The 45,645-nt window shown below is 62.7% G+C and carries 45 protein-coding genes and 1 riboswitch; of the genes, 14 read left to right on the forward strand and 31 right to left on the reverse strand.

Features of this window, described 5'->3' with window-relative positions; translation table 11 throughout:
• Positions 1–93: 93 nt before the first annotated feature.
• The 8 genes from ilvA to E7T06_RS16425 form a co-directional block, all read right to left on the reverse strand.
• A complete protein-coding gene (gene ilvA / locus E7T06_RS16390) occupies positions 94–1,644 on the reverse strand; it encodes a threonine ammonia-lyase, biosynthetic (protein ID WP_136366848.1) in 1,551 nt (516 codons plus the stop codon).
• Between the two features lie 225 nt (positions 1,645–1,869).
• Positions 1,870–2,217, reverse strand: a complete 348-nt coding sequence (locus E7T06_RS16395; protein WP_168733596.1) for a hypothetical protein — start codon at positions 2,215–2,217, stop codon at positions 1,870–1,872.
• Positions 2,218–2,241: 24 nt separating this feature from the next.
• Complete coding sequence (locus E7T06_RS16400; protein WP_136366849.1) at positions 2,242–2,511, reverse strand: BrnT family toxin; 270 nt, start codon at positions 2,509–2,511, stop codon at positions 2,242–2,244.
• A gap of 31 nt (positions 2,512–2,542) precedes the next feature.
• Positions 2,543–3,580, reverse strand: a complete 1,038-nt coding sequence (locus tag E7T06_RS16405; protein WP_136366850.1) for an FAD-dependent oxidoreductase — start codon at positions 3,578–3,580, stop codon at positions 2,543–2,545.
• Positions 3,577–4,005, reverse strand: a complete 429-nt coding sequence (locus tag E7T06_RS16410) for a CoA-binding protein (protein WP_136366851.1) — start codon at positions 4,003–4,005, stop codon at positions 3,577–3,579. The genes E7T06_RS16405 and E7T06_RS16410 overlap by 4 nt, the downstream gene beginning before the upstream one ends.
• On the reverse strand, positions 4,002–5,399 hold the full coding sequence (gene hemL, locus E7T06_RS16415) for a glutamate-1-semialdehyde 2,1-aminomutase (RefSeq protein WP_136366852.1): 1,398 nt from the start codon (positions 5,397–5,399) through the stop codon (positions 4,002–4,004). The genes E7T06_RS16410 and hemL overlap by 4 nt, the downstream gene beginning before the upstream one ends.
• Positions 5,400–5,504: 105 nt before the next feature.
• Complete coding sequence (locus tag E7T06_RS16420) at positions 5,505–6,011, reverse strand: hypothetical protein (protein WP_136366853.1); 507 nt, start codon at positions 6,009–6,011, stop codon at positions 5,505–5,507.
• 181 nt (positions 6,012–6,192) lie between these two features.
• Entirely contained in the window at positions 6,193–6,858 is a 666-nt protein-coding gene (locus tag E7T06_RS16425; RefSeq protein ID WP_240741118.1) for a hypothetical protein, read from the reverse strand.
• A gap of 140 nt (positions 6,859–6,998) precedes the next feature.
• Here E7T06_RS16425 and E7T06_RS16430 point away from each other — a divergent pair, with 140 nt between their 5' ends.
• On the forward strand, positions 6,999–8,426 hold the full coding sequence (locus E7T06_RS16430) for an alpha/beta hydrolase (protein ID WP_136366855.1): 1,428 nt from the start codon (positions 6,999–7,001) through the stop codon (positions 8,424–8,426).
• A gap of 348 nt (positions 8,427–8,774) precedes the next feature.
• On the opposite strand, the gene E7T06_RS16435 is transcribed toward E7T06_RS16430, so the two are convergent.
• From E7T06_RS16435 to E7T06_RS16460, 6 genes are all read right to left on the reverse strand, one after another.
• Positions 8,775–9,413 carry a thiamine diphosphokinase gene (locus E7T06_RS16435; RefSeq protein ID WP_136366856.1) on the reverse strand — a complete coding sequence of 213 codons (639 nt, stop codon included), beginning with the start codon at positions 9,411–9,413 and terminating at the stop codon, positions 8,775–8,777.
• The gene (locus E7T06_RS16440) at positions 9,410–10,360 is read right to left on the reverse strand and encodes an ABC transporter ATP-binding protein (RefSeq protein WP_240741121.1); all 951 of its coding nucleotides are present in this window, start codon (positions 10,358–10,360) and stop codon (positions 9,410–9,412) included. The genes E7T06_RS16435 and E7T06_RS16440 overlap by 4 nt, the downstream gene beginning before the upstream one ends.
• Positions 10,361–10,416: 56 nt before the next feature.
• The gene (locus tag E7T06_RS16445; protein ID WP_240741119.1) at positions 10,417–11,535 is read right to left on the reverse strand and encodes a serine hydrolase; all 1,119 of its coding nucleotides are present in this window, start codon (positions 11,533–11,535) and stop codon (positions 10,417–10,419) included.
• A gap of 184 nt (positions 11,536–11,719) precedes the next feature.
• Positions 11,720–13,225, reverse strand: coding sequence for an iron ABC transporter permease (locus tag E7T06_RS16450; protein WP_136366883.1), 1,506 nt, complete (start codon positions 13,223–13,225; stop codon positions 11,720–11,722).
• A gap of 48 nt (positions 13,226–13,273) precedes the next feature.
• Positions 13,274–14,317 (reverse strand): thiamine ABC transporter substrate-binding protein, encoded by a 1,044-nt coding sequence (locus E7T06_RS16455; protein WP_136366857.1) that lies wholly within the window; start codon positions 14,315–14,317, stop codon positions 13,274–13,276.
• Positions 14,318–14,409: 92 nt separating this feature from the next.
• Positions 14,410–14,506, reverse strand: a riboswitch (TPP riboswitch).
• A 146-nt stretch (positions 14,507–14,652) separates the two neighbouring features.
• Entirely contained in the window at positions 14,653–15,309 is a 657-nt protein-coding gene (locus tag E7T06_RS16460) for a hypothetical protein (RefSeq protein ID WP_136366858.1), read from the reverse strand.
• 62 nt (positions 15,310–15,371) lie between these two features.
• Between E7T06_RS16460 and E7T06_RS16465 the strand changes: the two genes are divergently transcribed.
• The 4 genes from E7T06_RS16465 to E7T06_RS16480 all read left to right on the forward strand — a co-directional run bounded on the left by E7T06_RS16465 (position 15,372) and on the right by E7T06_RS16480 (position 18,346).
• The gene (locus E7T06_RS16465) at positions 15,372–15,830 is read left to right on the forward strand and encodes an NUDIX domain-containing protein (RefSeq protein ID WP_136366859.1); all 459 of its coding nucleotides are present in this window, start codon (positions 15,372–15,374) and stop codon (positions 15,828–15,830) included.
• Positions 15,831–15,883: 53 nt separating this feature from the next.
• On the forward strand, positions 15,884–17,149 hold the full coding sequence (locus tag E7T06_RS16470; RefSeq protein WP_136366860.1) for an NAD(P)/FAD-dependent oxidoreductase: 1,266 nt from the start codon (positions 15,884–15,886) through the stop codon (positions 17,147–17,149).
• Between the two features lie 31 nt (positions 17,150–17,180).
• On the forward strand, positions 17,181–17,798 hold the full coding sequence (locus E7T06_RS16475) for a VOC family protein (RefSeq protein WP_136366861.1): 618 nt from the start codon (positions 17,181–17,183) through the stop codon (positions 17,796–17,798).
• Between the two features lie 71 nt (positions 17,799–17,869).
• Positions 17,870–18,346: an NUDIX domain-containing protein gene (locus tag E7T06_RS16480; protein WP_136366862.1), complete on the forward strand. Its 477-nt coding sequence runs from the start codon at positions 17,870–17,872 to the stop codon at positions 18,344–18,346.
• A 61-nt stretch (positions 18,347–18,407) separates the two neighbouring features.
• Here the strand turns inward: E7T06_RS16480 and E7T06_RS16485 are convergent, their stop codons facing one another.
• Positions 18,408–19,406: a ribose-phosphate pyrophosphokinase gene (locus tag E7T06_RS16485; RefSeq protein WP_136366863.1), complete on the reverse strand. Its 999-nt coding sequence runs from the start codon at positions 19,404–19,406 to the stop codon at positions 18,408–18,410.
• Between the two features lie 304 nt (positions 19,407–19,710).
• Positions 19,711–20,847: a molecular chaperone DnaJ gene (dnaJ, locus tag E7T06_RS16490; RefSeq protein WP_136366864.1), complete on the reverse strand. Its 1,137-nt coding sequence runs from the start codon at positions 20,845–20,847 to the stop codon at positions 19,711–19,713.
• A gap of 185 nt (positions 20,848–21,032) precedes the next feature.
• Here dnaJ and E7T06_RS16495 point away from each other — a divergent pair, with 185 nt between their 5' ends.
• Entirely contained in the window at positions 21,033–21,401 is a 369-nt protein-coding gene (locus E7T06_RS16495) for a type II toxin-antitoxin system RelE/ParE family toxin (protein WP_136366865.1), read from the forward strand.
• Positions 21,398–21,691 (forward strand): helix-turn-helix domain-containing protein, encoded by a 294-nt coding sequence (locus tag E7T06_RS16500; RefSeq protein WP_136366866.1) that lies wholly within the window; start codon positions 21,398–21,400, stop codon positions 21,689–21,691. The genes E7T06_RS16495 and E7T06_RS16500 overlap by 4 nt, the downstream gene beginning before the upstream one ends.
• A gap of 21 nt (positions 21,692–21,712) precedes the next feature.
• Here E7T06_RS16500 and tdh read toward each other — a convergent pair whose 3' ends face one another.
• Positions 21,713–22,738 (reverse strand): L-threonine 3-dehydrogenase, encoded by a 1,026-nt coding sequence (tdh, locus tag E7T06_RS16505; protein WP_136366884.1) that lies wholly within the window; start codon positions 22,736–22,738, stop codon positions 21,713–21,715.
• A 207-nt stretch (positions 22,739–22,945) separates the two neighbouring features.
• Between tdh and E7T06_RS21310 the strand changes: the two genes are divergently transcribed.
• Together E7T06_RS21310 and E7T06_RS16510 are read left to right on the forward strand one after the other, a co-directional pair.
• Positions 22,946–23,107, forward strand: a complete 162-nt coding sequence (locus E7T06_RS21310; RefSeq protein WP_168733597.1) for a hypothetical protein — start codon at positions 22,946–22,948, stop codon at positions 23,105–23,107.
• A gap of 83 nt (positions 23,108–23,190) precedes the next feature.
• A complete protein-coding gene (locus E7T06_RS16510; protein WP_136366867.1) occupies positions 23,191–23,619 on the forward strand; it encodes a uracil-DNA glycosylase in 429 nt (142 codons plus the stop codon).
• 86 nt (positions 23,620–23,705) lie between these two features.
• Here the strand turns inward: E7T06_RS16510 and E7T06_RS16515 are convergent, their stop codons facing one another.
• The 5 genes from E7T06_RS16515 to E7T06_RS16535 form a co-directional block, all read right to left on the reverse strand.
• The gene (locus tag E7T06_RS16515) at positions 23,706–24,911 is read right to left on the reverse strand and encodes an acyltransferase (RefSeq protein WP_136366868.1); all 1,206 of its coding nucleotides are present in this window, start codon (positions 24,909–24,911) and stop codon (positions 23,706–23,708) included.
• 126 nt (positions 24,912–25,037) lie between these two features.
• Complete coding sequence (gene mqnB, locus E7T06_RS16520) at positions 25,038–25,718, reverse strand: futalosine hydrolase (RefSeq protein WP_136366869.1); 681 nt, start codon at positions 25,716–25,718, stop codon at positions 25,038–25,040.
• An 18-nt stretch (positions 25,719–25,736) separates the two neighbouring features.
• The gene (locus tag E7T06_RS16525; RefSeq protein WP_136366870.1) at positions 25,737–26,552 is read right to left on the reverse strand and encodes a hypothetical protein; all 816 of its coding nucleotides are present in this window, start codon (positions 26,550–26,552) and stop codon (positions 25,737–25,739) included.
• 50 nt (positions 26,553–26,602) lie between these two features.
• Entirely contained in the window at positions 26,603–29,485 is a 2,883-nt protein-coding gene (locus E7T06_RS16530) for a transglutaminaseTgpA domain-containing protein (protein ID WP_346763217.1), read from the reverse strand.
• Positions 29,486–29,500: 15 nt separating this feature from the next.
• Complete coding sequence (locus tag E7T06_RS16535) at positions 29,501–30,472, reverse strand: AAA family ATPase (RefSeq protein WP_136366871.1); 972 nt, start codon at positions 30,470–30,472, stop codon at positions 29,501–29,503.
• A 239-nt stretch (positions 30,473–30,711) separates the two neighbouring features.
• On the opposite strand from E7T06_RS16535, the gene E7T06_RS16540 reads away from it, so the two are divergent.
• The gene (locus E7T06_RS16540; protein WP_136366872.1) at positions 30,712–31,257 is read left to right on the forward strand and encodes a 3'-5' exonuclease; all 546 of its coding nucleotides are present in this window, start codon (positions 30,712–30,714) and stop codon (positions 31,255–31,257) included.
• A gap of 132 nt (positions 31,258–31,389) precedes the next feature.
• Here E7T06_RS16540 and E7T06_RS16545 read toward each other — a convergent pair whose 3' ends face one another.
• On the reverse strand, positions 31,390–33,381 hold the full coding sequence (locus E7T06_RS16545) for a phosphodiester glycosidase family protein (protein ID WP_240741120.1): 1,992 nt from the start codon (positions 33,379–33,381) through the stop codon (positions 31,390–31,392).
• 181 nt (positions 33,382–33,562) lie between these two features.
• On the opposite strand from E7T06_RS16545, the gene E7T06_RS16550 reads away from it, so the two are divergent.
• Positions 33,563–34,048, forward strand: coding sequence for a roadblock/LC7 domain-containing protein (locus E7T06_RS16550; RefSeq protein ID WP_136366873.1), 486 nt, complete (start codon positions 33,563–33,565; stop codon positions 34,046–34,048).
• A gap of 115 nt (positions 34,049–34,163) precedes the next feature.
• Positions 34,164–34,754, forward strand: coding sequence for an ADP-ribosylation factor-like protein (locus E7T06_RS16555; protein ID WP_019008293.1), 591 nt, complete (start codon positions 34,164–34,166; stop codon positions 34,752–34,754).
• 385 nt (positions 34,755–35,139) lie between these two features.
• Here E7T06_RS16555 and E7T06_RS16560 read toward each other — a convergent pair whose 3' ends face one another.
• The 5 genes from E7T06_RS16560 to E7T06_RS16580 form a co-directional block, all read right to left on the reverse strand.
• Positions 35,140–35,913 carry an ABC transporter permease gene (locus tag E7T06_RS16560; RefSeq protein ID WP_136366874.1) on the reverse strand — a complete coding sequence of 258 codons (774 nt, stop codon included), beginning with the start codon at positions 35,911–35,913 and terminating at the stop codon, positions 35,140–35,142.
• Complete coding sequence (locus E7T06_RS16565) at positions 35,913–36,851, reverse strand: ABC transporter ATP-binding protein (protein WP_064014152.1); 939 nt, start codon at positions 36,849–36,851, stop codon at positions 35,913–35,915. Before E7T06_RS16565 ends, E7T06_RS16560 begins: the two co-directional genes overlap by 1 nt.
• 341 nt (positions 36,852–37,192) lie before the next feature.
• On the reverse strand, positions 37,193–38,623 hold the full coding sequence (locus tag E7T06_RS16570; RefSeq protein ID WP_136366875.1) for a superoxide dismutase family protein: 1,431 nt from the start codon (positions 38,621–38,623) through the stop codon (positions 37,193–37,195).
• A 1-nt stretch (position 38,624) separates the two neighbouring features.
• A complete protein-coding gene (locus tag E7T06_RS16575; RefSeq protein ID WP_168733598.1) occupies positions 38,625–39,899 on the reverse strand; it encodes a sorbosone dehydrogenase family protein in 1,275 nt (424 codons plus the stop codon).
• A gap of 168 nt (positions 39,900–40,067) precedes the next feature.
• Positions 40,068–40,949 (reverse strand): 1,4-dihydroxy-6-naphthoate synthase, encoded by an 882-nt coding sequence (locus E7T06_RS16580; RefSeq protein ID WP_136366876.1) that lies wholly within the window; start codon positions 40,947–40,949, stop codon positions 40,068–40,070.
• A gap of 126 nt (positions 40,950–41,075) precedes the next feature.
• Here E7T06_RS16580 and E7T06_RS16585 point away from each other — a divergent pair, with 126 nt between their 5' ends.
• Positions 41,076–41,621, forward strand: a complete 546-nt coding sequence (locus E7T06_RS16585) for a DUF6174 domain-containing protein (protein WP_136366877.1) — start codon at positions 41,076–41,078, stop codon at positions 41,619–41,621.
• 369 nt (positions 41,622–41,990) lie between these two features.
• Here E7T06_RS16585 and E7T06_RS16590 read toward each other — a convergent pair whose 3' ends face one another.
• Both E7T06_RS16590 and E7T06_RS16595 read right to left on the reverse strand, forming a co-directional pair.
• Positions 41,991–42,695 (reverse strand): aminotransferase class IV, encoded by a 705-nt coding sequence (locus E7T06_RS16590; RefSeq protein WP_136366878.1) that lies wholly within the window; start codon positions 42,693–42,695, stop codon positions 41,991–41,993.
• Positions 42,692–44,569, reverse strand: coding sequence for a chorismate-binding protein (locus E7T06_RS16595; protein WP_136366888.1), 1,878 nt, complete (start codon positions 44,567–44,569; stop codon positions 42,692–42,694). Before E7T06_RS16595 ends, E7T06_RS16590 begins: the two co-directional genes overlap by 4 nt.
• Before the next feature lie 223 nt (positions 44,570–44,792).
• On the opposite strand from E7T06_RS16595, the gene E7T06_RS16600 reads away from it, so the two are divergent.
• Positions 44,793–45,263: an RrF2 family transcriptional regulator gene (locus E7T06_RS16600; protein ID WP_136366879.1), complete on the forward strand. Its 471-nt coding sequence runs from the start codon at positions 44,793–44,795 to the stop codon at positions 45,261–45,263.
• A gap of 27 nt (positions 45,264–45,290) precedes the next feature.
• Here the strand turns inward: E7T06_RS16600 and E7T06_RS16605 are convergent, their stop codons facing one another.
• A complete protein-coding gene (locus E7T06_RS16605; RefSeq protein ID WP_205750960.1) occupies positions 45,291–45,593 on the reverse strand; it encodes a hypothetical protein in 303 nt (100 codons plus the stop codon).
• Between the last annotated feature and the right edge of the window lie 52 nt (positions 45,594–45,645).

The raw sequence follows: 45,645 nt of genomic DNA on the forward strand, positions 1-45,645 counted from the left end.
CACCCTTGAGGGGGGAGGTTGGGAGGGGGTGAGTGAGCGCCAGCGATTGCCCTTCCTCAAACCCTTAGACCAATCCCCACCAGCCTCAGCCCCTCAAGTCAAAAACAACCGGTACGCCGCGTTCTGAGTCGCGTCCTCTGCCGGATAGCCTAACCCCTCCAAGAACGTAGCGAAGGCGTCCATTTCTGCGTTTGGCACCTGTATTCCGGCCAAGACCCGGCCATGTGCGCTGCCGTGATTGCGGTAATGAAACAGGCTGATATTCCAGCCCGCGTGCAGGTGGGTCAGGAATTCCAGCAGTGCGCCGGGGCGTTCGGGGAAAGTGAAGGAATAGACGCGCTCGTCGGTGGCTTCGGGGGCGCGGCCTCCCACCATGTGGCGCACATGCACTTTGGCGAGTTCGTCTTCGGTCAGATCGGTCACGGGGTAGCCCAGATCGGTCAGCTGGCGCACCAGCGCGGGCCGCTGCCCAGCCTGTGCCAGTTGCACGCCCACAAAAATTTGGGCGTCGGTGCGGGGGGCATAGCGGTAATTGAATTCGGTGATGGCCCGCCCGCCGATCACTTCGATGAACTGCCGGAATGCGCCGGGGCGTTCGGGGATGGTCACGGCCAAGATCGCTTCGCGCTGCTCGCCAATTTCGGCGCGTTCGGCCACATGGCGCAGGCGGTCAAAGTTCACGTTTGCGCCGCAGGTCAGGGCCACCAGCGTCTCTTTTTGCAGCCCGTGTTCGGCGGCGTACTTTTTCAGGCCCGCTACGGCCAAGGCTCCGGCAGGTTCCATCACGGCGCGGGTGTCGTCGAACACGTCTTTTATGGCGGCGCAGACTTCGTCGGTGTTTACGCGCACCCAGTCGTCCACGTAGCGCCGCGTCAGGTCGAAGGTGTACGCGCCCACCTGCTTGACCGCCACGCCGTCCACAAAAATGCCCACCGTGTCCAGCCGCACGCGCTCGCCTGCCTGAAGACTCTGATACATGGCGTCGCTGTCGTCGGGTTCCACGCCCACGATGCGGATGTCGGGCCGCAGCGCCTTCAGCACGCCGGAAACTCCAGCGATCAGGCCGCCGCCGCCCACCGGAACGAACACCGTGAAGCCGTGCGGCGCGTCCAGTTGCCGCAGCAGTTCCAGCGCCACCGTGCCCTGTCCGGCCAAGACCAAAGGATCGTCGTAAGGATGCACGAAGGTCAGCCCCGAACCCTGCTGAAGGCCGTAGGCATGGGCTTCCGCGTCGCTGAAACTGTCGCCGTGCAGCACTACTTCGGCCCCGCGTTGCCTGCACGCCTGCACCTTGATGTCGGGCGTGGTGGCGGGCATCACGATGACGGCGCGGATGCCGAGTTCCTGCGCCGCAAAGGCCACACCCTGCGCGTGGTTGCCCGCCGAGGCGCAGATCACGCCGCGTGCCGCTTCCGCCGCCGTCAGTTGGCTCATCTTGTTGTACGCGCCGCGAATCTTGAAGGAAAAGATGGGCTGCTGGTCTTCCCGCTTCAGCAAGACGCGGTTGCCCGTGCGCCTGCTCAGGCCCGGAGCCTCACTGAGCGCCGTTTCGATGGCCGCGCCGTACACCTTGCTGGTCAGCGCGAGTCGCAGCACATCCATCGCGTCGAGGGTTCCGGGTTTGAATTCGTTGGCCTGCATCATGTCTGTTCTCCTAAGGTGCATAACTCAATCGTCTGAACATAAAAAAATCCCCACCAGATCGGCGGGGAAGGGCATCACGGCAGTTCAGAGCCGGAAGCGTCGCTCCCCGAATCTCTGAATAATTCGCCCATAAAGGCTGGCCGTAGTCATGCGCTCAGCATAGGCGTCGGGCGAAGGGTGGCGCGGGGGGAGGGTAGACAAGGGGGGAGGTACGGAGCGCCGCCCTCAAATCACGTTCAGCCGTTTTTCCTCTTCATATACGCGCTCCAGCACGAATTCTTTAAGCAGCGTTTGATAGCTCGTGCCTTTCAGTTGGGCCAGATGGCGCAGGCGGCGCTCTAGCTCTGTGCCGAGGCGCAAGCTGGTTGGGTTGGATTTGGCCGAACTGCTGCGGGGGCGCTTGGGGAGTGCGTCCATCAGTGCCGCCGTGTCAGCGCTTCGTGCCGCCGCATCAAAGAGGCCGTCGCCCGCTTCGTGGGTGGCCCAAAACAGCGCCTCCTCCGCTTCCGTGGAAAAGGTTGGAATCTCGTCTCCACTGTTGATGGTCTTCAGGTCATTGGGTTGCTCAGACATATTCACCTCACTGTGGGCAGGCACTTACCGCTGACGGTAGCGTCTTTTTTCTGTCTGGGTGGCGTCGCGGGCAGTAATGACACGGATGGAACCGGCCCGAACAATGAACACGACGAACAAATAGCGGCCATCTTCAGTTTGTCCGACGACTGCGCCGCGAGGGTCGCCGCTTGGCCCCCGGTGCGCGTGTGCGGGCGTGGCGTCTGGGTCGCTGAGTGCTTCTTCAGCTTCCGCTGCATCAACATCATGCTGGCCAATGTGCTCTTCGTTGGCCTCATCCCAGTCGAACTCCACAGCTTAGACTGTAGCACAATCGTAGCTACAACTACTCTTTCACCCTCGCCGCCAAGCGCCATCCACTCAGCAGCGCCGCTTCTACCCTCGGGCCGTGTGGATCGGGCGTCAGCCAATCGCCGCACCAGCCGATATTTAATGCCTCATCCCAGTGGCAGGGTTCGGGTACTCGGGCGGTGGGGGTGGCGTAGCGCCAGCGGTGGGCAAAGGCGTGGAAGTGAGGTAACGATTGGCCCAGTATTTTTTGATCTAGCACTTCAGCGGCAGCGTCCAACAAGTCCGGCAACACCTCATCGGGGCGGCGTTCCAAGTTGGTGCGTGACCACTCGGCCCCGGCGTGCAGCATCAGCGCGGGCGGGTGGCCGGAGGCGCGTTTGGTGTGTTCGCGGGCAATCCAGTCCAGCGCCGGGTGCCCGGTCAGTTTCAGTGCAGGCCAAGTGTGGTCTATCAAATCGCGTTCAAGCACCACGCCCACCGCCCAGCACGGATCGAAGCGCACGCGGCCCACTGCTTCGGCAGCGTCGCCAATCTCGTGGTCTTCCAACAAGGCGGCCACTTGCGGGGCAGGCAAATTGAGGATCAGGCGGGGCGTTTCCCAGCTTGCGCCGTCGCGGGTATGCACGCGCCAACCCTTCCCCCGGCGTTCCAGACTGGTCACTTCGGTATTGGTTTGTACGTCCAGCCCGCGTGCGAGGGCGCGGCCCATGGCGCTAAAGCCCTCGGCGGGCGCGTAACGGGGATGGCCGTCTGCGGGCGTGTGAATCTCGCCGCCCTGCCACTCGCTGACCGTGCGCGTCCATTCGCTCAGCCAGCCTTCGCGGATGCCTGCTTCTGCGAAGGCTTTGGTGCGGTCATGACGGGCCGTAAAAAAGCGTGCGCCGTGATCTAGGCGTGCTTCACGGCCATCATCTAATTGAATGCGGCGGGTGGCGGCGCGGCCTGAAACACCCTTGGATTTGTCCAGCACTTTCACGCGCAGGCCCGCACCTAGGGCGTCCCGCGCACACACCAGCCCCGCGAGGCCCGCGCCGATGATCAGCAAGTCAGGGGCCGGATTGTGTGCGGTCAAAGCAGCGCCCGGTGATCGGCCAACATGCAGCGGTCTTGAATCACGTCTATGCCGTGTGCGGCGAGTTCCTGCGCGGTGGCGTCGTCGCGGATGCCCAGTTGTAGCCACACCACTTTAGGCAGCGGGTTCATCGCCAGAATATCGGCCAGATGGTCATGCACCTTGTCGCTGCGCCGGAAAACTTCCACCACATCTACAGGCGTGGCAATTTCGGCCAGCGTGAATACGGCCTTTTGCCCAAAAAAGCTCTCGCCCCGCGCCGCCAGCGACGGATTTACTGGAATGACGCTGTAGCCCTGACGGTGCATGTATTCGGGCACGTAATGAGCGGGCTTCATGGTGTCGCGGTGAAACCCGATGACGGCAATGGTCTTGTGTTCGGTCAGCACGCGAATCACGTCAGCGGGGGTGGTCAGTAGGGTCATTGTTCTCCTCGTACCGTCAGGGCGGCGTAGGCCTGTGCAGCGGCGTCCAGCGTGGCGTTCAGGTGCGCGTCGGTGTGGGCGGCACTCACAAAAATGCTCTCGAATTGCGACGGTGCCCAGTAAATCCCGCGTGCCAGCATGCCCTGAAACCAGCCTGCGAAGGCGGCGGTGTCGCTGCGGGCGGCGTCGGTGTACGTGCGGATACTGCCGTGCGGGGCGCTGCTGTGAAAGGCCGTGAGCATGGAGCCGATCTGGTTCACGCTGATGGGCACGCCTGCCGCTGTCGCCCCAGCTTTCAGGCCTTCCGCCAACTGCGCCGTGTAGGTATTTAGGCGCTCGTACACGCCGGGATCGGCTTCCAGTGCGCCCAGCATCGCCAACCCTGCTGCCATCGCCAGTGGGTTGCCGCTCAGGGTTCCGGCCTGATACACCAGGCCTTGCGGAGACACGAAGTTCATCACCTCCGCCCGCCCGCCGTATGCGCCCACTGGCAGCCCGCCGCCGATGATTTTGCCCCAGCAGGTCAGGTCGGGCCGCAGCCTCAGCAGCCCGGTGGCCCCGCGCAGGCTTAGGCGGAATCCGGTCATGACCTCATCGGCAATGAGCAGCACACCCGCCGTCTGAACGCGGTGCAGGGCGTCCAAAAATTCGGGGGTGGGAATCAGCACGCCAGCGTTGCCTACCACCGGCTCGAAAATCACTGCGGCGATCTCGTGCCCGCGTGCCGTCATCAGGGCGTCCAGCGCGGCGGGGTCGTTGTATTCGCTGACCAACGTGAGAGCCGCGTACTCTTCCGGCACCCCCGCGCTGCTGGGGGCGGCTTGGCCTAAGCCTTGGCGGTTCAGTTGGCCGCCGTCTGCAACCGCGTCTGTCATCAGGCCGCTGCCTGCTTCTACTAGCAGTCCATCGGCGTGCCCGTGATAGTTGCCGCGAAACTTCAGAATGTACTTGCGCCCCGTAAAACCCCGTGCCAGACGCAGGGCGCTCATGGTGGCTTCTGTGCCGCTGTTCACAAAACGCACGCGATCAACACCTGTAATGCGCGTCACCGCCTCGCCCAGCAACACTTCCCGCTCACCCGGAGCGCCGAAGCTGGTGCCGCCCGCCAACGCCTCTATCACGGCTTCGCGCACGGCGGGCAGGTTGTGGCCCAAGATCATCGGCCCCCACGAACCGATATGGTCGATGTAGTCGTTGCCGTCTGCATCGGTGAGAATGGCTCCGTTGGCCCGCGCGATAAAACGTGGTGTGCCGCCCACGCTGCGGAAGGCCCGCACCGGACTGTTCACGCCGCCCGGAGTGACCGCCTGCGCCCGCGCAAATAGGGCTTCGGACTGCGTTGTCTTGGCCGCTTGAGAAGAAGGAGTGGAGAGAATCTCAGGATTCGCCGTCATACGGCACACCTTACCGAACCCTGATGAGACGTGCGGCGAGCAGACAGACAGTCTGAATGGGGGGTGAACTGGGGTGAGATCGGGGGCGGTTTGGTGCGCGGGCCTCTAGTTTTTCTTCTTCATGCTCAGCGAATCGCAGATGGCAATCGCTTCGTACACCAGTTGCAGCGTGTTGGTGCTGGCCTCGCAGAAAATAAAGCGCCCCGGCATCCCCTTGGCGGCCACCGTCATGCCCACGTGGTAGCGGTCAGAAAAGCTGGAATTGCCCACTGTATCCAGAATCGCCACTTGCCGCGCCGGGGTTTTCACACTCTGCAGAACTTTGCGCGGCGCAGATACGTCATAGGTCACCAGTGTGGTTGCCGCCCGAAACTTCATGCTGATCTTGCGTCCGCTGTCTTCCAGATTCCCAAAAAAATTGTCGGCCTTGTACGTGGCCGGAGCCTTGCCCGAAATGGTGTATTCCTCGCTGCCCGAGGCGTTTTCTATGTCCAGTGAAAAGGGTTTGAGGGCAGCGGCGGCAAAGGCTGTGCCGATCAGGAGGGTAGTCAGGGGTAGGGCGGCGCGGCGAATGGGCAACACGAAGCTAGGCAACACAGGGGCAGGCAACATAGAGACTCCTTGAGCGGGCAAAGGGCTGGAATATGCTGGGGCGCTGAAATTGTGAGGGAGAAGAACGGCTTCAGCATAAGCCTCAGCGGTCTGGAATGGGTCAGCCACACGAAAGAACTGGACGGCTGAAATCTTCTCCAGTCCGTCCAGCCCGTGATTGAACCGAGTTTTGTTTGTAGACTTACAACCCCAGCAATCCCACCGCCGCTGTCGTCAGGAGTTCGGTCTTGAAGGGATTGACCAACGCCTGTGCCTGCGGGTCTGCGGTCTGCACGGTGGTGTTCAGATCGGGCAAGCGGCCCTGTTGCAGCGCGGCGGCGGCCTGTGCAAAATCCACGCTCGGTACGCCGAGGGCGCGGTTCACGTCGTTCCGCACGGCGGCGTAGCGTTCGGCGCTCATGCCTTCGCGGGCCAATGCTGCGTTCTGTGCGGTGCGGGCCGCGCCTACGCTGCCGCCCACTTCACGCAAGATATTCACGACTTGCAAAATGTTGGGTGTCGCGCCGTTCTGCACGTCTGTCCACACGGTTTGCAGGCCCGTAAAGCTGCTGCCCAGTGCGCCCCGCACGTCGCGCCGGATTCGCACGAACTTTTGCACGTCGGCTTTGGTCAGCGGGGTGGCTGTGTTCACCGTCGTCGCGGTGCCGGATGAGGGCGGCGGCGTAATCGTCGTCCCAGAAGTGCCCGTTCCAGTTTGCGTTTGCGCGGGTGCGCCTTGCCAACTCGCCAAAAAGCTGCGTGCGGGCTGAATGACCAAAAACCACGCCGCCGCTCCTAGCAGGGCTAGCACCAACAGCGTGCCGCCGCCACAGCCCAAGCAGCCACATCCTATGCCTTTTCGTCTCATGCCCTCTAAGTACGGGCCGAACATGAGGAAGGTTCCCGACTGGACTGCATTGCTGGACTGGGTTGCTGCCGTGCGCTACACTCTGCGAACCATCACAACCTAGATGTGCGGGTTTTACTGCACTCTTGCGGAGGTTCCTTATGATCCGTTCTGTCTTCTTGACTGCCCGCTCCCTATCTATGACTTCCGGGTCTAGGCGCTCCGGCACTGCCCTGCTGCTCTCGGCCCTCACGCTGTCGGCCTGTACTCAAACTCCAGTTGTCGCGCCTGCCCCCGAAACCCGCACCCAAAACACCCGCACCTTTACCGCTGTGGTGCCCACCCTGACCGCGACTCCCGGTGCGGCGCTGTATCAGGGCAAATACGCCGGAATTCGGGGCGAGGCCAGCTACGCCATCGAAGTTCCGGCCAACTGGAACGGCCAACTCGTGATGTACGCGCACGGCTACGCGGGTACGGGCGCAGAGTTGCGGGTGCAGGCTCCGTCACTGCGGCCCTTTTTGCTGTCTCAGGGCTACGCGTGGGCGGCCAGCAGCTACAGCGCCAACTATTACGACGTGCAGGCGGGCGTCGAAGACACCAATGCCCTTGCCAACGCCTTTGTCAGCCTGACTGCTGGCAAGCACGCCGCGCCCAGCAAAACGCTGATCATGGGCGTCAGCATGGGCGGGCATGTGGCCGGAGCCGCCGTAGAAAAGGAAACGCAGGCCAGCGCCAAAAACAAGACCACCTACGCCGCGTCGCTGCCCCTCTGCGGCGTCATGGACGAAGAATACGAGTTTCAGTGGCTTGGCGATTACACGCTGGCGGCAGCGCAACTCGCGGGCTTTGGCCCCCGCACCTTTCCCCAAACCGACTACCAGACCTTGCTGCCCGACATCAAAGCGGCCCTGTTTAGCAGCATCGAAGGCGCACAGTGGCAAGAAAACAGCGTGCAAGGTGCAAAACTGCGCGAAATCGCCCGCAACCTGACCGGCGGAGACCGCCCCGTGTTTGAACTCGGATTCCACAGCGCCACTTGGCAAAGCGCCGTGTTGGGCACTGGCGGCGCAGACGGCACCGTGACCGGAATCTTGCCCCGCAACCTGTACGACAACACAAATGTGTCTTACCGCTGGACGGCGGGCGCGACTCCCACAGCCGCCGAAACCGCCTTCAATGCCAGCATTCTGCGTGTGAAGGGCGACACCGATCCCAACCCGGCCCGCGCCGACGCGGTGCGCTGGTTGCCCCGCATCAACGGAGAATTCAGCGTGCCTGTGCTGACGGTGCATACGCTCGGGGATTTTTACGTGCCCTTTGCCCACCAGCAAAAATACCGGGCTGCGGCGCTGGCTGCCGGAAACGGAGACCGACTGGTGCAGCGGGCCGTTCGCGCTGCCGGACACTGCGAATTCAATGCCGCCGAACTCGTGGAGGCCTTCACCGATCTGGTGACGTGGGAGAAAACGGGCGTGAAACCTGCGGGCGACGACGTGACCACGCCAAATGTCGTGGCTGATCCCAATTACGGTTGTAAGTACACACGGGCCACCCGTGCAGGCGTGGCGGCGTGTGCGGTGAATTGAGGGCAGAGTAGACGTGAATTTGATGCCTGCATGGTTCAGCAACGTCTACCGGTTGCCAAGCAGGCTGGCAAGAATTTAGCGTTGACGATGGCGTGTGAACCCCCCAGTCTGCTTCGCAGCTAGCCCCCCTCAAGGGGAGCGAAAAAGCGCCCTTGTCCTCCCCTCTAAGGGGGGCGTTGCAAGTCTAAGGGGGGGCGTTGCGCCAGCAACGGGGGGGTTCGCCTTCCAAGCTGAGTAAAAATCAGTAATTCAGCTTTTGATCTTGCGCCGTCTCAAACATCAGAATGGCCCCGCCGAATTGAAGGGCGGGGTCATCTTTTTTGCAGTTCATGGCCCATAGCCCTCACCTCAATCCCCCACCATTTCTGCCCCGCCTACCAACACCGTCACCAGCGCCCAGCCGTCTTCCAGCGTGGCGGTCACAGTCTCTCCAGTGGTTTCGTTGCTGACCGTCCACCCGCTGCCCAGCGGCACATCGGCGCGGCTGAGGGGCCAGCGCACCCCGCTCAGGCTCAGGCCGCGTAAATCGGAGAAGGCCAGCACGCTGAGGGTCAACTCTGCTTCCAACTCCAGCGCAACCGGAGAGGCGGGCAGTAGCGGCCAGCCCCATTCGTCGCCGCTGGTAAGAGTCACGGGCCAGCCTTCACGCGCCCGCCGAATGCCGCCCAGCATCAGGGCCGCCGTATGGTCAAAGCGCCCGCCGAATGCGCCGACAAACACCAGCGCCGTCGCGCCGCGTTTTAGGGCCATCCGCACCGCCAACTCTGCATCGGTTTCGTCTTTGGCCGCCGGGTGAACCTCGCGTGGGGCGCTCACCTGTACGCCCTCGGAACTGTCGAAATCGCCCACCCACACGTCTACCGTTACGCCCAGCGCCGCCGCGTGCCGTGCGCCTCCATCGGCGGCCACCACCAGCGCGGGCCGGGGCAACGCTGCCAGCATGGGCGTCGGCGTCAGGCGGCCTCCCACCAGAATCCAAGCGATCATGGCCGCACTTCTAGCACAGCTTCCCGGTCATCTGGCACGGTCTGAATCTGCCCCTCATCCACCCGCACCCGCACCCGTCCGTCCACAATCTGTAAGCTTTCGCGGGCGCTGAGGCTCAGCGTGAGGGGGCCGCGTGGGTGCGCTAGCGTCACGGTTTCGCCGGAATCGTTCGGCTGGCGGGCCATGACTAAATAAGGCTCACCTTCGCCCACAGTTACGGCCTGTTCGGGCACCAGCAGACACACGCCGCCCGGTTGCGGCCAGAGGTTCGTATGGCCCAAAAAGGCCGCTACCCATGCCGTCGCCGGATGCTCGAATACGTGCTGCGCCGCGCCCTGCTGCACAATCTGGCCCGCCCGCATCACCGCCACGCGCCCTGCCAATGCCAACGCCTCGCGCTGATCGTGCGTGACCAGCAGCACGCCCGCGCCCACCCGCGCAAACAACGCCCGCAAGTCGCTGCGCAACTCGGCCCGCAGGCGTTCATCGAGGTTGCTGAGGGGTTCGTCCAGCAGCAATAGGGGAGAGGCAGTGGCGAGGGCGCGGGCCAGTGCCACCCGCTGCGCCTGCCCGCCGCTGAGTTCGGTCACGCGGCGGCCCCCCAATTCGGCCAGATTCACGAGCGCCAACGCTTCCCGCGCCTGTGCCCAAGCTTGGGGCCGGGGCAGGCCGCGCACGCGGGGGCCGTAAGCCACATTGTCCAGCACGCTCAAATGGGGAAACAAGGCGTAGTCCTGAAACACCAACCCGATGTGCCGCGCTTCGGGGGGCAGGGCCGTCACGTCCCGCCCGCCGACTTGTACCATGCCGGAATCAGGCACTTCCAGCCCCGCGATCATCCGCAGCACCGTGCTTTTGCCGCAGCCACTCGGCCCCAGCAGCGCCACCGTTTCGCCCGCCCCCACGCTCAGCGATACGTTTTGGGCGGCCTGCACACCGCCCTGTATCCCTTGTGGGCCGCCATACCGTTTGCTGAGGTTTTGGGCGTTCAGAGCGGAATTCTTCACCGCGTCAGCCTCAGCAGTTGCGCGTCTATCCAGACGGCCAGCGGGCGCAGCCACCGTTCGGTTTCTTCGGCCACTTGCGGGTCGGCTCCGTCTATCAGCAGCGCGTACCCAACGGTTCGGCCATCTTTCAGGGTCGCCGCGCCGCTCATGGTCAGCATTCGCCAGCCGCTGCCCGATTTCACGCCCCAGAATGCAGGTTTAAAAGTCGGAGTTTTGGCCTTGCAACAACTCTCTTTGTCCGACAGCCAGCCGCGAAACAGGGCGCGGGAGGCGGGGTTCAGGGTGGCTCCCGGCAACACCTGAGCTTGCAAGCGGGCAAAAGCGCGGGCGGTCGAGGTGTTCTGAACGCCCAATTCCATGTCGGGGGTGTAACTTGGCCCCTTAAAATACACGTCCAGCGCGGCTTCTACCTGTGGCCCGGTCAAGCGTTGCGCTCCCATGACCGCCAGCCGCGCCAAGTCCAGCCGGGTACTGAAGGGTAGGGCGGCATACGTGGGCGCGTCCTGCACCGCGTTCGGCAACACGTCTGGCAACAGGCCCGATTGCAACGCCCACATCGCCTTGGTGGTGTGCAGCACGCTGGTACATGGGCTGCGGTCATGCACCTCCCGCGCCACCCGGCTCACGCCAGCGGTCAGATGAAGCAGGTCGCTGGCGGTGTTGTCGCTGGGAACGAGGGCGCGTTTGGCGAGCGTGGCAATGCTGTTTTCGCCCGCCGGATAGGACTCGATAGACCGCCGCCCCGGTGTGGTTTCCAGCAAGGTGTTCAGCTTCAATTTTCCGGCGTCTATGTCGCGCAGCACGGCTTCCACCACCAACGGTTTGAAGGTACTCGCCAGCGGGTGCAGGGCGTCCACGTCGCCTAAGGCCATCTCCCGCAGGGGTTGCCCGTCTGGGCCGAACACAATGGCCGAAAACGCCACCCGCCCCGACACTCCCACCGGAAGCGCCGAAGTAGGCGCAAGCTGCACGGGCGCGCCGTTTGCCGCCGGTTCTACACAGGTCAGCGGCGTCAGCTCGGGGGGATCGGGCCAAACGATGGCCGCCGCAGCCGAGGAAGCAGCCGGAGAAGAAGCTAGAGCGCAGGCCAGTAGGAATGGGACGGTGGGGCGCACGTTGCCTATTGTGCCTGTCTGGGTGGGGGAAAAGTCTAAGGGTCTAAGCAGGGCAATCGCTGCGCTCACTTTCCCTCTCCCACAAGGGGCGAGGGCAACGACTTGAAGTTGAGCTTTTGGTCTTTTCTTAGACCCTCAGACCCTAGACCCTTAGACCCCTTTCCACGTCCCACGCCACCTTCCCTCACGTCACTTCCCCTTCCCCGCCGTCCAGCAGCGTAAAAGCCAGCACCGCCAGCAGGAGCAGCAGCGTTGCCAGCGCACAGGCTTCAGTCAGGTTGCGCTCTCCGGGGCGGCCCAAGCGGTCATACAGACCCGTGCTGAGGGTGGCCCACTCCGGGCGGGTCAACACCAACGTGGCCCCGAACTCACCCAATACAGTAGCGAGGGCCAAGGCCGCGCCGCCGCGTAGGGCCGGAAGCGTGAGCGGAAATGTGACTGTGCGCCACACTGTCCAGCCGCCTGCACCGAGTGTCCGGGCAGCTTCAAGCGTGCGCGGCGGCAAGGCACGGAGCGCCGGAAGCAAACTACGCGTCACCAGCGGCATCCCCAGCAACGTATAGGCCCCTATCAGCATGGGCAAGGTGGCCGACAGCGCCGGATACGCCAGCAGGTAGCCCACCGCCAGACTGACCGGAGACACCATCAGCGGCAGCAGCGAGAGGCCGTCCAGCACACGGGAAACTGGCCCCCGCGCTCGCCAAGCAGCAAAGGCGTGTAGGCCGCCGAGTGTGACCGCGCCGATCAGGGCCAACACGCCGAAGCGAAGGGTATTCCCTACCAGAGTCCAAGTCTCAGGATTGCTGAGAACGGCCTGCCACGCGCTGAAACTGAGGCCACTAGAGGTCAGCACGCTGCGGGCTACCACAGCCAGCAGAGGCCCAAAGCAGACCAGTGATACGCCGCCCATCAGCACCCAAATCAGCGCCCGTGAGCCGCCGCGTGCAGAGGGCAGCCCCCGCCCAGCCGCCACGCCCGCGCCCCCGCGTGTCAGGGCCACATACGCCCACGTCGCCGCGCCCGTCAGCAGCAGTTGGCCCACGATCAGGGCCGAGGCTTCCGGCAGGCGCAGTTGGTAAGCGGTCAGGGTGTAGATCTCGACTTCCAGCGTGCTGTACTGCTCGCCGCCCAGCGTAAGTGGCAGGCCGAAGCTGAGGGCCGAATACAAGAACACCAAGATGAATCCGGCGGCCAGTCCGGGTAGGGCCAAGGGCAGCGCCACCGTCCAAGCCGCCTTCCACCCCGACGCCCCCAGCGAACGCGCCGCGCCGATAAAATGAGGCGGCACCCGTGAAAATCCCGCGTGCGCCAGCCGAATCATCACGGGCAGATTGAAAAAGAGGTTGCCCAGCAGTAGCAGGCCGGGGCCGTCGCTCAGGTCAATCCCGGTGAGTCGGGTCAGCCAACCCTGCGGCCCCAAGAGTGCGGTGAGGCCCAGTACGGCCACCAGCGTGGGCGTCACGAACGGCAGCAGCAGGAAACGCAGAAAGGCCGCCCGCCCCGGCACGTCCCAGCGGGACAGCAGGTAGGCCAGCGGCCCGCCCACCGCCAGCGCCACCGCCGCCGTGCCCAGCGCCTGCCCCAGCGTCCAGCCGAGGCGTCCCAAAAAATACGGATCGCGCCACACGCCCAAATTCACCCCGCCCTCGGCCAGCGTGCGCCCCAGCGGAAGCGCCAGCAGCAGAGCCATGAAGGTGAGGGGCAGGAGGGCCAGCAGGAAGGTCTTGAACCGCGCCACTCAGCGCCGCAAAACGTTCGTCACCCAGCCGTCGACCAGCCGTTGCGAATTGGCGAGCAACGCGGGTTTGATGGGCGCGGGCTTAGGCTGCTCGGCGAACTTGAACACCGGATTCAGCGCCGTGCCTGCCACCGCCGGGTAAATCCACATCCGGGTGGGAATATCGTCCTGCACGCCCCCCGACAGCATGAAGTCTGCGAATTTGCGGGCCAGTGCGGGCTGCTTGGCTCCCTTCAGCACGCCCACGCCTTCCAGTTGCAAGAAGGTGCTTCCGGGCAAAAATAGATTTCCGGTAGGCGACTGTTGGGGCAATTTGGCCGGATTGAATCCCTCGGCATAAAACACCTCGGCGGCGGGACTGCTGGCATAGCTGAGGACAATGGGAAACTTACCCCCGTTACGCGTAAATTCCTTGTAGTACGCATCTGACCAACCCCGCGTGACTTTCATGCCGCCAGCGCGGGCGGTGCGCCACCAGTTCCACGCGCCCGCCTCGCCGTACTGGTTCACGCTCGCCAGCAGGAAGGCCAAACCGGGGCTAGAAGTCGCGGGAGACGGCACTACGGTCAATTTGGCATAGGTTGGATTCTTCAAGTCGTCCAACGTTTTGGGGAGAGTCAGCCCCGCTTTCTGGAACCAAGCCCGATCATAGTTGAAGGCCACGAAGCCGTAATCCACCGTATTCAGCAAGGTTGTGCCGTTGGCCTCCTCCATGCGGTAGGCGGCGGGTACGGCTTTCAGTGCGGGCGAGCGGTAGGCGTCCAGCACCCCGGCGGTGCGGGCACGCGGCAACAGGCTGTTATCTAGCCCGTACACCACATCGGCCAGCGGCGCACGGCGGGTCAGGATCAGGCGGTTCAGCAGTTCGCCCGCATCGCCCGCTTTCACAAAGCGCACGCGGGCCGCATTGGCTTTCTCAAAGGCCGCCACCAACGCTTTGTCTACCTCGAAACTGTCGTGAGAGATGACGGTGAGAGTCGTTTGGGCCGCTGCTGTGCTGCCCAACAGGAGTCCTACAATGATCATTGCTCGCTTAATTCGCATAAAAAAGCCCCTTCGCGTCAGGAAGGGGGGCGTTTCCCTGACGATGCAGGGCACACGGAACGGGGCCGCACTGGGTAAGTAGCACTGGGCAAGCGTTCCGCGCATCACGCTCCCTCCGCCGGAATGACCCGGATCAGGTTCCTGGGGTATGTCTCAGCCCTCCAATGAAGGGCACCCCCGGTGACGACAGGAGAGAGTGTAGCGCAGATGTTGGCTAAGGAAAGCGGTTATAGATACTCTGTCTGAGATTATATCGATAACTAGGGAAATGTTGTGTCAGACAAGTCAAAAGAAGTACCGCTTCAGGCTGCAAATAATTCTCTGTCCACATTGTGTCATTTGCTTTGCTGAACCACATTGAGATAATGCCCCGTTGATGCCTTTATAACTGAAGATACAAACCATCTATTGTCTTGGGTCTGAATTCTAATGATGTGATTAAAATAATCAGGCTTCGGGTCAAAAATTATTTCGGTACGAGGAGTATAGGTATAATCTATAGTGTCTTTGCCTAAAATACTTGGACTATTGCAGGAAAAAATATCTGGCAGTTCAGAATTCATGCCAAAAAATCCTGTTATAGCTCTTCTGCACGCGCCTAGATATATCATGCTCCTATTGTCTAATGCTATGATTGAATTTTTTGAAAAGCTATCAGATAAATAGAACTGCGCCTCAACCTGCTTCAAAGGCCAATATGCAGCTATGGCAACCCATCTTGTATTATCAATTGCAACGTTGACCGTGTAAGACAGATTCTTAAAGTCCGAGAAAATGATTTGGCTGGTGTAATCAGTATCTGATCTTGTGGAGTTGAGAGAAATTTGAGAACGTTTAGTAACTTTTGGGAAGCCCTTATATCCATAACTAAGTTTCATAAGAGCGTAAGCACAGGTTGCCGCCCTTACTTGGGCTTGTTCCAAGGTTGAAGCTGCTGATCCTGAACCACTACACAGAACTCCAGACAGCAGAAAGTAAAAAAACGGCTTCATTCCTAGTATAATACTCTCGTTCAGGACGGAATTTTTGCCCCCCCAGCCCCCATCATGTCCCCATGACCCTTCCCGCTCCCTTCAACCTCGTGGTTTGGCTGATTGTGCAAGATACTCAGGGCCGCGTGCTGCTCGGACGGCGCGACGGCACCGGCTACGGCGCGGGGCTGTGGGGCTTGCCGGGTGGCCGAGTCGAACGTGGCGAAGCCTTGGCCGACGCCGCCGCCCGCGAAATCTGGGAAGAAATGGGCCTGCGGGTAGACGCGGCGACTGTGAGGTTTTTGGGGGTCAGTCGCTATGACGTGGGCGGCGTGCAGGGCACAGATTTTCTGTATCTAGCAGGCGAATGGAGCGGCGAACCTCTGCCTTTGGAGCAGACCTCGGAAGTGGGTTGGTTCGCCCCGACTGCCCTGCCCGCTGACAGTTTGCCTTGGTTGGCGGGCGTGCTGACCGCGCATTTGCTCAATGGTGGTGTGCTGAGCGAGCAACTCGACAGCCTTGAAGGTGTGCAGCCGCGCTGAATTGCCTGCTTGGCATTGCTTGTTTGCTCCCGCTTCTGCATTAGTCTGCCCCTATGCAAGATGTTTTGGTGATTGGGGCGGGCTTGGCGGGCCTCACGGCGGCGCGGGTGCTGACGCGGGCGGGGCGGCGCGTGCGGGTGCTGGAATCGGGCGCGGAAGTGGGCGGGCGGGTGCGTTCGCGCCAACTGGAAGGCTTTACGCTGGACGCCGGATTTCAGGTGTTGTTCACGGCTTATCCGGCGGTGCGGCGGCAGCTGAACCTAGAAGCGCTGGACTTGGTGCCCATTCCCCCGGCGGCGGTGGTGCGGCGCGGGGCGCGGGCCGATGTGCTGGGCGACCCGATCCGCGATCCGGCCAGCTTGGTGTCGAGCGTGACCACGCGGGTGTTGCCCCTGCCCGACAAATTGCGGGTGGCAAAACTGGCCGCGCAACTCCGCACGCCCCCTATTCACGCGCTTCTCAACGGCCCCGACGAATCCACCCAAGATTATTTGCGGCGGCACGGCTTTTCAGAGGCGGCCCTTGACCGGTTCTTTCGCCCATTCTTCGGCGGGGTGTTCCTGCGGCGCGACCTGTCTACCTCGGCCCGGCTGTTCCGCTACTACTTCCGTATGCTGATGGACGGCCAAATTGCCGTGCCACGCGCAGGCATGGGCCAAATTCCGGCGCAGTTGGCGCAGGGTGTAGACGTGACCCTCGGCGTGCGCGTGACCCGTCTGACTGCCCACCCGGATATGGTCAGCGTGGCGACCACTGCGGGCGATCTGGAAGCCCGGAACGTGATCGTCGCCACCGATCCGAACACGGCCCAAACACTCTTGGGCGGCAATATCGCACGCGGCAGCCTCGGCAGCGCGTATCTGCATTACGCCGCGCCACACCCTATAGACCCGCAACCTCGCCTGCTGCTGAATGCCGAAGCGGGCTGGATCAACAACGCCCACTGGATCAGTCAGGCGGTGCCGGGGCGTGCGCCGGAAGGTCAACATCTGCTGATTGCGACGGTGTTGGGCCGCCAAGAAGTTGGGGATGATGAGTTAGACGCACAGGTACGCGCAGAGTTGGTCGTGTGGTACGGCGAGGCCGACGCACGCACCCTCCGCACGCTGCACATAGAGCGAATAGAACACGCCCAATATCCCCAATCTGCCGGGTACGCCGCCCATTTGTCCGGTCATGCTACGGCGCTCCCCGGCGTGCTGCTGGCCTCCGAACTGACCTCTATGAGCGGCATTCAGGGCGCGATGGAAAGCGGCGAAAAGGCGGCGGCCATCGTGCTGGGCGACTTGGCAGCAATGAGCAGACCACGCGGGAGCTAGAGCCGGAAGCTGTGCGCTCTATCCTCGGCCTATGCCTCCGCACGTTGCCTCTTTAGATCATCTGGTCATCGCCGCCCGCACGTTTCAAGAGGGTCAGGCGTGGTTGGAAGGACGCTTGGGTGTGGCCCTTTCTCCCGGCGGCGAACATGCCCAGTTCGGCACGCACAATGCGCTGCTGTCGCTGGGGCCGGACGCTTACCTCGAAGTCATCGCTGTGAATCCGCACGCCCCCGCACCTTCTCGCCCGCGCTGGTTTGGGCTGGATACGCCCGAACTGCAAGACAAGCTAGAGAATGGCCCGGCGCTGATTCATTGGGTGGCGAGGGTGCCTGCCTTGCCCGCAAGTTCCGAGGTTTTGGAACTCTCACGCGGCGAGAACCGCTGGGCGCTGACCGTGCCCGCAGATGGCCGTTTGCCGGGCGGTGGCGTACAACCCAGCCTGATCGTGTGGCACACGCCGCCCCCGCCCACGCGCCTGCCGGATGTGGGCGTTCGCTTGGCCTCGCTGCGGCTAGGCACACCTGACCCAGACCGCCTGCGTGCTTGGCTGGACGCTGTTCATTTTGCCGGAGAAGTCGAGGTGTATGAAGCGCCTCAGCCGGAGTTGGCGGCCTTGCTGGAAACGCCGCACGGGTTGGTGACGCTGTGAGCGAAGCGATTGCCCTTCCTTAGACCCTCAGACCCTAGACCCTTAGCCAAGGCACCCGGAGACCCAGCCCCATGAAACTCCCCCCGCCAGACACCACTTTCTACACCCGCCCCCTAGCCATTCCCGAGCGGGCCAGCGTGGGCGCAGTCGTGCTGAAGCGCAGCGATTCCGGCTGGCTCCTCGCGGTGGTCATCGAACCCGGCGAGTATCCGCAATTGCCCAAAGGTGGCGTAGAAGTGGGCGAAACGCATGAGCAGGCGCTGATGCGGGAACTGCGAGAGGAAGCCGGACTGTACGCCGTGCGCGTGGTGGCCGACTTGGGTACGCTAGAACGCCTGAATTACGCCCAGACGCTGTGGCAAGTCACGCGCTACAGCCTCGGCATCACAGGTGAAGTGGGCCAGCCACCGCTAGAGCCCGGCTTCCGGCTGGAATGGCATCCGCTAGACGCCGCGCAGCCCCTCTTTTGGCCCGAGCAAACGCGGCTGGTGCAGCAAGTCCGGGAGGCACTGGCACGCGGAGAATACGATTTGGAAGGTGGCATGTAGAACGTGGATCGTGGTTTGGGGGTTTTCCCTGTCCACGATCCACGTTCTACCACCCGCCCTCCTACTCGAACAACGTACTCACACTTTCCCCGCTATGAATATTGGCAATCGCGTTGGCAAACAGCGGCGCAACGTCCAGCACGGCCAATTTGCCGCCTGCTGCCAGAATCTTGCTTTCGGGCACCAGCACTGTGTTGGTACTTGCCACCTGCGTCACGTCCAGCGCGGCGATTCGTTCTATGGCGGGGCCGGTGTAGACGCCGTGCGTCACCGCCACATACACGTCTTTTGCGCCCATGCTGCGGCAGATATTCACCGTTTCCACAAGGCTGCCCGCCGTGCTGATCTCGTCGTCCACGATGAACACGGTTTTGCCTTCCACTTCCCCGATCAGGGCGCGGGGCCGGACTTCGGTGTCGCTGATGCGCTCTTTGTCGATCATGGCGAGGCCGGAATCGAGGCGGCGGGCAATCTGAGACGCCCGCTTGATGCTGCCTGCGTCGGGGGCCAGTACCACGCCTTCATGGGCGTTGGGCACGCAGTTTTTGAAGTGCTGCGTCAGCACGATATCTGCCGAGAGGTGATCCACGGGTACCTTGAAAAACCCGTGAACCTGCGGAGAATGCAGCGTCATCATCAAAATCCGGTCTGCGCCCGCTTCCTGAAGCAAATCGGCCACCAAACGGCCCGCGATGGAGATGCGGGGGCTGTCTTTTTTGTCGCTGCGGGCGTAACTGTAATACGGAATCACGGCGGTCACGCGACCTGCGCTGGCGCTTTTGGCGGCGTCGATCATCAGCATCAGTTCCATAATCGCGTCGCTGACGGGCGTGCTGAAGGTCTGGATGATAAACACATCGCCTTCACGCAGCGATTCTTCGTAATGCACGATGATGTTGTCGTTGGTGAATTTCTCGGTTTTGCTGTTGCCCAGCGGCACGCCGAGGTTGTCGCAAATGGCCTGTGCCAGCGGGCGATTGCTCTGGCCTGCAAACACGAGCAGCGGCGCACGGTGGCTTCTGGCAATACGGTCAGTGTGGGTGGATCGGAGCAGAGACACGGTGAAATCCTCCGGAGGCGGGAAGAGAAGGAGCGGGGAATATCCAGAACTTGTCGCAGGCAGCATACCGTGAGTGGCGGGCCGGGGCCGTCCGTCGCCGCGTGACAGGGCTAGAAGTCATGGTTCGTGGCAAATGGAACGTGGATCGTGGTTGGGGAGGTTGTCCCTTTCCACGATCCATGTTTTGTGGCTCACGGCTTCCGGCCATTGCATTGGGCGGGTGTGTCGCGCGGACACCCCCTCACCCCGCTCCGTTGGAGCGCCCCTCTCCCGCAGGGGGCGAGCGCAAAACCCAAAATCGGAACTACTCCCCCCTAAAAATCTTCCCTACCTTGTCAAAAAACCCTTCCGGCCTCTCGTTCACCTCGTCGCCTACAGCGCGGGCATAGGCCAGCAGCGCTTCGCGGGCTTCGGGCGTCAGTTGGGCGGGTTTGGGCACCTGCACGTCATATTCAACGATCAGGTCGCCGCTGCCTGCACCCTGCAAGCGGGGCAGCCCTTGCCCACGCAGGCGGTAGAGTTCGCCGTGTTGTGTGCCTGCCTTGACCTCCACGTTTTGGGGGCCGTCCAGCGTAGGCACGGTAATTTGCCCGCCCAGCGCGGCCTTGGCAAACCCAATGCGCGAGGTATAGATCAGGTGCTCTTGCTCGCGGCGCAGCTCGGCGTGGCGCTCCATTTCTATGTGCACGTACAGGTCGCCGTTGCCCCCCGGCCCCTCGTTGCCCATGCCCGACACGCGAATTCGGTAGCCCTCGTCTATGCCGCGTGGCAATTTTACCTTCACGGTTTCGGCCTTGAGGGTGCGGCCCCGGCCCCGGCAAACAGTGCAGGGGTCTTCGATCAGGACGCCTTCGCCCCGGCAGGTGGGGCAGGGCTGCTGGGTGTCTACCACGCCAAAAATGGTGCGTGCCTGTGCCCGAACCGCGCCCGCGCCCTTACAGGTGGTGCAGGTTTTGGGCGGTTTGCCTCCCGGCTCGCTGCGGTTGCCTTGGCAGTGTTCGCAGGTGGTCAGGCGGTCTACGTCCACCTCAATTTCGTCGCCTGCCCGCGCCTGAAGCAGCGTCACGTGTGCTTCGGTTTCTAGGTCGTCGCCGCGTGCGGGGCCACGCCGTCCACCGCGCCCACCCACCGCGCCGCCAAAGAGCTGCTCAAAAATATCCATCGGATCAATGCCGCCGCCGCCCATGCCGCCAAACGGGTCGCCCCCCGGCATGCCGTTACTTGGCGCACTGCCAAAGCGGTCGTAGTGCGCCCGTTTTTCGCCGTCCGACAGCACCGCGTAGGCCTCGTTGATGCGGGCGAACTGTTCGGCAGCGCCCGCTTCCTTGTTGCGGTCAGGATGGAATTTGAGCGCCAACTTGCGGTAAGCACTCTTGATCTCGTCGGGGGCGGCAGTGCGGGACACGCCCAGCAAGTCGTAATAGTCGGTTTGTGCAGTCATATCAGTGTCTCTTGGCCTCTTCGGTGGGTGCGCTGGATAAGCGTGATCTTGGGATTCACAGCCAGCGCCACAGCACCAGCATTTAGCCCACAGGTTAACATGACCACACTCAGAAAAAGTGGGCTAGGGGTGTTGGGGGATGGGTTACCCGATCAGTGTACTTTTTTTGGTACACTATCTTTTGTGTGACCGATTCAGTCGAAGAAAACAGCCCGCAACCTATTCTCGCCGTCCGTTTTTTTCAAACAGCCGCCCAGAATGAACCTGTCCGCGATTGGCTTAAAGTATTGCCCAGAGAAGACCGCCGAAGGGTAGGGAAGGACATCAAAACGGCGCAATTCGGCTGGCCTTTAGGGATGCCGCTCATCCGTAAGTTGGAAAAAGGTTTGTGGGAGGTGCGGAGTTCTCTGCAAGACGGGATTGGCCGCGTCATCTTTACGGTGATTGGCAACCAAATGGTGTTGCTTCACGGCTTTATTAAAAAATCCCAGAAAACGCCGCTGAACGAGCTGGAAACCGCACGCAAACGCCTCAAACTTCTGGAGGGAAGATGACTGGGAAAGAGAGCAATCAACATATAGGGAGCGACTTCGATGCTTTTCTAGCGGAAGATGGCTTGTTGGTGGAGGTCGAAGCGGTGGCCCTCAAGCGCGTCATCGCGTTCCAAGTGCAGCAAGAAATGCAGCGTGCGGGCCTGTCTAAGACTCAATTGGCCCACCGAATGGCGACGAGCCGCTCTGCGGTAGATCGTCTACTTGATCCCGAAAACCACGCCGTTACTCTGCGTACCTTGGAGCGGGCCGCCGAAGTATTGGGCAAGCGGCTGAAGCTGGAATTGGTTTGAGCGCGGCTGAATTGGAAACCATTACCAGTCCAAAATCACTTTTCCACTCTGCCCGCCCAACATGGCGTCGAAGCCTTGCTGGAAGTCGTCTATACCGAAGCGGTGGGTCAGGATCGGGGTCAGGTCTAGGCCCGATTGAATCAGGGCGGCCATCTTGTACCACGTCTCGAACATCTCGCGCCCGTAGATGCCCTTGATGGTCAGCATCTTAAAGATGACGGCGTTCCAGTCGATGTCTACGCGGCCTGCCGGAATGCCGAGCAGCGCGATTTTGCCGCCGTTGTTCATCACGCTCACCATTTGGGCAAAGGCTGGACTGCTGCCGCTCATTTCTAAGCCCACGTCGAAGCCTTCGGTCATGCCGAGTTCGGTGGTCGCCACCGTCCAGAGGTCTTCGCGGGCTACGTTTACCGCCCGCGTCGCGCCCATGTTGCGGGCCAAGTCTAGGCGGTAATCGTTGATGTCGGTGACCACCACTTGCCGCGCTCCGGCGTGTTTGGCAACGGCGGCGGCCATCACCCCAATCGGCCCCGCGCCCGTGATCAGCACGTCTTCGCCCACCAGATCGAAGCTGAGGGCGGTATGCACGGCGTTGCCGAACGGATCAAAGATCGCCGCCACTTCATCCGAAATATCGTCGGGGATTTTGAAGGCGTTGAAGGCAGGCAGCACCAGATATTCGGCAAAGCTGCCCGGACGGTTCACGCCCACGCCGAGGGTGTTGCGGCAGAGGTGGCGGCGTCCTGCACGGCAATTGCGGCAGTGTCCGCAGGTGACGTGACCCTCACCACTGACCCGGTCTCCCACCGCGAAGCCGCGCACTTCGCTGCCCATGCCCGCCACCACGCCCACGTATTCGTGGCCCACTACCATCGGCACGGGAATGGTGTGCTGTGCCCACTCGTCCCATTTGTAGATGTGAACGTCGGTGCCGCAAATACTGCTCTTTTTGACCCGAATCAGCAGATCGTTGGGGCCGGGCGTGGGTACGTCGGTTTCAATCATCCAGATGCCTTCGCGGGCATGTTGTTTACTCAGCGCCCGCATGGTGCGGGGTGGTTGGGAAGGGGCGTCAATCATGGACACAGGGGAGAGGGTCACGGCAACGGTTCTACTCCCCCTAGACAAGCCGTGCAATGCGGGCCTTCACCGTTGGCCGGAATAGCGGGCCAGAGTGTTCCACGGCCATTCGTCAACGCTGGCTCAAGCCCCGGTGTAGCCTCCCGGTCATGTTGGGCGCGTAGGCTGTAGGGCATGATCAAATTTCGCCGCCAGAATGCCCTGACCCCCGAAAAAGACGCCGAAGTGAACATCAACCTCGTGCCGCTGTTGTTTTTCGTGGTGGGTTACGTGGCCGTGCGTGCCCTGCTGCACACTGCCCAGAACGCTACGCCCACCGAAAACGCCGCCGAATAAACCGGCGTTACCCCCAAGTGCTGCCCCCAGCCCGGCTAGGCCGTGTGATGACCTAGAAAGACTGGCCGCGCTACCCTGACCCTATGACCAATCCCGCCCCTCAACAATTCAAGAGCGCCCGTAGTGGCCGTTACGTGGTTCCCGGTTGGATGAATCTGGTGCCCGGCCAGAGCGACAGCGTGGAAATCCAGCTCAATATCGAAGAAAAAGACCTGACCCGTGAGCAGGCCAGCCTCCTCATCGAGTACTGGGCCACCCCCACCGACCTGACCCTGCAAAGCGTGCTGCCCGTGCGTGCTTTTACGGCTGCCCCCGAAGGCTGGTGCGTCTTCGTGCCCGCTCAGGGCCGCGTGTTGGTGCGGGCCATCGATCCCCAGCCCAATCCGCCTGTGCTGGCAAGCCACTGGATCAACGTGGATCCCCAAACGCCCCCCGGAACCACCGTGCATGTGCAGGTCAACTTCCCCGTTGCGCCTACGCCCGTGCAGAACCTGTTTTTGAAACCGAACTGAGGGTGTAGGCAGTGGGCGGTAGGTTGCGGCAAAAGCCCCTCCTACCGCCCATTTCCTGTGCAGCTTAAATTACCAGAATGTGCGGGCTACTCGGCAGAGGTGGGCCGCACATTCAGTCTTGTCTTGAATGGTTGCTTGGGCCGCAGCCAGTTGCGGGCGGGCATCTCGATAGTCTTGAGTGTCATGACGCTGAGGCCCACCAACCCTACCACCACGAGAGCTGCGGCCCACTGCGGCACGGGATAACCGTCGTCACGCAGTAGTTCTAGCGTCTTGTACACAACCCAATGGATGATGTACAGCGAATAACTGGCCTCTCCGAGAAGAACCAACGTTTTGTGTTCGAGCAGGCGTGACAACAGGGTGCGGCCTGAAGCGAAAGCAAAAATAATGGCGGCAAAAGGCAGCGTGTAGGCCAGATAAGCGTGCATGGTTTCATTCAGAATGCGGGGCCACAGTTCGGCGCTGCCGCGCTCGCCCAAAAATTTGAAGACGCCCGCTCCTGCGATGGCCGCGCCCGCCAACAGCAGGGTGGTATGACGGCCCCGCGTGCTTAAGGTGTACTTCTGTTCGCCTGCCCGCCCCCGCAAATAGGCCACGCCCAATACACAGCCGATGATGAATTCCCACACCCGCAGCAACGCCGAGGTAAAGGCGAAGTCTAGACTTGGTGCTGTGGATGCCAAGTGCACCTGCACCGTCCAGATATGCACAGCAATTTGAACAGCCGCCAAACCGATCATCACGGCGTACAGATTGACGCGGGGTGAAAGCCGTGCCAGAAGTATGATAATGACTGGGAAGGCAAGATAGAAGAAAGTCTCGCAGGCGATACTCCAAGCAGGCGAGTTCCAGATGCTGGTAGAACCGACACTGTAGACCTGCACCAACAGCGCCTCTTTTACCCATGATGCGCCTACCGCTGAGCCACTTTCGGCCAATTGGCGGGCGGAAAACAGGTCGCTGGCATGGGTCAGGGAATATAACGTCAGTGGCGTAATGGCAAGCAATGTGAACAGATGCATGGGATACACCCTTGCGAACCGGGCCTGCAAAAACGACTTGATTTGACCGATGCTAACGCTGCCGCTGAATTTGGCGGCATAGGTGTACGTCAAAATAAAACCGCTGAGGACAAAGAAGAAGGCGACCCCAGTTGGCCCCATGCCGATCAGTTGCTTGATGCCGGGTGGGTAGGTGAAGAAGGGCGCAAAATGGAACAGCACTACGATCAGGGGGGCGAAAAATCTCAGGCTGGTCAGGGCATGAAGCCGTTGAGTTTGAGATTGCATCTCGTCCCCCCAGTGCAGGCGAGCGGCCAGAGCGATCAGGGTCGTTCTCCGCAGGCTCGCTTTGCATCTTCAGAAAGGGTAGAAATGAGAGCGCTAAGGAAACGTTAAGCACCGGCTTTAGCTGACTCACCACCCCAGCAATGCCTCCACGCCCCGCCTCGTCGCAGCCAATGCCTCGGCCAATGTCCAGCTTGCCCGGTCACGCGGCCCCACCGGGTTGCTGATGCCGCGTATTTCTAGCGCGGGCACGCCCCACCGTAAGGCCGCGTGTGCCACGCCTGCACCTTCCATGCCTTCGCACACTGCACCGGGAAAGCGGGTGGCGAGGGCGTGGGCCACAGCCAAGCTGCCCGTCACCGTGGACAGCGTGAGGGCGGGGCCGTAGCCGACGCGCAGGCCAGACTGTTGCACCCCGGAATACTGGAGGCGTTCGGCCAGAGCCTGTGCCCCGTGCCATGCCGGAAATATCCCCCCGTTAGGCTGATCGGAGGACTGGTCAGGCTGCACGCTGAGGCCCAATTCTTCTAAAGACAAAAACGTTTCCTGACCCGGCAGACCGTCTACAGCGCCCAAGTCGGCCTGTGCCATCAGGCTAGAAATGGCGAGGTCGCCGGGCTGTAATCCGCTGCCGGGGTACGCGCCGCCGATGCCCGCACTGACGGCTAAATCGTAGGGTTCGCGCATCAGCTCTTGCTGGGTACTCAGGGCCGCTGCCACCGCGCCCACACCGCAGACCACCACATGTGCGGGTACGCCTGCCAGCCTCGCCGCTTCGCCCGCTGTGGCTACGATAATCAGGACTTTCATTTGAGCAAAAGCATAGGCCTAAAACTTCTTCCATCTCGTTAATTTCTCTGCTGGTAAGGCTGACCAAACAACAGAGCTGACATGAACCCCGTTGGGTGCAGTGAATTCACTTCTATATTCTCTGATTAAGGCATTCCAACCACGAATGAGCTTGAGGTTAATCAATATCTTGGTCTGGGAGATATTCCGGGAACCGTTTACCTGTTCGGTGCCCTGAATGCACTCGGTTTCCACTTTTATAGTGACGTCTTCGGGTGTCCACATCAGTTGGGCATACTCGCCTGAATTCAGTTCGGCTGACTGAATGCGCCCATATTGGGCAATTGGAGACGTTTGAGGTTGAAGTGCGGGAGAACTTGCGCTCTGTGCCAGCTCCGCGATGTCCTTCAGATAGTAGGAATAAGAGCTGCTGGCGCTTCTCACCTCAGGATCGCCGCTGGCCTTTACGTTGTTGATGCCGCAGTAATTGGTGGCTGTTTGCTGCGCCCCAAACGTTTTTGAAAGGGCGCGTGGAGCCTCTGCCCTTAGGAGTAGATGTTCTTGAATGCTTAAAGTGCCCACAGGTGAAATTGTTCCGGCAGCTTCCTCAGGTTGACCGTGCCTGTTGATGTCGCTGTAAATTTTGAGAGGTGCGCTGGCTTTCCAGTCCATCACCGTTCCGCTGGGGACGTAGTTTTCACCCAAAGGCGATGAGGTCAAATCGGGCAACGGCGCACTAGGAACTGAAACGTAGAGCGGCTGAAGCTCGGTGAGCGTCAACTCTCGGTAGCCTTCGCCGCACCCGCTTAAGCCAATCAAAAGCACAGGAACACACCAGATCAAGTTTCTCGCCATACGGCCATTCAATCAGAATGTCAGATCTGAGGCTCACTTCTTTGCCTCTCCTACCGCCTTACCTTCCGCAGCAGCCCCCGCAACTTCCTGACCTGCTCTGCCGAAGCTTCCGGTGAGTAGCGGGCTTCGTGGTAGGCAGCTAAAAAGGTGCTGAGCGACTCTGCCGACTGGGGCCAACGCTGCTGCACGCGCACCGCGTAGGCGCTGGCGGTTTCTCCGGGGGCGCGGGGCAGGCGCAGGCGCACGGTCAGGTCATGCAGGGCGCGGGCGGCGGGGTCTTGGGGCCGTGCAGCACGGCGGGCCACCAGCAGGGCGGGCACCAACGCCAGCGCGATCAGACCCACTAGGGCCAACACATACGGCGCGGCCCCGACTTGCCCCAGTCCTACGCGCCCCAGCAGGCTGCGTTGCTGCTCGCCGTTGTAGCCCACCACCGTATCGTTCCAACGGTTCTGAAGGGCATCTACGCGCAGGCGCAGGCGGGCAAAAGTGCTGGGCGGCGCAGTTTGGGTGGCGTTCGGGCGGGTCAGGGCGGTGCTGAGGTTGGTGTTCAGGCGGGCCGGTGCCACTACCGCTGTCGGGTCTACCCGCGTCCAGCCGCGCCCTGCCAGCCACACTTCTACCCAAGCGTGCGCGTCTTGCTGCCGCACGATCAGGTAGCCGCCGTCCGGGTTGATTTCACCGCCCAAATAGCCGCCCACGATCCGGGCAGGCAGGCCCGCCGCCCGCATCAGGAAGGCGAAGGCGCTGGCGTAATGCTCGCAAAAGCCGGTGCGTGCGCCAAACAAAAAGGCGTCTACGCGGTTTTGTTCGGGCAGGGTGGGCGGGTTGAGGGTATAGGTGAAGCCGCCCGTTCGCAGGTAGTTCAGCGCCGTTTCTACCCGCGCTTCTGGGGCCAAGCCAGCCCAAGTGGCTGCCAATTCACGGGCGCGTGGGCTTTGGCCCACAGGCAACAGTAGATCGTAATTCAGGCGTTCGGTGCTGTCCTGCACGCCTAAGCGGGCGCTACGGCTGCGTATCGCGTAGCGGGCGCGGGAAGTGGTGGGGCGCGGGTTCACCGCCTGAAACGCCGTAGATAGGAACGCGCCGGGGGGCAGTTCGGTGGGCACGTCCAGCGCCAGCAGCCACGGTTTGCCGTTGGGTTCCAGCGTCAGGGTGTAGGCGCTTTCCGGGCCAGTCGGTTCTATGCTGGGCGACGCTCCCCGCAGCCGCGCCTGACTCCAAGCCAAACCGTCATAGCTCTCGAAGACTGGGCCGCGCCAGTAGCGGTCTTGGGGCGCGGGGAGGCCAGCACTGAAATCGGCGCGGAAGGCCACCGCATTGCTGCGGGCCAGGTCGCTGAATTCTCCGGCGCGAATTTCATCTGATAGCCCAGTTTGGGCGCGGCCTTGAAGGGGCAACTGCCACAGCGGGCCGTCTGGACGCGGAAACAGCACGAACAGCACCAGCATCAGTGGAAGCGCCAGCGTCACGACTCTGACCGCCGTTCGGAGTGGGCCGGATTCTGTCTGTTCTGCCTCTGGTGCTCCCGAGTCTGGAACCACCCACACGCCCGCCACCGCCAGCATCAGGGTCACGCTGAGGAGGGCGTGCAGCGCCACCAACGGCCCCTGCCCATGCAGAAAGTGCGTGAACGTGACGAACAAGCCCAGCAGCACCAACAAGCGGGCGTCGCGCAAATTGCGAGATTCGGCGGCTTTGAGGGCCACCAACAATCCCAGTAAAGCCGTGCCCGCTTCACTGCCCAGCAACGTGCCGTATTCGGCGTTCAGGGCCACCGCCGCCAACCCTGCCGCGATGCCCAGCAGCCAACTCGGAATGTGGCGTGGAAGCCGCCCAAGCTGTACAGGACGGGTCTGCAACGCCGTGTAGCCCAGCAAAAGCGCGGTCAGCAGCGATACCCATACCGGTTGGCGCAGCACTCCCGGCGCGAGGGCTATCGCGAGCCCAAACAGCGTGAACCGCAAGGATTCGGCAGGCAAGGGTGGAGCAACGCGGGGGACTTTGGGAACGGGCAGGGGCGCAGGCAACGGCTCGTGCAGCGCCAACGCCGTCAGTGCCGCCCGTGCGTGGGCTTCTCCAGCGGCCACTGACAGCGTTTGCCCCGGCAGAGTCAGGCCAAACGGCAGGCCAGCCGCCCGCGCCGCGCCGATCCAAGCACTCAGGCGGGAAAGCCGGGTTTCTGCATTGCCCAGTGCTGCCGTATCTGCCCAGTCGAACATCAGGGCTGTCCCCGCCGGGGCGTCGAATTCGCGGGTCAGCAGCGTGCCTGTGCGGGCGGCGTGTTTCCAAGACACGAGGCGCGGCGAGTCTCCCGGCACGTAGGCCCGCAAGCCCGAAAAGTCTTCGTTGCCAGCGGTGCGGGTTTGGCCTTCGCCAGCGGCCCCGGTGCGGCGGGTCGGCGGCGTGGGTGCGCCTTGTTCGGGGGCCGGAAAAACGGCAGGAAGGACTTCCAACCCCACATCTGCGAGCAGTAAAACCTGCACCCAGCGCCACAGGCCGAGGCTGTCGTAAGCCGCAATCTGCACGGGCGGCAGGGTGAGGGGGCCGCGTGCTTGGGCGGGAAGCCTAAGGGTAAATCGGCCCGCTGCATCTGCCGGAGTGCGTCCAGTCGCGGCAGAGGCCCCCAAGCGCACCTCAAAGGGCGTGCCCGCCAGTCCTGCCGCGTGCCCAGTCAACATCACTTCTGTTCCCGCGAACACTTCCCCCGGCGTGTCCAACTTGACCGCTAAGGCACGCCCCGCCCGCATCGCCCCGCCTGCGGTGACGGCCCACACGCCTGCCAGCAGGAAGGTTGCGCCGTAGCCGAGGCTTAGGCTGTAGTTCACGCAGCCCACCAACGTCAGCAGGGTCAGCAGCAAAAAGCCGACGCCCATGCGGGTGGGGCGCAGGCGATAGGACAGGGCGGGTTTGAACACGGCAGACTGAGGCAAGAGCAGACCGCCGCGTTAAGGAATCGGCGTGTCGGCCAGCAGGCGGGCCATCACGTCCCCGATTGTCACACTGGGGTCACGCACAGGCAGGCGGTGGGCGGCCAACGCCGGAAAGATGGCCTGCACGTCTTCGGGCAGCACCATGCGGCGGCCCGCTAAGTAAGCCCACGCTTTGGCAGCGGCCAACAGCGCCAGCAGTGCGCGTGGACTCAGGCCCGCCGTGAGGGCTCCATGCTCGCGGGTGGCGCGGGCCAGCAGTTGCAGATAATCGAGGAGCGGAGCCGCCGCGTGTACGGCGTCGACTTCACGCTGCATGGCGGTCAGCAGGGGCGCGTTCAGTACGGGCGGCAAGTCGCGCACCGTCAGCACCCGCCCGCCCGTTTCCAGCAGGGTGCGCTCGGCGCGGGCGTCGGGGTAACCCAAAGTGACGGTCAGCAAAAAGCGGTCTAGCTGTGCTTCGGGCAGGGGCGACGTGCCCACGAACGCTGCCGGGTTTTGCGTGGCGATCACAAAAAATGGATCGGGCAATGGGCGCGTCACGCCGCCTTCACTGACTTGCCGTTCTTCCATCGCTTCCAGCAAAGCGCCCTGCGTTTTGGGCGTGGCCCGGTTGATTTCATCAGCCAGTAGGACTTCAGAGAAAATGGGGCCAGCGTGATAGCGGAACTCGGCAGCGGCGGCGTCCCAAACGCTCACGCCCAGCAGATCGGTGGGGAGCAGGTCTGCCGTAAACTGCACCCGCCGAAACGCCAGCCCCATCGTGCGGGCGAGGCCGTGTGCCAGCGTGGTTTTGCCCACGCCCGGTTGGTCTTCTATGAGCAGATGCCCCCGCGCCAGCAAGCAGGCCACCGCAAGGCGCACCTGATGGCTTTTGCCCAAAATCACGTTGTCCAGTTGCGCGAGGGCAGCGGCCAAAGCCTGACTGTGTGTGGTGTGTGACCCGGCAGGCGCAGACCCGGTAGAGAACGAAACGGCGGCACGCGTCATATAGCACGCAGCCTAGCCGCCCGCCTCTGACAGAACTGCGACATAGGGCGGGGATCAATGCGGCGGGGCTGTTCGCTCCTCACCCTTGGCTTGCAAAGCTCCGCATGAGAGGGGGGAGGCTGGGACTCGCAGAGCTTCTTGGTCAGAACGGACGCGCATGAGCACGCCTGACCGCTGCGCCAGCAGAGGGGGTGAGTGAGCAACGCGATTCCCCTTCTCCAGGCGCTACGCTGTACCCAATGAACGTTGTCGTGTTTGACCTTGAAACCACTGGCCTGTCGCCCGAACGGGACGGCATCGTAGAAATCGGCGCGGTGAGGATCGTAGACGGGCGCGTGGACGAGAGCCAGAAGTTTGAAACCTTGGTGCGCCCCACCAGTGAAAGCGGCGGCACCTTACAGATTCCGTGGCGGGCGCAGCAAGTTCACGGCATCTCGGACGCGATGGTCAGGAGTGCGCCCACCATTGCACAGGCACTCCCCGACTTTTTGGCGTTTGTAGGCAACTTGCCCGTCGTGGCCCACAACGCACCCTTCGACAACGGCTTCGTGCGGGTGGCGGCGCGTCGGGCAGGCCTGACTTGGGCACCGCCCACCGAATACTGCACCGTACAACTCTCACGCCGCGCCTTTCCCCGCGAACGCGCCCACAACCTAGGTGTGCTGGCCGAGCGCCTGAATCTGACCTTTGCCGAGGGAGGCCGCCACCGCTCGTTCGGAGATGTGCAGGTCACGGCGCAGGCGTTCGTGCAACTGATGGAGCGGTTGAAGGTGGCGAGTCGCTAGGGCGATTTGCGGGGGTTTGGTCTAAGGGTCTAAGAACAGCTTTTCCCCACCTCTCAGGCGGGGCATTGCGTCAGAAACGGGGGGGTTCTCCCACAAGCTGAGCCGGATTTTGCAGCACTGCCCCCTACCGGTTTAACGCCGCGACAGTTCCGGCGACACTGGAGGCGTGCGGGGCACAAACACGATGGCGTTCGGCACGGGGCGGCTCCAGACCGTATTCAGGTATGCGCCCAAATTGGCATACCCGCCCGTCAGGTAGGCGGTGGCGCTGCTGCCACTGTCCAGCCGGACGGCGTCGCGCACGCCTGCTCCGGCCAAGGCTGCGGCAAAACTCTCGGGCGTGCCGTGTTCGAAGTAGGCGATGGTGGGTTGCCCGCCCATGACACCTAGCGCCACCTGCCGGGTCGCCCGCCACAGATTCGTGCCCGTATCGAACATTTCGCGGGCCGGATTCAGGGCCACCTGACCGGCCTGCACCAGCAGCGGCCCCGCGCTCAGGGCGTCCAGCGCGGTATTCCACGGTGCGTCGTCGGCCCGCCAACTCAGGGTGGTCTTCAGGGGCTGCCCAGCAGTGCGCGGCAATTGGGGAAACCGGGCGGGGTCAAAGGTGACGGTCAGGGTTCCGGCAGGCGGCGTCACCCGTCCGGTCAGGGCGCTGAGCACCGTGCTGCCGCCCAAGCCCACATACAGCGTGGTCAGGTTGTCTGCACCCACAGGCGTGCTGCCGTTGCCCACAAAGGCGGTGAGCAAATCGGGGCGCGGCTTGCTGCTCACACTGTTTACAGTCAGGCTGCCAAAGGCCCCGCCCAGCAGGTAGCGCGGCTTGGGGTAGCCGAACAACGTGCCGCCCTGCGCGGTAAAGCCGATGGTGGCGCGGCGCTCCAAGCTCGGGGCCGTCATCAGGCCGCCCGCCACCACCAAATCCACAGGCAGGGCGCTGCCGGGATCAAAATACCCGCCGTTCACGCCTGCCACGCCGCCCACGCCCCGCACCAAGCCCGCCACATCCGACGCCTTGCCGCTGGGCGCACTTACCACACGCGGCTGATACAGGGCCGCATCGAAACTCAGCAGGTGTAGCCCTCCTTTTTGGCGGTAAGTCACGCCAGCAGGCAGCGCCTCCGGGTCAATCGGCGGCGGCACCGACGTATCGAGTTGCGTAGTCGTATCGATCACTACGCGGTCAGGGTTGTCCAGCGTAAACAGTGTGCTGGTGCCGCCGCCCGTGTTCAGGCGCACGGTGGTTCCGGCCTCGCCCAGTTCTATGCTCAATTGGTCGCCTGAGGGCAATTCCTGTGCGCTGGCGGTGGCACTCACGCGGGGCAGGGTCACGCTCAGGCCCGTTTTTTCCCGAACCAAGCTGTAGGCGGCGGGGGCGCTCAGTTCCAGCACCACGCGCTGCACCTCTACCTTGCGATGCAGGGTGCGGCTGACCCGCACGGTATCGAGGTGGGCGAGGGCGGGCAAGGTTGGGTTGGTGGGCAGCGGCTGGACAGCAATCGGCTGAACGATGATGGGTTGAATGGCAGGCGGCTGAACCGGGCTGGGCAGCGTGGGCAGGGGCTGAAGCTCGGTCAGTGGGGGGCGAGTCGGCGTTGGGCTGGCAACAGGAGCCGTTGGCACCGGGGTTGTCGGAGGCGGAGCCACAGGCGAAGGCGGCAGCGTACTGATGGGAATCACGGCAGGCGCGGCAAAATCCAGCACATCCGGCGCGTCCGAGAGCAGGCGCACACCCAACAGTTGCAAGGCTTGCAACGAAATATGCAAGCTGCCGTTCACCACTTCAGGCGCGGGCAAAGGCGTGGTCAGCGAGAAACCTACAGCTGTCCAGCCCGCGCCTGCCAAACCCGTGCCCCTAACTTCGGTGGGTCGGTAGCGCAGTTCCCGTGCGCCGTACACCAAGCGCACATCACGCGGGTCGTTCCGCACACTGACGCCCACGCGGGGGAGCGTCCACACCGCGATGCTTTCTACGACGCCCAGCACCCGCGTTTCCAGCGCCGCACTTTGCAGCACGCCCCCAATTGCCACCGGACGCGCCGCAGCACTGGCGGCCAGTACCAACAAGGTCAACCACAGCCCGCGCCTTCCGTTTTTTCCCTGCTTACTCTGCATCCGCGCCATACGGGGGCGAGTGTACTGTTCAGGTGCTGACTGCCGGGTGAGGAAGGCCGTACCCCCCCCACCGCCCCCATTTAAACTGTGCCAAGTAACGTAGAAACGCGCCCCAGCCTGCAAGATTTCTCACGTTATTTTCAAAAACGTCAGAAGATTGTGCCGGACGCCTCCTATACTGCAAAGCGTCATGATTGAACCCTCACTTGCCCTGTACGGAGACGCGTTTGCCCGTGTTGACCGTTTATTAGAGGAGTTACTGGAGGTGACTGGCGTCCGTTACGGGCTGCTGGTAGACCGCAAAGGCTTCGTTTTGTCTCATAAAGAAGCGCTGTGGGCACCACGTCCGCCCGCGCTGGACAGTGTGGCGACGCTGGTTGCCAGCAACGCCGCCGCCACTGCTGCACTGGCGAACATGCTGGGCGAGCGCACCTTCAGCGAGCAGACCCATCAGGGCGAGAACGGCACGCTGTACGTGGAATCGGTGGGCGATCAGGCGCTCCTGACCCTGATTTTCGACGTGGCTGTGCCGCTGGGCAAGGTCAAGGTGTACGCCCGCAAGTCCATCGTGCAACTCGCCGCCATTTTGGAAGAACTCAAAGACATTCCGCCCGTGCAACTGGATTCGGACTTCTCCAAAGGGGCCAACGCCCTGCTCGACGATCTTCTCGGATGACCCCCATGACGCTGCCCCTCACCGTGTCTCCCGCCTTTTCTGTGCTGTCCGCCCGCCTCCCTTCCCCTCACCCGCGCCAGTGTCTTGACCTGCGCCCGCACCCGGAGGCTCCGCTGTGAGTACCATCAACTTTGCTGCCCGCGAAATCAACTGCAAAATCGTGTATTACGGCCCCGGCATGAGCGGCAAGACCACCAACCTCAAGCACGTGTTCGGCAAGGTTCCGGCCCACCTGCGCGGCGAAATGGTCAGCCTCGCCACCGAAGACGAGCGCACCCTGTTCTTCGACTTCCTGCCCCTTGATCTGGGTACGGTTCAAGGCTTCAAGACCCGCTTTCACCTGTACACCGTGCCCGGCCAAGTGTTTTACAACGCCAGCCGCAAACTGATTTTGCGCGGCGTAGACGGCATCGTGTTCGTGGCCGACAGCGCCCCCAACCGCTTGCGGGCCAACGCCGAAAGCATGCGTAACCTCCGCGAAAACCTGGCAGAACACGGCATCGACGTGCGCGACGTGCCCATCGTGTTGCAGGTCAACAAGCGCGATTTGCCCGACGCCCTGCCCACCAACATGATCCGCTCGGTCATCGATCCCCGTCAGGAATTGCAACTGTTCGAAGCCACCGCACACCTCGGCGGCGGCGTGTTCGAGACGCTGAAAACTGTGAGCCGCTTGGTGCTGGAGCGCTTGTCTCAGAATAAGTAAGTGGTGAATAGGAACAGATAAAGGATTGGAGTTGTGGCCCTGCCGAGTTGGTGGGGCTTTTTTTGGACATTGGCTGGAGAAGGTGGATTGTGGAGGGGTAATCGCTGGCGCTCACTCACCCCCTCTGCTTCGCAGCTCTGCGAGTCCCAACCTCCCCCCTCAAGGGTGAGGAGCTAAAAGCCCCACATTCCTGCCCTTGCCTTTAGCCCTCGCCCCCTACGGGAGAGGGGCGCTGCGACAGCAGCGGGGTGGCTCGCAGAGCTGCGTCAGCAGAGGGGGCAATTCCGCCGCGATCCCGTCCCAAAGCAAAACCCCCACCCGAAGGCAGGGGTCTCACGCTCTTATCTGTTCCCACTCACCACTGCCCACTCACCACCGACAGCCCTCAAACATCCCGGCGGTCAAAGGCAAACACAGCCATCAGCCCAAAGCCCACCGTATAGATAATCAGCAAAATGAGCGGTTGCGTAATGTCGGTTTGCTGGGCGTACAGGTTCAGGTGGCTGGTGAGCAGCACGCGCTGGATGGTGTCGGGGAAGACCACCAGCAGGCGCATCAGGTTCAGGGTGGCGAACGTGGCGAGGGCAGCAGCGGCGGTATTCAGCAGCAGCACGCCGTACAGCAGGGCAAGGGCAGCAATGGGCATCAGCATGATGGCGGCCAGTAAACTGCCGCGCAGCACTTCGGCAAACGCCTGATTACTGCTGAGCGTGCCCACGCCCACAAACAGCCCCGGCCCCATGCCCGTGCCGCCCGTAAACTCCCCGTAACCTCTGGGAATGCCCGCCAGCAGCGATCCGATGACCGTAACGGCCACCAGCAGCACCGGATAAGACAGGGCCACGATCAGTTTGCTGGCAATGACCGTGGTGCGGTCTACCGGGCGCAGCAGCAGCGGGGCCAACGTGCCCTGACTGACCTCTGTGCCGATCATTTCGGCCACCGTCACGGCAATAAACAGCGGAATCAGGAACTGTACAGCGATGCCGATACTGATGGCGGGAATCTGCCAGCCGCTGACCACCGCCACCTTCATCAGTACTTCTAGGCGTGGGGCAAAGGCCCACAGCAGCGGCAGCACAAAGCACACGATCAGGGCGAGGCGGGCGCTGCGGGAACCGAGCAATTTCAGGAACTCGAGGGTAATCAGGGTCAGCATCAGGCTTGCTCCACGCGCTCGCGGTAGTACTCGTACAGGTCGAAATGGTCAGGGCTGGCCTCGAAGACCCGGATGCCCTCGTTGCTGAGGTGCGCCAAAGCGTCGGGCACGCGGGACTCGCCGCCCAGATAGGCGATGGCGTAGGGCGTGCGGGTGCTCACGCGGCGCACGAATGGCAGCCGCTCTAGCGCCGAGGCCGCGCCCACCGGATCGTCTACCCGGAAGCGGTAGGCCGCCTGCCGCGCCCGCAAATCCACCGTGTCTACCATGCGCCCGCCCGTCAGGATGCCCACCGTATGCGCGTATGTGGCAATTTCACGCAGGTGGTGGGTACTCAGGATCACGGCGCACCCGCTAGTCGCGAGGCTGGTCACGATGCGGTGAATCAGGCCGATGCCGAGGGGATCGAGACCGCTGGTGGGTTCGTCCAGAATCAGCACCTTGGGTTCGGCCAAAATAGCGGAAGCGACGCCCAGCCGTTGCCGCTGCCCCAGCGAAAACTCCTGAACTTTTCGGTCGGCCATACGGGTCAGTTCCAGCAGGGCCAGCACTTCCCGAATCCGGTCACGGCTGACTTTGCGCCCGCCGGGAGCCATCGCTGCAAGATTGGCGTGGGTTTGTAGGTTTTGCGTGCCCGTAAACTGGGGGTAGAACTTGGCCGGAGCCTCCACCACTGCGCCCAGATAAGCGCGGGCGCGGGTGCCGTCGGTATGCACGTCGCGCCCCAACAGCCTCACCTCGCCGTCGGTGGGAAAAGCCAGCCCGGTGAGGCAGCGGATGAGGGTGGTTTTCCCTGCACCGTTGGGGCCGGTCAGAGCGTACACTTCGCCTGCCTTTACGGTCAGGTGAACGTCTTCGAGGATGGTGTTGGAACCGTACCGCTTTACCAACCCGCGCACCTCGATGGCTGGGAGTGCGGGCGCACCTTGCTTAGTCACTTGCCTAACCTAACCTAATAAAGTCCACCAAGTTCTTACACTGCCCCCATCATCGGCCAAAGCATGAAGGGGAAGGTAGAAAAAGACATGGTGGTGGGGCGGGGAAAGGGGATTGAGGAGCTTTGGCGATGGTGGTTAGGGCGGGTACGCCGCGTGTAAACCCCCCAGTCTGCTGCGCAGCCAGCCCCCCTTAAAGGGGAGCGCAACAGCAGTTGTCCTTCCCTCAAGGGGGGGCGTTGCGCCAGCAACGGGGGGGTTCACCTTCCATCTCCGTATCACCACACCACAAGAGCCGGAAGCATCAGCCCCGGCTCTCGCTTGATCTGAGTTTGTTTACTGGCTCAGAAGGCCTTAAACCGTGTCAGGCGGAAGGGCGTTTCCGGTGTGCCGCCCATCAGCTTGTTCAGTTGGCTCTGCGTGACCACCAGATCACCGCCCACCGCCGTTAGCGTGGCGGGAAAGCGCAGACCTTGCAAGGGTTCTTCTGCAACCAATGTGCCTGTACCCGAGTCGGCGCTGAGGCTCACTTTGCTGACCACGCCCATTGCGTTGCGGGCCACGTACAGCGCGCGCGGGTCGGCGGGGTTCAGCAAGATGCCGTCGCCGCGAGTCAGGCCACCCATCACCTTTTTCACGGCCTTGGTACGCAGGTCGATGCGCCACAGGTCGCCCGTGTTCAGCTGCATGGTCAGTAGGTAGCGCCCGTCGGGGGTCGCCAAAATGCCGTTCAGATTGATGCCGGGGCCGTATTTGATGGGCGTGTTGCCCAGATCCAGCCACGCGCTCAGCTTCAGGTCGGGCGACACCCGGAAAATGACGGGGCGGGTGGAATCGGTGACGTACACGCTGCCGTCTGCGGCGGGCGCGAGGTCGTTGATATACGGATTAGGACTCTTGGGCGTTTCCAGAATGGCGACGGGTGTGCCGTTCGGACTCAGCACGCTGACCGTACCTGCCGCGCCGCCTGCTACCCACACGCGGCTTTGGCTGTCTACCTTCAGGCCCAGTGCGCTGCTGCGGCCCAGTGCCCCGCCCTCACTGAACAGGTTCACGGCTCCGTTGGCCGCGTTCACCGTATAGATGGCTCCGGTGGCAGCGCTACCCGTGTACAGCACACCCTTTTTGGCGTCGTAGGTCACGCCTTCGGGGAAGGTTTGCACGCCCGGCAGCGGGTAGTCACGGGTCGCCACCGCGCCGCGCAAAATCGTGCCGCACTGCACCCGCGCTCCGGTCATGCCCGACGGATCGCTCTTATAGTCGTCGGGCTTCTCGTGAATGATCAGGGTGCGGTTCAGAATCCCGTCCATGCCCGTCAGGGAAATCTTGTCGGACATGAACGAGGCGCGGCCCACACCGTCTGCGCCCACCGTCAGCATGGGCAGGTCGCCGCCGTGTCCGTACTTGTTGCCCGCCGTGGAGCTGTCGTGGTTGCCGCTCATGGCGGGATCGAAGTGGGGGCCAGCCGCGCCGAACGCCACCACTTCATTCACGGCGGCGTCTATACCTGGCAAGCATTTGCGCGTGTCATGGACATGCATGCCGTGTTGCCCCGGCGTCAGCCCCCGCGCTTCTACCGTTACGGCCACTGCCGAGCCTGCCTGCCGGAAGGTGGCCGTGCCCTGCGCCTGCCCCTCTGCGTCCACGATGGCGGCGGTGGCCGTCAGGGGCGTGGTGGCCGGGGCCATCATCTGCACCATTTCTGCGCCGCCTGCTGCCGCCAACCCCAGTGTCAGTACACCCAGTGCCGTCCATTTAACCCGTTTCAGCAGCATCTCAGTTCCCCCCGGTGTAGCGCACGCGGTAAATGACGCCGCTCTGGTCGTCGGTAAACAGCAGGCTGCCATCGGTGTACTGGGCTATGCCAGCCACTCGGCCAAACTGCTTCCATTCGCCGTTTTCCTCGAACACGAAGCCCGAAATAAAGGGCGTGATGGAGGTGGGCTTGTTGGCGGCGTCAAAGTTCACGCGGGCAATTTCGTAGCCGCTGGGTTCGGAGCGGTTCCACGATCCCCGGTAGGCCACGAATGCATCGTTGCGAAATTCGGCGGGAAACTGCGTGCCCGTGTAGAACTTGGCGTCGATGGCTGCCGCGTGCGCCGTGTAGTTCAGCGTGCTGCCTTGCGTGCCCGCGCAGTAGTCGGCCTTGGTGATCTTGCCGGGTATATTGCCCACGTTCACGTAAGGGTCTGGGTTTTTGTCGCCGTAGCAAAAGGGCCAGCCGTAGTTTTTGCCGCGCAGGATCACGTTCATCTCTTCGGGTGGAATGTTGTCGCCGTGCCAGTCGCTGCCCTGATCGAAGCCGTACAGCGTTTTGGTCACCGGATGCCAGCCAAAGCCGATGGTGTGGCGCAAACCGCGTGCGAACACTTCCCGAATCTGTCCAGCCGGGTTGATTCTGAGCATGGTCGCTTCTTCGGGGTTCAGGGTGGGCGCGTCGTTGTTGGTCGAACCGAAGGTGGCGTACAGGAAGCCATCCGGCCCCCAGTGAATCGTGCGGGCGGGGTGCTGGCCTGCATCGGGGAAGCCGTCGGCAAACACGCGGGGCACACTGAGCGTGCCGTCTTTCGCCATCGTCATGACCCAAACGGTTTTCTCGCCCACCACGTACAATTTGCCTTCTTTCACATCCAGCCCGTGCGCGGCTTTGATGTTCTGGGCAACTTGCTTGCGCTCCACGGCCTCGATTTTGCCGTCGTTGTTCACGTCTTTCAGGTACCACACGTCACCTTGCTGGCGGCGCGTCAGGTAAATGCCGCCGTCGGGCATCACGTGCATCATGCGGGCGTTCCCCAGTCCGGTCGCCATCACGCTGAGGGTAAAGCCCTCGGGCACGGTCAGGCGGGCGAGTTTGTCCATCGTAAATTCCAGCGGCGTCGGCTCGTTGCGCGTGGCGGTCACGGTCACGGGGCGGTCGGGCGGCGCAATCGGGCGCGGCTGCACGGGCGGCAGCAAGGCTGGGGGCGGTTGCTGAGCATGTACGGTCGAAACGGGGCCAAAGCTGGCAAGAGCAAGGGCCGCCGTCAGAGCGGTCAAAACGGGTCTAGGCATGTTGTGGAGCCTCCTAAAAGGCAGCATCACACACGCCCGAAACAATCAAACCTGATTTCTGACACCTTCTGAGTAATGCCTAAGCCTCCTCTCAAAGCTGGATTGGGACGGCCTTTAAGTTTCAAACTGGTCTGTTCCAATTGACTTTGATAAGAGTAAGTTGAAGTCTTAACTCCTAGCGATAAAGAGCGGCAGGTCAGTTTTAGATACGGCCCCCAGCTCCACAGCCCGGCGGTGCAGTTCCTTTACGGCACGTTCTCCTTCTTCGCCTACATCCAAACTAAATTCGTTGACGTACAAGTCTATATGCGCCCGCATCACTTCGTCCGACATCTCGGCGGCGTGGGCGCGGATGTAGTCGGTGGCGGCCTGCGGGTGCGCGTAGGCATATTCAAGGCTGCGGCGCACAGCAGTATTCAGGCCCAATTGCAGTTCGACGGGCAGGTCGCGGCGCACCAGAATCGCGCCCAACGGCAACGGCAGCCCAGTTTCGGTTTCCCACCACGCGCCCAAATCCAGCACTTTGCTTAGGCCGTGCTGCGGGTAGGTAAACCGCGACTCGTGAATAATCAGGCCCGCGTCTACGGCTTGGCCTTCCCACTCGCCGCGCTCCACGGCGGGCATCACGGCGTCGTAACGCATTCTCAGCACTTTTACGTCTGGGTACACGGCCCGCAACAGCAGTTCGGCGGTGGTCAGTGCGCCGGGAGAAGCCACTACCTTGCCATTTAAATCCATGCCACTCAAATCCAAGCCAGCCGTTCCATCCCGCGCCACCACCAGCGGCCCCACGCCCCGGCCCAGTGCGCCGCCCGCCCGCAGCGCCACATACCTGTCCATCACGCCGAAGTAGGCGCGGTAACTGATCTTGGTAATCGGCAGGCGGCCTTCTACAGCCCAGTCGTTCAGCGTTTGCACGTCTTCCAATACCTCTTGCACAGGCACAGGCGACGGCGTGAGGCCCGCGTGCAGCGCATGAAAAATAAACGTGTCGTTGGGGCAAAAGGAGTAGCCCAGTTGCAAAACAGGGGGGAGGGCGGCGTCGGTCATGGGGTCAGGGTACGCCCACAGCAGCGGGGCAATGGTCTTTGCCCTACAGGAGTCTTCAAGGTTCCCTGAAGGCCGGAATCAGGCTTCATCAGCGGCGCGTCACGGGGGTTTGGGTACGCTGAGCGCATGATCCGTTCTGTATTGATTCGATCTGGGTTGTTGGCGGCGCTGGCCCTCAGCCTAAGCGCCTGCATGACCCGCCCGATGTCGGCCAACTCCGGCAGCACGGAGCCGCAAGTTCAGCGCGCTGTGGCCTGCGCTGAAGGTTACATGCGCCCCGACTTTGACCGCCTGCAAGCCGACTTGAGCGCCGCCCGCACCCGCTGGCAGGCTGCCGCGATCTCCAGCTACGCCTACGATTTCGCTCAGTATTCCTTGCCCGTGCGCTTTCCTGCTGTGCGCGTCACGGTTAGCGGCGGGGCAGTGCAGAGTGTGGCCCTCAAAGCTGGGGAGGAGGGCGAACCCTCAGCGCAGGCCCGCGCCACCGTGGAAGACCTGTTCCAGAATATTGCCGACGCTCTGGCCTATCAGCGGGGGCAGCCTTGCCCAGCTGTGGAAACCGACTATGACGCGCAAGACGGGCATCCGACGCGGCTGTACAGCGGGATTAAGGAAGCGAATAGTGCCGATGGGGAAGGGGAGTGGAATGTGACGGGATTTGAGCGGCGTTGAGGGCGGGGTTTAGGGTTTGTCCCACGTTGGAGTCCCCCACCCCCCAGCCCCCGTCCCCAAAGGGTGCAGGGGAGTTGGTCGCTCTGCTTCGCAGCTCTTCGAGTCCGCTCAGGAGGATTGATTTTGTCGCGTCCTGACTCGGCTGAATCCCTCACTTGAAGCGAAATCGCCAGTCGTCTTGAACATGGAATTGGCCCGCGCGTTGCACGGATGACGGCCTCACACGGATGGGACGGGGACGATGTGGGGTGGCGGTGTCTGGGGTTTTTGCTCCCTCACCCTTGAGGGGGGAGGGCTGGGGAGGGGGTGAATGAGCTTCAGCGATTGCCTTGCCGCCCTTCCTCAGACCCTCGACCCTTAGACCAGTTCCTACCCCGGCCATACCAATCCCCAATCCTCCGTTTCCGGCCACTGCACAGGCAATCCCAGCCGCAGCCCCGGCCCCGAGATTTCCTGCACGGGCACGATACCCACGCCTGCGCCGCAAATCCATGCGCGTGTGACCTCGGTCAGTTCGGCGGCAGAGACAAGGCCCGTTTCGTACTTCTGCCCATCTAAAAAGGCGGCGCGGGTCAGGCCCGGTAGGCCGCCCAGCGGAAGCACCAGTCGCCCGGCGATTTCTAGCACAGGTGAGGTACGCGAGCCGTCTACGACGTGTCCGGCCGTGTCCATCAGCCAGCCCTCGAAGGCTCCAGCGGCGGTGGCTTGCTGCGCGGCGAGGCGGTAGGGAAAATAATTTCCGGTTTTGTGTGCGGCCAGTTGCGGGTGCGGCTGAATGTCGGTCAGAACGACACGGACGCCAGCAGTGGGGCGTGGGCCGGGCGTCAGTGGGCGGTGCAGGGCAAAGGTGCCGCCCGCTGTGACTGTGACGCGCAACAATCCCCACGCGAAAGCTTCTAGCGCTGGCAATTCGGTTTCAGGCGCGGGCAGGCCCAGAACTACGCAAGTGCCCGCCAGCCGCGCCCAATGTGCGGGCCAATTCAGCGCCGTACCCTGCCGCGTCCGAACCGTGCTGAACGCCGACGCCCCATGCAACCACGCCGGATCGTCCAAGACCGCAGGCAAGACCTTCATAGGTTTTCCCACAATCCACGATCCACCCACCACGTTCGACTTTCCTTCAACCAATTGCCCAGCAGCACCCGCCCAAACGGACTCAAGATACTTTCGGGATGAAATTGCACGCCCCACGCGGGCGCGTCGGCAGCTTTCAGGGCCATGATTTCTGAACTATCGGCGCTGCGGGCAGTGACCAGTTTAGGCGGGAGGCCACGCACCACCAGCGAGTGATACCGTCCAAATTCTGCGCCTTCTGGAATGCCTGCAAACAGCCCCGTTCCCGCGTGCTGCACAGCTTCCGGGCGGCCATGCACCGGCGCGGCCCGCTCGACTGTGCCCCCCAACACTTGCCCCAACGCCTGATGCCCGAGGCATACACCCAACAGCGGAATTTGCCGTTCCAGACACAGCCGGGTCAGGGCCAGTGTGCAGCCGCTAGAGTCGGGTGTGCCGGGGCCGGGGCCGATCAGCACGGCGTCGGGGCGCGTTGCGAGCAGCGTTTCGGGTTGTTCGTCCTGCGAGTGCAAGTTTACCTGCGCCCCCAGCGCCCGCAGATCGTGGGCCAGATTCCACGTAAACGAATCTCGGTTGTCCAGCAGCAGCACGCGCAGGCCCGCACCCGCAGCGGCACTGGCGGCGGGAGACTGCCACGCCCGTCCCTTCACTGGCAAGGCCGGAGCCTGCGCCGCTCGCCCCGGCATGTCTGTCAGCACGCCCAACAGGGCCTGAGCCTTATGCACCGTTTCCCGCGCTTCGGCGTCGGCGTCGGCGTCTATGACCGTGCCGCCGCCTGCTCGCACCGTCACCGTCCAGCCGTCTTCCCCGTCTTGCTGCGCTGTGTCATGGGTAAAAGCTGCCGTGCGAATCAAGATGTTCAGATCGACCCGCGCCCCCGACACGATGCCCACGCCGCCCGTGTACCAGCCACGCGGCCCCGGCTCCAGCGCCCGAATCGCCTGCATCACACGGGGTTTGGGTGCGCCTGTAATCGTGCCGCCGGGAAAAGTGGCCGCCAGAACGTCGCGCAGCCGAATGTCAGGGCGGGCGGTGGCGGTCACTTCCGACACCAGATGCATGACGTGGCTGTAGCGTTCCACCAGCATCAAATTGGGCACGGCCACCGTTCCAGCCGCCGCCACCGCGCCCAAATCGTGGCGCACGAGGTCTACCAACATCGTGTGTTCGGCCTGCTCTTTGGCACTGGCACGCAGCTTGCCTTCCAGTGCGGCGTCTTCTGCGGGCGTGTCGCCGCGCCGCCGCGTCCCTGCTATCGGGCGGGCCGAGAGCTGATCACCTGTCCACAGCACCAAACGTTCCGGGCTGCACGACACGACCACCTCTGGCCCCATATCTAGGAACGCCATGAAGGGGCTGGGATTCACGTCCCGCAGGCGCAAGTACGCCGCCAACGGATCGCCCGCCGCCGTTGCCCGCACTCCCCGCGACAAGTTCACCTGATAGACCTCGCCTGCCCGGATGAGATCCTGTACGGCCCGCACACCGCCTTGATAGGCCACGTCATCGGCACCGAATGGCCCCACCTTCAGCGTCGGGATGGAAGCTGGAGCATGGGCCAACACTGCTGCCCAGTCCACATGCCCGGCCTCGCCCACCACCGTCAGCGTGCCCGCCTGCCTGTCCCATACCAAGCCGCTGGGATAGAAGCCCCACCACGCAGAAGCGCCGTCCGAATCGTGAGTTTCCAGCCCAAACTCCCGCGCCGCCTCGTACTTTAGGCCGCCTAGCCACGCCGGAAACAACTCACCGCCGCCGGGCCGTTCGGGGAGTTCAGTTTGCACCCGCACAGGCCACGCGCTGAGGTACGAATAGCGCCCGTAATCCACCTCTGGCCCCAGCGATTCCAGCAGGGCTATGCCCGGCGCGTGCATGTCCCGCAGGCGCAGCAGCACGGCTGCCGGAGAGAGGAGTGGGGGAGTGAGGTCTGGCACGGCTGTAAGTGTAGAGAAACCGTGAGTGGTCAGTGGCTAGGGATGAGTGGAAAGGTCAAAAGCACCGCAGGAATCTTGGGCAGTTTCTACGATCCACGATCTACCCACCACGTTCCTGCCCAATCCCCTATTTCCTGTACGACTTTCAGGGTAAACTCCCCCCATGTGGGTTTCGACCAAAGCGCAATACGGACTTCGTGCCCTGATTGAAATTGGCCGCCGAAATGGGGAAGCGGTGCCGCTTAAGGACGTGGCAGAGCGCCAAGGTCTCAGCCAGCATTACTTGGAGCAGATCGCCAGCAACCTGCGCCGGGCCGGGTTTATTCGCAGTATTCGCGGCGCACACGGCGGCTACCGCTTGGCGCGGGCGGCGTCGGCCATCAATGCCTACGATGTGGTCACGGCGATGGAAGGCAGCATTGCCCCGGTGTCCTGCGTAGAGGACAACCACGTGTGCGACAGTCAGAACGTGTGCGGCACGCAAGACCTGTGGTACCGCGTAGACGCCGCCCTGCGCGACGTATTGGGCGGCACCTCGTTGGCCGATCTGATCGAGCAGAGTGACCGACAGCAGCACGCCCGTCTGGTGCAACTGGAACCTATGCGGCCTGACGTGCTGGGGCTGGGCGGGTAAAAGGGGCGGCTAGAGGGACTGGCCCCCTCAATCGTAATACTCCAGCAGCGTTTTCAGCCCTGCCCACTGTGCTTGGTCATGCCCGAAAATGACCAGCCCGATCTGCTCGCGTTCCACCAGATCAAGCAGCTTGATGGTACTGACGCGGATCGCCTCGGCGTCCGGGTTGCTTCCGTCATCCTGCTCATCCCGCGTAAAGCCTGCACCGAAGGGAACCGCATCTATCGGCAGTAACACCGCCCCCGTGTTGGGCAGCCGCACCAGCACCGATTGGTGTCCCGGCACATGCCCGCTCGTTTCTATCAGCTCTAGCCCCGGCAACAGTTCCACCAAGAGTTTCCACGGTTACCCCAATCGCGTGTCAGGCGGCGTGGGGTTGTTG

The organism is Deinococcus sp. Arct2-2 (genome assembly GCF_004801315.1).
In the GTDB taxonomy this organism is placed as follows: Bacteria; Deinococcota; Deinococci; order Deinococcales; family Deinococcaceae; genus Deinococcus.

Bases quoted from the DNA above. Each gene is read 5' to 3' on its own strand.
- E7T06_RS16590 (WP_136366878.1), bottom strand. From the start codon at position 42,695: ATGAAGGTCTTGCCTGCGGTCTTGGACGATCCGGCGTGGTTGCATGGG.
- dnaJ (WP_136366864.1), bottom strand. From the start codon at position 20,847: ATGACTGCACAAACCGACTATTACGACTTGCTGGGCGTGTCCCGCACT.
- E7T06_RS16550 (WP_136366873.1), top strand. From the start codon at position 33,563: ATGATTGAACCCTCACTTGCCCTGTACGGAGACGCGTTTGCCCGTGTT.
- E7T06_RS16500 (WP_136366866.1), top strand. From the start codon at position 21,398: ATGACTGGGAAAGAGAGCAATCAACATATAGGGAGCGACTTCGATGCT.
- E7T06_RS16430 (WP_136366855.1), top strand. From the start codon at position 6,999: ATGATCCGTTCTGTCTTCTTGACTGCCCGCTCCCTATCTATGACTTCC.
- E7T06_RS16545 (WP_240741120.1), bottom strand. From the start codon at position 33,381: ATGGCGCGGATGCAGAGTAAGCAGGGAAAAAACGGAAGGCGCGGGCTG.
- E7T06_RS16475 (WP_136366861.1), top strand. From the start codon at position 17,181: ATGCCTCCGCACGTTGCCTCTTTAGATCATCTGGTCATCGCCGCCCGC.
- E7T06_RS16585 (WP_136366877.1), top strand. From the start codon at position 41,076: ATGATCCGTTCTGTATTGATTCGATCTGGGTTGTTGGCGGCGCTGGCC.
- E7T06_RS16470 (WP_136366860.1), top strand. From the start codon at position 15,884: ATGCAAGATGTTTTGGTGATTGGGGCGGGCTTGGCGGGCCTCACGGCG.
- E7T06_RS16455 (WP_136366857.1), bottom strand. From the start codon at position 14,317: ATGCGAATTAAGCGAGCAATGATCATTGTAGGACTCCTGTTGGGCAGC.
- E7T06_RS16395 (WP_168733596.1), bottom strand. From the start codon at position 2,217: ATGTCTGAGCAACCCAATGACCTGAAGACCATCAACAGTGGAGACGAG.
- E7T06_RS16595 (WP_136366888.1), bottom strand. From the start codon at position 44,569: ATGCACGCGCCGGGCATAGCCCTGCTGGAATCGCTGGGGCCAGAGGTG.
- E7T06_RS16560 (WP_136366874.1), bottom strand. From the start codon at position 35,913: ATGCTGACCCTGATTACCCTCGAGTTCCTGAAATTGCTCGGTTCCCGC.
- E7T06_RS16510 (WP_136366867.1), top strand. From the start codon at position 23,191: ATGACCAATCCCGCCCCTCAACAATTCAAGAGCGCCCGTAGTGGCCGT.
- E7T06_RS16580 (WP_136366876.1), bottom strand. From the start codon at position 40,949: ATGACCGACGCCGCCCTCCCCCCTGTTTTGCAACTGGGCTACTCCTTT.
- E7T06_RS16515 (WP_136366868.1), bottom strand. From the start codon at position 24,911: ATGCAATCTCAAACTCAACGGCTTCATGCCCTGACCAGCCTGAGATTT.
- E7T06_RS16460 (WP_136366858.1), bottom strand. From the start codon at position 15,309: ATGAAGCCGTTTTTTTACTTTCTGCTGTCTGGAGTTCTGTGTAGTGGT.
- E7T06_RS16535 (WP_136366871.1), bottom strand. From the start codon at position 30,472: ATGACGCGTGCCGCCGTTTCGTTCTCTACCGGGTCTGCGCCTGCCGGG.
- E7T06_RS16525 (WP_136366870.1), bottom strand. From the start codon at position 26,552: ATGGCGAGAAACTTGATCTGGTGTGTTCCTGTGCTTTTGATTGGCTTA.
- hemL (WP_136366852.1), bottom strand. From the start codon at position 5,399: ATGACGGCGAATCCTGAGATTCTCTCCACTCCTTCTTCTCAAGCGGCC.
- mqnB (WP_136366869.1), bottom strand. From the start codon at position 25,718: ATGAAAGTCCTGATTATCGTAGCCACAGCGGGCGAAGCGGCGAGGCTG.
- E7T06_RS16435 (WP_136366856.1), bottom strand. From the start codon at position 9,413: ATGATCGCTTGGATTCTGGTGGGAGGCCGCCTGACGCCGACGCCCATG.
- E7T06_RS16465 (WP_136366859.1), top strand. From the start codon at position 15,372: ATGACCCTTCCCGCTCCCTTCAACCTCGTGGTTTGGCTGATTGTGCAA.
- E7T06_RS16575 (WP_168733598.1), bottom strand. From the start codon at position 39,899: ATGCCTAGACCCGTTTTGACCGCTCTGACGGCGGCCCTTGCTCTTGCC.
- E7T06_RS16410 (WP_136366851.1), bottom strand. From the start codon at position 4,005: ATGACCCTACTGACCACCCCCGCTGACGTGATTCGCGTGCTGACCGAA.
- E7T06_RS16570 (WP_136366875.1), bottom strand. From the start codon at position 38,623: ATGCTGCTGAAACGGGTTAAATGGACGGCACTGGGTGTACTGACACTG.
- E7T06_RS16600 (WP_136366879.1), top strand. From the start codon at position 44,793: ATGTGGGTTTCGACCAAAGCGCAATACGGACTTCGTGCCCTGATTGAA.
- E7T06_RS16480 (WP_136366862.1), top strand. From the start codon at position 17,870: ATGAAACTCCCCCCGCCAGACACCACTTTCTACACCCGCCCCCTAGCC.
- E7T06_RS16450 (WP_136366883.1), bottom strand. From the start codon at position 13,225: ATGGCTCTGCTGCTGGCGCTTCCGCTGGGGCGCACGCTGGCCGAGGGC.
- E7T06_RS16420 (WP_136366853.1), bottom strand. From the start codon at position 6,011: ATGTTGCCTGCCCCTGTGTTGCCTAGCTTCGTGTTGCCCATTCGCCGC.
- ilvA (WP_136366848.1), bottom strand. From the start codon at position 1,644: ATGATGCAGGCCAACGAATTCAAACCCGGAACCCTCGACGCGATGGAT.
- E7T06_RS16425 (WP_240741118.1), bottom strand. From the start codon at position 6,858: ATGAGACGAAAAGGCATAGGATGTGGCTGCTTGGGCTGTGGCGGCGGC.
- tdh (WP_136366884.1), bottom strand. From the start codon at position 22,738: ATGCGGGCGCTGAGTAAACAACATGCCCGCGAAGGCATCTGGATGATT.
- E7T06_RS21310 (WP_168733597.1), top strand. From the start codon at position 22,946: ATGATCAAATTTCGCCGCCAGAATGCCCTGACCCCCGAAAAAGACGCC.
- E7T06_RS16540 (WP_136366872.1), top strand. From the start codon at position 30,712: ATGAACGTTGTCGTGTTTGACCTTGAAACCACTGGCCTGTCGCCCGAA.